General features: G+C 40.1%; 34 protein-coding genes and 1 pseudogene (2 of these 35 cut by a window edge). 10 read left to right on the forward strand and 25 right to left on the reverse strand.

Annotated elements, in window-relative coordinates; genetic code table 11:
- Window positions 1-224: the final stretch of an MFS transporter gene (locus tag LDO73_RS13225; RefSeq protein ID WP_224058416.1), read on the forward strand. The gene continues 991 nt to the left of window position 1, outside the view; only the last 224 of its 1,215 coding nucleotides appear in the window; its start codon lies beyond the left edge, outside the window; it ends in the stop codon at window positions 222-224.
- Window positions 225-520: 296 nt separating this feature from the next.
- Window positions 521-2,269 carry a YbaL family putative K(+) efflux transporter gene (ybaL, locus tag LDO73_RS13230; RefSeq protein ID WP_224058418.1) on the forward strand — a complete coding sequence of 583 codons (1,749 nt, stop codon included), beginning with the start codon at window positions 521-523 and terminating at the stop codon, window positions 2,267-2,269.
- 58 nt (window positions 2,270-2,327) lie between these two features.
- On the opposite strand, the gene LDO73_RS13235 is transcribed toward ybaL, so the two are convergent.
- From LDO73_RS13235 to LDO73_RS13250, 4 genes are all read right to left on the reverse strand, one after another.
- The gene (locus tag LDO73_RS13235) at window positions 2,328-2,681 is read right to left on the reverse strand and encodes a DUF1937 family protein (protein ID WP_224058419.1); all 354 of its coding nucleotides are present in this window, start codon (window positions 2,679-2,681) and stop codon (window positions 2,328-2,330) included.
- Window positions 2,682-2,796: 115 nt separating this feature from the next.
- On the reverse strand, window positions 2,797-3,573 hold the full coding sequence (locus tag LDO73_RS13240; RefSeq protein WP_224058421.1) for a DeoR/GlpR family DNA-binding transcription regulator: 777 nt from the start codon (window positions 3,571-3,573) through the stop codon (window positions 2,797-2,799).
- 35 nt (window positions 3,574-3,608) lie between these two features.
- Complete coding sequence (locus tag LDO73_RS13245) at window positions 3,609-4,838, reverse strand: NAD(P)/FAD-dependent oxidoreductase (RefSeq protein ID WP_224058423.1); 1,230 nt, start codon at window positions 4,836-4,838, stop codon at window positions 3,609-3,611.
- Window positions 4,835-6,235: an NAD(P)/FAD-dependent oxidoreductase gene (locus LDO73_RS13250; RefSeq protein WP_224058425.1), complete on the reverse strand. Its 1,401-nt coding sequence runs from the start codon at window positions 6,233-6,235 to the stop codon at window positions 4,835-4,837. The genes LDO73_RS13245 and LDO73_RS13250 overlap by 4 nt, the downstream gene beginning before the upstream one ends.
- Before the next feature lie 241 nt (window positions 6,236-6,476).
- Here LDO73_RS13250 and LDO73_RS13255 point away from each other — a divergent pair, with 241 nt between their 5' ends.
- Window positions 6,477-7,916: an FGGY family carbohydrate kinase gene (locus LDO73_RS13255; protein ID WP_224058427.1), complete on the forward strand. Its 1,440-nt coding sequence runs from the start codon at window positions 6,477-6,479 to the stop codon at window positions 7,914-7,916.
- Between the two features lie 35 nt (window positions 7,917-7,951).
- Window positions 7,952-9,202 (forward strand): ethanolamine utilization protein EutH, encoded by a 1,251-nt coding sequence (gene eutH / locus LDO73_RS13260; protein ID WP_036952538.1) that lies wholly within the window; start codon window positions 7,952-7,954, stop codon window positions 9,200-9,202.
- Between the two features lie 86 nt (window positions 9,203-9,288).
- On the opposite strand, the gene LDO73_RS13265 is transcribed toward eutH, so the two are convergent.
- The 3 genes from LDO73_RS13265 to hemH all read right to left on the reverse strand — a co-directional run bounded on the left by LDO73_RS13265 (window position 9,289) and on the right by hemH (window position 12,924).
- Window positions 9,289-10,602, reverse strand: a complete 1,314-nt coding sequence (locus LDO73_RS13265) for an inosine/guanosine kinase (protein ID WP_224058429.1) — start codon at window positions 10,600-10,602, stop codon at window positions 9,289-9,291.
- Window positions 10,603-10,710: 108 nt separating this feature from the next.
- On the reverse strand, window positions 10,711-11,838 hold the full coding sequence (gene wzz(fepE) / locus LDO73_RS13270) for an LPS O-antigen length regulator Wzz(fepE) (protein ID WP_224058431.1): 1,128 nt from the start codon (window positions 11,836-11,838) through the stop codon (window positions 10,711-10,713).
- A gap of 108 nt (window positions 11,839-11,946) precedes the next feature.
- Window positions 11,947-12,924, reverse strand: a complete 978-nt coding sequence (gene hemH / locus LDO73_RS13275; RefSeq protein ID WP_224058433.1) for a ferrochelatase — start codon at window positions 12,922-12,924, stop codon at window positions 11,947-11,949.
- A gap of 67 nt (window positions 12,925-12,991) precedes the next feature.
- Between hemH and LDO73_RS13280 the strand changes: the two genes are divergently transcribed.
- Window positions 12,992-13,243, forward strand: a complete 252-nt coding sequence (locus tag LDO73_RS13280; protein WP_224058434.1) for a hypothetical protein — start codon at window positions 12,992-12,994, stop codon at window positions 13,241-13,243.
- On the opposite strand, the gene adk is transcribed toward LDO73_RS13280, so the two are convergent.
- From adk to apt, 6 genes are all read right to left on the reverse strand, one after another.
- Window positions 13,235-13,879 carry an adenylate kinase gene (adk, locus tag LDO73_RS13285; RefSeq protein ID WP_224058436.1) on the reverse strand — a complete coding sequence of 215 codons (645 nt, stop codon included), beginning with the start codon at window positions 13,877-13,879 and terminating at the stop codon, window positions 13,235-13,237. The genes LDO73_RS13280 and adk overlap by 9 nt on opposite strands.
- A gap of 192 nt (window positions 13,880-14,071) precedes the next feature.
- A complete protein-coding gene (gene htpG / locus LDO73_RS13290; RefSeq protein WP_224058437.1) occupies window positions 14,072-15,946 on the reverse strand; it encodes a molecular chaperone HtpG in 1,875 nt (624 codons plus the stop codon).
- A 359-nt stretch (window positions 15,947-16,305) separates the two neighbouring features.
- Window positions 16,306-16,905, reverse strand: coding sequence for a recombination mediator RecR (recR, locus tag LDO73_RS13295; RefSeq protein WP_224058438.1), 600 nt, complete (start codon window positions 16,903-16,905; stop codon window positions 16,306-16,308).
- Window positions 16,905-17,234: a YbaB/EbfC family nucleoid-associated protein gene (locus LDO73_RS13300; protein ID WP_006659291.1), complete on the reverse strand. Its 330-nt coding sequence runs from the start codon at window positions 17,232-17,234 to the stop codon at window positions 16,905-16,907. Before LDO73_RS13300 ends, recR begins: the two co-directional genes overlap by 1 nt.
- Before the next feature lie 43 nt (window positions 17,235-17,277).
- The gene (dnaX, locus tag LDO73_RS13305) at window positions 17,278-19,224 is read right to left on the reverse strand and encodes a DNA polymerase III subunit gamma/tau (protein WP_224058439.1); all 1,947 of its coding nucleotides are present in this window, start codon (window positions 19,222-19,224) and stop codon (window positions 17,278-17,280) included.
- A gap of 118 nt (window positions 19,225-19,342) precedes the next feature.
- Complete coding sequence (apt, locus tag LDO73_RS13310) at window positions 19,343-19,894, reverse strand: adenine phosphoribosyltransferase (protein ID WP_224058443.1); 552 nt, start codon at window positions 19,892-19,894, stop codon at window positions 19,343-19,345.
- 143 nt (window positions 19,895-20,037) lie between these two features.
- On the opposite strand from apt, the gene priC reads away from it, so the two are divergent.
- Both priC and LDO73_RS13320 read left to right on the forward strand, forming a co-directional pair.
- Window positions 20,038-20,586, forward strand: a complete 549-nt coding sequence (priC, locus tag LDO73_RS13315) for a primosomal replication protein PriC (RefSeq protein WP_224058448.1) — start codon at window positions 20,038-20,040, stop codon at window positions 20,584-20,586.
- 10 nt (window positions 20,587-20,596) lie between these two features.
- The gene (locus LDO73_RS13320) at window positions 20,597-20,767 is read left to right on the forward strand and encodes a DUF2496 domain-containing protein (RefSeq protein ID WP_154602431.1); all 171 of its coding nucleotides are present in this window, start codon (window positions 20,597-20,599) and stop codon (window positions 20,765-20,767) included.
- A 6-nt stretch (window positions 20,768-20,773) separates the two neighbouring features.
- Here the strand turns inward: LDO73_RS13320 and mscK are convergent, their stop codons facing one another.
- The 3 genes from mscK to acrR all read right to left on the reverse strand — a co-directional run bounded on the left by mscK (window position 20,774) and on the right by acrR (window position 25,336).
- Window positions 20,774-24,169 carry a mechanosensitive channel MscK gene (gene mscK / locus LDO73_RS13325; RefSeq protein ID WP_336431845.1) on the reverse strand — a complete coding sequence of 1,132 codons (3,396 nt, stop codon included), beginning with the start codon at window positions 24,167-24,169 and terminating at the stop codon, window positions 20,774-20,776.
- A gap of 150 nt (window positions 24,170-24,319) precedes the next feature.
- The gene (locus LDO73_RS13330) at window positions 24,320-24,673 is read right to left on the reverse strand and encodes a DsrE/DsrF/TusD sulfur relay family protein (protein ID WP_224058452.1); all 354 of its coding nucleotides are present in this window, start codon (window positions 24,671-24,673) and stop codon (window positions 24,320-24,322) included.
- Between the two features lie 12 nt (window positions 24,674-24,685).
- Window positions 24,686-25,336 carry a multidrug efflux transporter transcriptional repressor AcrR gene (gene acrR / locus LDO73_RS13335; RefSeq protein ID WP_224058454.1) on the reverse strand — a complete coding sequence of 217 codons (651 nt, stop codon included), beginning with the start codon at window positions 25,334-25,336 and terminating at the stop codon, window positions 24,686-24,688.
- 134 nt (window positions 25,337-25,470) lie between these two features.
- On the opposite strand from acrR, the gene LDO73_RS13340 reads away from it, so the two are divergent.
- Window positions 25,471-26,661, forward strand: a complete 1,191-nt coding sequence (locus tag LDO73_RS13340; protein WP_224058456.1) for an efflux RND transporter periplasmic adaptor subunit — start codon at window positions 25,471-25,473, stop codon at window positions 26,659-26,661.
- Between the two features lie 15 nt (window positions 26,662-26,676).
- The gene (locus tag LDO73_RS13345) at window positions 26,677-29,835 is read left to right on the forward strand and encodes an efflux RND transporter permease subunit (protein WP_224058458.1); all 3,159 of its coding nucleotides are present in this window, start codon (window positions 26,677-26,679) and stop codon (window positions 29,833-29,835) included.
- A 64-nt stretch (window positions 29,836-29,899) separates the two neighbouring features.
- On the opposite strand, the gene LDO73_RS13350 is transcribed toward LDO73_RS13345, so the two are convergent.
- On the reverse strand, window positions 29,900-36,268 hold the full coding sequence (locus LDO73_RS13350; protein WP_224058460.1) for a TcdA/TcdB pore-forming domain-containing protein: 6,369 nt from the start codon (window positions 36,266-36,268) through the stop codon (window positions 29,900-29,902).
- 298 nt (window positions 36,269-36,566) lie between these two features.
- Between LDO73_RS13350 and LDO73_RS13355 the strand changes: the two genes are divergently transcribed.
- A complete protein-coding gene (locus tag LDO73_RS13355) occupies window positions 36,567-37,193 on the forward strand; it encodes a hypothetical protein (RefSeq protein ID WP_224058462.1) in 627 nt (208 codons plus the stop codon).
- Window positions 37,194-37,310: 117 nt separating this feature from the next.
- Here LDO73_RS13355 and LDO73_RS13360 read toward each other — a convergent pair whose 3' ends face one another.
- The 8 genes and pseudogenes from LDO73_RS13360 to relA all read right to left on the reverse strand — a co-directional run.
- Entirely contained in the window at window positions 37,311-38,696 is a 1,386-nt protein-coding gene (locus LDO73_RS13360) for an SLC13 family permease (protein ID WP_224058464.1), read from the reverse strand.
- A 367-nt stretch (window positions 38,697-39,063) separates the two neighbouring features.
- Window positions 39,064-45,902, reverse strand: a pseudogene (locus LDO73_RS13365) (TcdA/TcdB pore-forming domain-containing protein).
- 72 nt (window positions 45,903-45,974) lie between these two features.
- A complete protein-coding gene (locus LDO73_RS13370; RefSeq protein ID WP_224058469.1) occupies window positions 45,975-47,141 on the reverse strand; it encodes a hypothetical protein in 1,167 nt (388 codons plus the stop codon).
- The gene (locus LDO73_RS13375) at window positions 47,123-51,922 is read right to left on the reverse strand and encodes a TcdA/TcdB pore-forming domain-containing protein (protein ID WP_224058470.1); all 4,800 of its coding nucleotides are present in this window, start codon (window positions 51,920-51,922) and stop codon (window positions 47,123-47,125) included. Before LDO73_RS13375 ends, LDO73_RS13370 begins: the two co-directional genes overlap by 19 nt.
- Window positions 51,923-52,180: 258 nt before the next feature.
- Window positions 52,181-53,482, reverse strand: coding sequence for a phosphopyruvate hydratase (eno, locus tag LDO73_RS13380; protein WP_224058477.1), 1,302 nt, complete (start codon window positions 53,480-53,482; stop codon window positions 52,181-52,183).
- 64 nt (window positions 53,483-53,546) lie between these two features.
- Window positions 53,547-55,184: a glutamine hydrolyzing CTP synthase gene (pyrG, locus tag LDO73_RS13385; RefSeq protein WP_224058479.1), complete on the reverse strand. Its 1,638-nt coding sequence runs from the start codon at window positions 55,182-55,184 to the stop codon at window positions 53,547-53,549.
- A 364-nt stretch (window positions 55,185-55,548) separates the two neighbouring features.
- A complete protein-coding gene (mazG, locus tag LDO73_RS13390) occupies window positions 55,549-56,343 on the reverse strand; it encodes a nucleoside triphosphate pyrophosphohydrolase (protein ID WP_224058481.1) in 795 nt (264 codons plus the stop codon).
- A 21-nt stretch (window positions 56,344-56,364) separates the two neighbouring features.
- Window positions 56,365-57,671: the 3' portion of a GTP diphosphokinase gene (gene relA, locus LDO73_RS13395; protein WP_224058483.1), read on the reverse strand. It continues 925 nt past the right edge of the window; the window shows 1,307 of its 2,232 coding nt (coding positions 926-2,232); its start codon lies beyond the right edge, outside the window — the gene reads right to left on this strand; it ends in the stop codon at window positions 56,365-56,367.

A 57,671-nucleotide genomic window follows, 5' to 3' on the forward strand; every position in this document is an offset into this window, starting at 1 on the left:
CATTCTCGGCTATTTTGGTATACGCTCAAGAATTGATCCCAGGTAAAACAGGGATGGTCTCAGGGTTATTCTTTGGTTTAGCCTTTGGTATGGGAGGTGTTGGTGCTGCTGTTTTGGGTCATATTGCAGACCAAACCAGTATTGAGCAAGTTTACCAATATTGCGCCTTTCTACCATTATTGGGTATTTTTACCGTATTGTTACCAAATATAAACAACAAATAGACTTATTGCCTTATTTTATCCATACTTATGTTTTTATAAGTATGGATAACTCTTCCTTTATTTCACAAAAGACTTCCATAAAAACGACTAAAATAAAAAGCTTGTAACGATTTAGCCCTATCAGCTCGATTTTTTTTTAGAAACCAGTCAATTTTTTAAAGAAATTTGTTTTCAAAACCGTTAAAATAGATAAACACGCAATTTGTATTTCAAAATGGTGATTAACGTCATCAACATTTTGAAAGCCAAAGGCATGTACCCACCTTTTTATTCATAAACAAACCAGAGGAGACTTAATGGAGCATTCAACGCCCTTAATTACAACCATTGTTGGTGGTCTCGCCCTTGCATATATATTAGGCATGCTCGCGCAGCGCTTAAAAATTTCACCACTCGTCGGCTATCTTGCCGCAGGTGTGTTAGCAGGTCCTTTTACCCCCGGTTTTGTTGCTGATTCCACACTCGCCCCTGAACTTGCTGAGATTGGAGTTATTCTGCTGATGTTTGGGGTTGGTCTACATTTTTCACTGAAAGATTTACTTGCCGTTAAGGCCATTGCCATCCCCGGCGCTATCGCACAAATCGCGGTTGCTACCCTATTAGGTTTAGGGCTGTCCATGCTGTTTGGCTGGAGCACATTCACAGGGATTGTCTTCGGGCTTTGTCTCTCTACCGCCAGTACCGTTGTGCTATTGCGCGCCCTTGAAGAACGGCAACTTATTGAAAGCCAGCGTGGTCAAATCGCCATTGGTTGGTTGATTGTTGAAGACCTTGCCATGGTTCTGACGCTGGTTCTGCTACCTGCCATTGCAGGTATCATGGACAGTAAAGAGTCCAATCTCGGCGAACTGGCGATGAGCCTTGCTTGGACAATCGGTAAAGTCGTTGCCTTTATCCTGATTATGATTGTGATCGGTCGTAAGGTTATTCCTTGGATTTTATCCCGCACCGCATCCACAGGTTCCCGTGAACTCTTTACACTGGCTGTTTTAGCCCTTGCGCTAGGTATTGCCTACGCCGCCGTTGCTATCTTTGATGCATCATTCGCGCTGGGTGCCTTCTTCGCCGGGATGGTGCTAAATGAGTCTGAGCTGAGCCATCGTGCTGCACAAGACACATTACCTCTGCGTGATGCCTTCGCGGTGCTGTTCTTTGTCTCGGTGGGGATGCTGTTCGACCCAATGGTACTTATTCAACAACCGCTGGGTATCTTAGGTGTGCTCGCGATTATTATCGTGGGTAAATCTGCAGCAGCACTGGTTCTCGTCAGAATGTTTGGGCACTCGCGGCGAACCGCACTCACCATCGCCGTCAGCTTGGCACAAATTGGTGAATTCGCATTTATTCTGGCCAGCATGGGCCTCGCCCTCAACGTAATGGATATTGAAGCACAAAACTTGGTATTAGCGGGTGCGATTGTCTCCATCATGTTAAACCCAGTGTTATTCAGTCTGTTGGATAAATATCTGGAAAAAACCGAGACCATCGAAGAGCAGCTTCTGGAAGAAACACTGGAAGAAGAAACTCAGATCCCAGTGGATATTTGTGGTCATGCGGTGATCGTAGGTTACGGTCGCGTTGGCGGTATGCTAGCTGATAAACTGCGTCGTCGTGAAATTCCACTGGTTGTGATTGAAGATACCCGTGCACGCTTTGAAGAGCTGGCTGAAAATGGTTTCTGTGCCATTTTAGGTAATGGCGCTAGTAAAGAAATTCTAAGCCTTGCCCGTATTGAGTGTGCAAAATCCCTGTTGCTGACTATTCCAAACGGTTATGAAGCAGGTGAAATTGTGGCTACCGCCAAAGAACTAAATCCAGAGATCACCGTGGTCGTGCGCGCCCACTATGATGATGAAGTCAGCTTTATTAGAGAGCGCGGTGCTGACCACATTATTATTGGTGAACATGAGATTGCAAAATCTATCACCACATTAATGTGCAATGATGTGGCTGAATTTGGTTGTGCTATCCCGGATGATAAGGATAAAGATAATCACAATCCAGATGGCAAAAATTTGGATGAGTATCTAAAACCAAGCCACTAAGTTGATTTTTAATTGAAAACAGAAAAGCCGTAACGGATTAACGTTACGGCTTTTTTTATTATGAATTCAGCATTTGCTCCGCAAATTCACTGTCAGTCCATACGGGTAGACCCTTATCTTTGAAGAATTGAATTTCTGCGGCAACACCACCGCTTTTTTCCCATCCAGCCAGCGTCAGAACAATCAACCCATCGCAGCGTTTTAAAAATTCCATATCAATCGCTGACCATGCCACTTTTTGCCCTTGCGAGGCTAAGTACTGGTTAATTGGATGAGTCATGGTAATTTGGCTATAGGTTGCTATTCCTTTAAGCGCTAATTCCGCTGCATATTGGGTACAAACTTGGAAACGCATTTCCACAACATCGCTATCAGGATCAGAGTATGGGCACGCAATAAAATAGAGTTTCATTTCAATTCCTAGTGTCGTATTTAACGAATTTTAAGCAAAGTAATCCTATGAAAAATAAATAAATTATTTTCCATAGGGTATAAATTAAATGGGTAATGCTTTGATTTATTAAGGCTTACAGAATATCTGCAATAATAATTTTGGTTTTCGGGCGCTTTTTATTTTCAGCTAATTTAAATTCTTTGCTCGTGGTAATGAGATAATCAATATTCTCCCATCCAACCACAAAATTAATCGCATGCTTATGGGCTTTTGTTCCATCAGCTAACACCATCAGCTTATCGCTGTTTTCCTGCATTTTTTGCGCAATGGCCGCTTCATCAACGTGTTGATCCATCACACCATGCTGAGGATGAAAAGCACCTGCACCGATAACCGCATAATCCGCGAAAAACTCCGTAATATTCTTTAATGCAATCGCGCCTAAGCAGGCATTTTGTGCTGCATTAAATTGTCCACCAATCAAAATCGTTTCGATAGTAGGGTTTTCCTGCAATGTGCAGGCTAACAACGGTGAGTTTGTTATCACCGTAATATTATCAATCGACTTAATGCGTTGGCTAAACTCAAAGGTCGTCGTACCAAAATCAATAAACAGAGTGTCTCCGGGCTTAATTAATTCTGCCGCTTTTGCTGCTATCGCTTTCTTTTCATCAACAGCAGCTTGCGCTCTTTCTGTAAAATTACGCTCAAATTTGGACTGAATATTGACAGCCCCACCGTGAACTTTCTTTAATAATTTTTGAGTTTCAAGCTTACTCAAATCACGGCGGATAGTTTCTTGCGCCACATTAAAATGCGTTGCAAGCTCCTGTACATACACCTGACCTTGAGTCGATAACATCTCAATGATGGTTTGGTGTCGTACTTTTGAGGAGCGTCCCTCACACATAGTTTAATCCTTTTGACCATTTAACATTTCCAGCACTATACAACAGTGACAGTAATTTCAGTAGCACTCGCTTGGATTTTTGTTAAATCGATATTTTTCAGCAAAATACGACGTGTCGGTAAGCAGCGACGACGCTTTTCATATAGTACTGTATTGCCTGCCATCACACGAATTGTTCCCGTTATCGCGGTGTTGACTTGAATGTTGAAATCCACATTTTTCACAGTATTTTCGGACATATTGATACATGCAGGTACCGTAAAACGAATTGGCTCAGCAAATCGAATCGGCAATCTATTTCCTTGCTGTACATCCATTTGGTGGTGATTGGCTAATAAATCATCTGCAATATACCCGCCAGTGATCACCCCTTCTTGGTAGCACTGATCCCCCATATCCGCAGGGTGCAGCATGTTACCCGCCGCATAATAGCTGCCATCAGAACAGCGACTACGTTGGTCAGTGACGGGTTTGCCTGTACTTGCCTCAAAATTCAGGTGGCTTTTACGAATTAACGTATTTTCGCCCACAAAGCCCCCTGTAAAAATCACAGAGTCGCACTCAATTTTGCGTATTTGACCTGCGGTTTCCACCATCACATATTCGACTCTTTCTAAGCCGCCAATTTCCGTGATTTTGCTATTCACATACACCGGGGTTCCCATTGCTTTAGCAAACAATGAGGCGGGTTTGAAAGCCAGAATTCGTTCGCCACTTTCAATCATGGCTTTCGCTTTTACGCCCGCATTTTTTAATGTCCATAATGCAGAGAAACTGACTAACTCACTGCCAACGATCACTGGGTTCAAACACGGTTTTTGCCCTTTTAAATAGACAAATTGCTGTAGCGCACCCGCAGTTAAAATACCTTGTGGACGTAAACCGGACACCAGTCGAGGATGACGTGGAGTTTCACGAACGCCTGTTGCAATCAAAATACGTTTACCGCGCATCTCAACCACACCATCAGGGGTCGTGACTGTTAAAGTGCCATTAGGTTGTAATTGCGTCACAGTACAACGCGTTAGTATTGGGGTATCCCCTAAATTATTAACAATTTTTTCCGCAAACTGGTTGCCTTTCATTGGACGTTTAAATACTAACAAACCAAAAGTGGGATGTTGGCAATGACGAGGAACCCCACCCGCATGGGCTTCGCGCTCTAAAATCGCAATATTATGAATACCACGGCGACGCAATGTTTGTGCTGCCGCGATACCCGCCGGCCCTGAGCCAATAATGATCACATCGTAATTTAAGCTCATTTCACTGCCTCCACCGCTAAAGTATTGTCAAAGCGGCCGTTAATAATTTCAGCGACCTGACTACTACAATAAAAACCGTTGCAACGCCCCATCATGACGCGAGTTCGACGACGAAGTGCGCCTAAACATTCTGGTGGAATGTCAGAATCAAACGCCGCTTCAATTTCTCGTTGAGTCACTAATTCACAATGGCACACAATGCCACCATTATTTTTGCATTGGTAATCACGCTCCTCATATTCAGAGAGCATCGGCATCTTAGGCCAAATTAATTCAGTTGGCGGTGATAACTCAAATAATGTGTCAAAATTTTCTTGGTAAAGTTTCCCTAAGTGATTGGCAACCCCCAATGCTGCCGTTAAGCCCGTTGAGCGAATTCCCCCAGCACATATCCATTGCTTTTCGGGGTAATCATTAATTCGATAATATTTTTCTTCCGTGGCGGGACGTAATCCCGCATAGGTGGCCGTCACACTGTAATTATGCAGTGATGGCAACATGCGTGAACCTTGGTCGATTAAATCTTGCAAGACATCTTGCTTAACTTCCGCTTTCCAGCGGTCTTGCTGTTCTTCCGCTGTCGGGCCTAACAATAAGTTACCGAAAATTGTCTTCGATAGCAGAACACCTTTAGTAATCGCGGTAGGTACTGGCAGAATGATCGCATTGATATCTGCCGCAGCCGCTTTGTCGTACACCAAAAACTGGCCTTTGCGCGGTTTAATTTCGAATGGTGATGGGTGGCAGATAGATTCCACGATATCCCCATTAATACCTGCACAGTTAATCACTAATCGGGCAGAAAACTCACCTTTTGATGTAGACAATGTCCAAATTCCCGCATTTAGCGCCCCCGCAGTCACTTCACAATGGAATTGATATTCTGCACCGTGCTTCACGGCTTGAGTTAAATACGCCAGTGGTGTGCTCCATGGATCAATTACCGATTCACCCGGAACCTCAACCGCTGCCAGCGCGCCTTCCGCCAAATGGGGTTCTCGACGATAAAGTTCTTCTTTATCTATCATTCCCACATCCATGACGTTGTTAGTGTGTGCTTGCTCCACAATACCCGGCAGCTTATTGAGCTGCTCTTCGTTCCAAGCCACGACTAACGCGCCAGTTTTGAGTAACGGTAAATTCATTTTTTCTCTAATATCAATGAATTCCTGATACCCATCTTGCATGCATTCCAATTCTAATGTCCCTGGTGTGGCATCAAAACCGGTATGTAACAACGCGCTATTTGCTTTGCTTGCTCCTGATAAAATATCGCCACCACGTTCTAACAGCAGTGTTTTAGCGCCCATCAATGTGAATTTTCGGGTCACTGCACAACCAATGACACCCCCACCGATGACAATGACATCCCACATTTTTTTATTATTAGCATTCATGGCTGAAATCCTTAATATAAAACTTGGACACATAAAACCACATAATTCCCACAACCTCAACATATAAAACAACGCAAATCACAATGACAATCCAAAAACTTCTCACATTGTTATCTTATTGTGACAGTTCTCACATTCACAGAAGTTATTGTGAGTTTTTTGTGGATTTTATTTCCGATTGAACGATAGTAAGCAAAAAAACAAACCTATTTACAACATTATAACACTGGGAAATTCAGCGATGCTCAATCAACGTTATGCCGCTATCGATCAGGGAACAACGGGAACCCGGGTCGTCGTCTTTGAAGAAGGCGGCCATTACCATTCCCCGATGAGTATTCCACACAAGCAAATCACCTTAAACAGTGGTTGGGTTGAGCACGATCCTGAAGAGATCCTAACGAACATCATCAAGTGTCTGAATAGTTGTGAAGTTGTTGATGCTATTGGTATGTGTCACCAAGGCGAAAGTATTGTTGCGTGGGATTCTCAGACTAAGCGCCCTCTTTATAACGCGATTGTTTGGCAAGATCTGCGTACTGAAAAAACCATCCAGCAGCTTAAAGATGCGGGGCTTGAGCCGCTTGTCCAATCAAAGTCGGGACTGCCCTTAGATCCTTATTTCTCAGCCAGTAAAATGGGATGGATTCTGGAGAATGTGGTAGGAGCCAAATCCCTTGCGGATAAAAACCGTCTACGCATAGGAACTATGGATGCATTTTTCCTTGATCGTTTATGCGATGTTTTTGTGACGGATTATAACTCCGCATCACGTACCTCTTTACTCAACATTCATACCCTAGAGTGGGATCCACAACTGTGTGAGATTTTTGGTGTGCCAATCCACTGCTTGCCCCCGCTGCGCGACAATATCGGTGACTTTGGTGCCGTCAATCTCGACGGACATCTCACACCAGTCACCGCGATTATTGTCGACCAATTTGCTGGAACATTTGGTCATGGTTGCCGCCAAAAAGGGGATGCCAAGATAACCTTTGGTACTGGCGCATTCTTGCAAGCCTTGACGGGAAGCGATATCCCACAAACTCATCAAAGCGGATTATTACCCACACTGTGCTGGAAATTTCCAGGTGAAGCCCCTGTTTTCGGTTTAGATGGTGGCGTGTATAACGCCGCCTCAGCAATCAACTGGGCACGTAAAATCGGTCTATTTGAGGATTTTGATGAGCTTTCAGATTTTCGCGATGAACCCGCGATTAAACGTGGCTTAGCGTTTGTACCTGCACTCTCAGGTTTAGGTTGCCCTTATTGGGATCGCAGCGCTGCTGGCTTGTGGGCGGGACTCTCATTAGATACCGATAAGAAAGATATGATGCAGTCGGTCTTAGAAGGAATAGCCGCCCGCTCCGCAGAAGTTATTTTCGCAATGGAGAAAATTTCTCCATTAGGTCAGTCCATTTCAGTCGATGGAGGGTTATCGTCAAATCAGTACTTTAAGCAGTTTTTAGCCAATTTATTACAAAAAAATATTGAAGCACCAGCAAATCGTGAAGTCACAGCACTCGGGGCTGCCTTGCTTGCTCGTAAAGGTTTGGGAATAAGCCATGAAATGGCGATACGACGCAATACTAGCGTCACACGCCCTGATGGAACCAACATGCAAGGCGTAATGGAACAGTATCGCGACATTATTGCCCGTTCTCGCCAGCTCAGAAATTAATTCTTCCAACAATAAAAAAGAAAGGAAACCCTACTATGGCCGAATTCGGAAACTATATTATCTACTTAATCATGTGCGGTGCCGTGATTGGTGCCGTTGCATCGATTGTCAGGCCTGCCAGCGACCTCGGAAAAGAGTTTGTAAACGGTATTTTTTCTATTGGTCCCGTGTTTCTCGCTCAAGCAGGGATCATGGCTGCCGTTCCACTACTTTCACAATTGATATCTTATATTTTAGGGCCGGTATTTAGTTCTGTCGGCTCTGATGTTTCTATCGCAGCACTATCAATTATCGCTGTGGATATGGGCGGATATCAGTTAGCAGACGCCTTAACCACGAATCGCGATATGTGGATCACCGCGATGTTGATCGGTTATACCTCTGGGGCAACCATTGTTTATCTGATCCCAGTTGGTTTAACGATGTTAAATCGTAAAGATCACAAATATTTAGCCTTAGGGGCAATGGCAGGATTGATCTCAATCCCATTCGGGGTATTGGCTTCATTGCTATTGATCACACTCAATAATATTCCTGTTCGCGATATTATTTCGACTAACTCCCCCGCCACTCATCAACTCACCCTTGATTTCTTGACGATGCTGCAATATCTAATGCCGCTATTCGTTTTCTGTTTCTTGCTGGCTGCGGGCTTAAAATATCGCCCAATGCTAATGGTTACGGGCTTTTTGATCTTCGGTAAGATCATGGATGCATTCGTAAAATTAGTATTAGCCTTCTCCATTGTGGAACATTTTACAGGCGTATTTAGTAAAGTTTTTGGGGCTTGGGGATTCGATCCACTATTTGCAGATCAAAATGAGTTATTCCGTGCGATCGAGATTGCAGGTTATATCGGGATCATGCTCGCAGGTACATTCCCTATCTGTTACCTGTTCCAACGTTACTGCAAACCGTTAGTCAGCGCACTCAGCCGTCGATTAAAGCTGAGCGATACTGGTTCACTGGGTTTCATCATGGTGATGGCAAATATCATCGCGACTTACCACTTATTCAAAGAAATGCGAGCAAGGGATAAAGTGTTGTGCGTGGCCTTTGGGGTCTGTGCTCAAGCCACGATTGGCGACCACTTAGCCTTTACCGCAAACTTCCAACCAACATTGGTACTACCAATCCTGTTAGGTAAATTAGTGGGGGGTTTCTTAGCAGTATTTATTGCGATTAAAATCTCTGTTCCACAAGCTATGCGCTATGAACAAGAAGATGAAAAAGCCGTTGAGGCTGTTAAAGCTGAGCACCCAGCAGGGATCGCCAAAGAAGCTTAATAGTTCGCGTCAGGATAAAAACAAAAACACCTCAATGAGGTGTTTTTTATTTCTGTACTATTTATTTCCGTACTACCAACTTCAAGTTAGCGATCCCAATAGGATTCTTCTAAGCTATCTTCTTTTTCTGGTAGCCCGCGGGTTAAGCGCGGTGAATGCTGAGAAAGCACTTGATAACTCACACGGTTCGCATACTTACACACCTGTGCCAGTGAGGAGTAAGTGAGATATTGGCGTCCATGTTTACTGGAATTAGGTACATTTGAACGGTGATAAGAGTTTGCCGTAATATCATGCAGTAACGCCGATAATGCTCCATCACCCGCACCATTGGTATTCATGATTTTTTCGGGGCCGCCCATATAAGGTTCGATATGGGAGAAGATGCGACAAGGTTCTTTGCAATCTTGCATACGCATCGCGCGGCTAAATTCATACAGGTTAAATTCAGCAATTGCTCCCGGCAGTAGTGGGTGCTGAGTTTTACGTTTATATTCTTCTTCCGTAAAACCTGCCATATACAACCCTGAAGGCCCTGCTGTACACAGAACAAGGTCAACCCAATCCAGTGCCATATTGGATGCCAATAGAGGATCGCTAAAGCCAGTTAACTCCAAAGCTTCATCTTCGTTCATGGCAACTACTGAGACATTATCTTTAAGGAAATCGCGCCAAAACTGCGGATCTTGAGCGATAACAAACTTGGTTCCCAATGTCAGCACCACGGGAACATTATGTTTTTTCGCATAACGGATAGCTTGCATCGTCGCATCCGGCATTGTTTCCCCCGGCTTACAACGCACTAAATAAGCCGTTAATACTAGCGCGGATGCGCCTGCAATAATCTCTTCAGGAATGCTATCAGGGTGTAAGCGGTTCATATGCCCCGGGCTAATAGCAAACGTACGTTCACCATTATCAGTGACGAGCGTAAAACAACGGCCGATAGGGCCATCTACCCCTTGTAGGTAGTTTAGATCCATACGACTTGAAGTGTGGCAAAGGTAGCGATAAGCATAACTCCCAATCTGAATATTGTTGCACATCGTGCCCAATAAGACGGAGCGGTCATCGGCTAAGACAGAGTAATTGTGGAGTGTATTCCCTATCGTGCCGCCTGCAAATTCATGGGTGATCAATTTTTTATCGGTGAGCTCTTTGTAGAGCGCTTCGGCCGCATCGTCTTCGATGACTAAAGAGTGACCTTTACTTAATTGATAACGTTCAATAAATTCATCATCAATTTTGGCTTCAATATCGACGAGTGTTTGGTCGATACCCACAATATACGATTTGCAGTTTTCATCATCAGAGAGCATCTCTTTCATCGGTTGTAAAAGAGGATCTCTGAGGGAGACAGGAAAATAATGTTTAGATTTGCGTTGACCGGGGAATTTCATATTGGGAACATTAAAAAAGGAACATTTCCGTATTCTAACACGATAAAACAAAACCGGCACCCTTCGATAAAAAGGTGCCGGTTAGGTATTTATAACGCTTTAGAGTGATTACTTACGGCGAGTATTTTGCTGATTATAGTTACGGTACAGGTCACGACCTAGTACAAACGCACAGCTCATAATAAAGCCAAGAATAGCCCCTAATGCCACAATAAGCATCGATTTAGGCGAGTCTTTCGCAATAGGTAAATCTGGAGTCAGGATAAATCTAACAGGCTCAAAATCTAACTCTTTGGTCGTCAGTGAGTTTAAGTTTTCAATATAGACTTTTGCATTTTGCAGCTTTTCACTGATCAGCGCTAAATCGCGGTTCTTTAACTCAATCCCCAATTTTTCTTCTAACGCTTCTGAACCTAATGCAATTGGGTAGTCTGGGTCATCGTTGATAGCAACAGAATCCCTTGCGATTGGACGTGAAATTCCAGCGGCTTTCGCGATGGTAATAGCACGTTTTAAACGCTCAATTTTGACATCATAAGAAATTTGGATTTTGGTGGTATCTTGTTTTAATGCTTCAACGCTATAAATCAGTTGGCGTGCAATCGCATTATCCACTTCAGTTTTCATTCTTTTACGGACAATACTCGCTGTATAACGAATATAGCCATCCATTAAATCTTGGGCTTCAACTGCCGTTGGTGCCGTAAATGACAGAACGATATCGCTATCATCGCTGTCTTTTTCTTTACCGTTGTATTTCAGTTTAATTGAATCCGCGATGATGCGATTTACTAAGCGTTGAACCTCGAGCGGATCATTTTTATTCTCAAGCTTATCAAGCTGTGTTTTAAAATAATCAGTGCTTTTAACGAAGGCTTCTTGGTTAACTTTAGAGCGGTATTGAACAATAAATTCGTTGTAAATACGCTGAGAACCTAAGTCAACTTCCATGCCTAATGCATTTAAGCGCGCTGAAAATTCATTCGCTTCTTTTACCTCTTCAGACGTTGGCGGGATAATAACCGCTTCACTCGTCCACTTCTGAGGTAACATTTTGACAACCCCAATACTCAGTGCGGTAACAATGACTGTTGCAATAATAATCAATAATTTATTCTTGAACAAAACCGCCACCAGCGCCATCAGATCGATCTCATCATTGTGCTGTAATTTATATTGCGGATCTTGCTCTAGCTGTTTTTTTAATTCTGGAGATAAATTGGTTTTTTCAGTCATGTTAATTCCGAACAACGCACTCTAAATTATACCGTTGAATAATGAGGCCATAATTATAGCCAAAATTTAAGTTTTGGATATAACCATTAACCTTCTTTATGAAATTACCTATGAAATCACTCTTTCTAAGTGGTTTTTCAGAATTAACTGAATCATATTAATGCTGATATCGCTGTCATTCAGTGCAGGAATATAACGATATTGCTCACCACCATTGTGCAAGAAAAACTCTTTATTTTGCTCGCTAATTTCTTCCAATGTTTCTAAACAGTCCACCGAAAATCCTGGGCAAACCACTTGCACTGACTTAACTCCCTCTGATGGTAGCTTTTTCATCGTCTGATCCGTATATGGGCTTAACCATGGTTCACGCCCAAATCGAGATTGGTAAGTCATTAACACTCGGTCACTTGGGAATTTCAGAGCTTGCTTTAATAATTCTGTGGTTTGCTCACACTCTTTATCATAAATATCCCCTGAATCGCAGTAACGCTGCGGGATACCGTGGAAAGAGAGGATCAACCTATCTGGTTCACCGTGTTCAGCAAAACTGGCTTCAATAGATTCTGCTAGGGCTTGAATATACGCTGGGTGCTTCGCATAGCTACGAATAAACTGTACTGACGGGATAGTTCGCATCGGTTTAAACGCGCGAGTGATCGCTTCATAAACCGCGGCGGTGGTGGTGCAGGAATATTGTGGATACAGCGGTAACACCACTAATTCCGTCACATCTTGTGCAATTAAGTTGTCGATAGCACTCTTTATTGACGGCGAGCCATAAGTCATTCCCAACTCAATAGGCGTATTAGGAAAAAATGCAGATAATTTTTCTTTCTGACGCTGAGAATAAACCAATAATGGCGAGCCTTCATCCATCCAAATTGAGCCATAAAGTTTTGCCACTTTGGATGCACGGATTGGCAAAATAGCACCATACAAAATAGGCTTCCAAATCAATGGGGAAACATCAATAACACGCGGGTCAGTTAAGAATTCGGCTAAATAGCGTTTAACGGCTGCTGTTGTTGGGGCATCGGGCGTTCCCAAATTTACCAATAGAATTCCATATTTTTTTTCTAACATTAGAACAACTCCTAATTGATAATTATTCCCAACAATAACAGATTTTAATAACTAATTTTGCCAACTTGTGGCACAAAAAGAAAGGCAGCGGTTTACGCTGCCTCAGACCATTGACAAACCATTAGGGTTGGAAATGGTTATTTTGGGTTGTAAAATTAACAAGGAAAATCAATTTATTGATTTTCGCCTGATAACACAAAGAGGGAAAAACCACGCTTTTATCCCTCTTTGTCAGCAACCTAAGGCAGCGATTAACGCTGCCTTATTTATTGAGATCTACTTAGAACTATTTAGATCACGCTCAGAAAAATTAGCCTAAAATTTTTGCTAACTCTGCACTCACCTCAGTCACTTTGCGAGTACCGTCTAACTTGAAGTACTGAGTGCTGCTCGCTTCCGCTTCATTTTGATAGTAAGCGATTAATGGCGCAGTCAGTGCATGATATTCAACTAAACGTTTACGAACCGTGTCTTCTTGGTCGTCTTTACGGATAGTTAGCTCATCACCTGTCACGTCATCTTTGTTTTCAACTTTAGGTGGGTTGAAAGTGACGTGATAAACACGACCTGACGGTGCGTGAACACGGCGACCAATGATACGCTCAACAATGATTTCGTCAGGAACATCGAATTCTAAAACGTAATCAACGTTGATGCCTGCTTCTTTCATTGCATCAGCTTGAGGAATGGTACGCGGGAACCCATCCAACAAGAAGCCATTGCGACAGTCATCTTGTTTGATGCGCTCTTTCACTAATGCGATAACCAGTTCATCAGTCACTAATTTGCCGTTATCCATCAGCTCTTTAGCTTGTAAACCTAATTCGCTCCCTGATTTTACAGCGGCGCGTAACATGTCGCCGGTTGAAATCTGAGGGATCCCAAACTTCTCCATAATAAATTGAGCTTGAGTGCCCTTACCTGCGCCTGGAGCGCCAAGCAGAATGATACGCATTGCGTAAACCCCTTGCTATTTAGTTTTTTATAATTTGAAAAGAAAACGCTCTACCATACCATTAGCATGGCATCTGACTCAAGGAGACACGTAAACGTTTTCCCATTTATCTTTTTTCGCAAAAGAAAAAAACCACGCAAAAAATCGCTTTTTTACGTGGTTTATGTTCGAAAACGAAAATACCTTAATGGACTACTTTAAAAGTAATTCGTTGATTTTTTTGATGAATAAGTTTGGATCTTCCAGAGTACCACGCTCTGCCAGTAAGGCTTGGTCGAGTAGTACATCCACCCAATCTGCAAACACGCTTTCATCTTCCACTTCAGACGCTTTTTTCACCAATGCATGGCTCGGGTTCAGCTCGAAGTTATATTTCACTTCTGGCGCAGCTTGACCCGCAGCAGCGAACAATTTCGCCATTTGGGTGCTCATTTCATCCACATCAGTGGTCACAATGGCTGGCGTATCGGTTAAGCGGTGAGTCAATTTCACCTCTTTCACACGGTCACCCAAGAAGGTTTTCACGCGTTCAACAAATGGCTCTAACTGCTTTTCGGCTTCTTCTTGCTCAGCTTTATTTTCATCCGCTAACTTGTCTAATGACTCGTCGGCTTTGCTCACAGATTGGAACTGTTTGCCATCAAACTCAGAGAGGTAGTTCATCATCCATTCGTCAATGCGATCAGATAACAGCAGAACTTCGATGCCTTTCTTACGGAACAGTTCTAAATGCGGGCTGCTTTTCGCGGCAGCGTAGCTATCGGCAGTGATAAAGTAAATCTTATCCTGACCTTCCACCATGCGGCTTACATAGTCTTCCAGAGAAACATTTTGTACATTACTGTCGTTATGGGTAGTCGCAAAGCGCAGCAGTTTTGCAATTGCTTCACCGTTACCCATATCTTCCGCAGGACCTTCTTTCATGACCAGACCGAATTGCTGCCAGAAAGTTTGGTATTTCTCAGCGTCGTTTTTCGCCAGTTTTTCCAGTGTTTGCAGAACACGTTTTGTCAGTGCGCTGCGCAAATTGCGCGTCAATGCACTGTCTTGCAGAATTTCACGGGAAACGTTCAACGGTAAGTCGTTGGAATCCAATACCCCACGAACGAAACGCAGGTAGTTAGGCATAAACTGCTCAGCATCATCCATAATAAAGACGCGTTGAACATACAGTTTTAACCCGTGGCGCTGGTCGCGGTTCCACATATCAAATGGGGCTTGAGATGGAATATACAGCAGGCTGGTATATTCTTGCTTCCCTTCCACACGGTTATGCGCCCACGTTAATGGATCTGCGTAGTCGTGGGAGATATGCTTGTAGAATTCCACATACTCTTCATCTAAAATTTCAGATTTGCTGCGAGTCCACAGCGCTTTCGCTTGGTTGATTTTTTCCCAAGTAACCGTACCGTCTTCTTCGTTTTTCTCTTCGATTTCAACGGGCAGCGCAATATGGTCAGAATACTTGCTGATAACAGAGCGTAAGCGCCAGTTATCTAAAAATTCTTTTTCGTCATCACGTAGATGCAAGGTAATTTCGGTTCCGCGGTCAGCTTTTTCGACATCGGCGATAGTGTATTCACCTTCGCCAGCAGATTCCCAGAATACCCCTTCGCTCGCATCAGCACCCGCGGCGCGGCTACGAACAGTGACTTTATCCGCGACAATAAACGCAGAATAGAAGCCCACACCAAACTGACCGATCATTTGGCTATCTTTGACTTGGTCACTGCCTAATGATTCTAAAAATGATTTGGTGCCTGATTTAGCGATGGTCCCTAAGTTTTCAATCACTTCCTCACGGCTCATACCGATACCGTTGTCACTGATAGTTAGAGTACCTTTGTCTTTGTCTGCGCTAATACGCACACGCAGTTCGCCGTCATTTTCATACAATTCAGGCTTAGATAATGCACGAAAACGCAGTTTATCCGCCGCATCGGATGCGTTGGAAATTAGCTCACGCAGAAAAATTTCTTTGTTTGAGTAAAGAGAGTGGATCATCAACTGGAGCAGTTGTTTGACTTCTGATTGAAACCCACGAGTTTCTTGTCCTTTCATACTCATTAATCGCCTCTATATCATCAATCTAATAGTTAGTTTTGACTTATCGATGGAAACTAATTTGGGGACAAAAAAATAGAATTCAACCACTAACCACAAATTAGCCGCCAAATTAATCTAAACGAAAGGAAATGACCAAAAATTACGATGCTTTGCTTGGAAGGTTTTACTTTAAGATTTTTGCTTTGAAGGTTTTGCTTTGCTTTTGAATTTGCTTTTAAAATCCCCCCATACCATCCTCTAAATAGTTCAAAGTTGTAGGTAGGCGGCAAGCAAGCTTATCCCTAGGAGCATACTGAAGTATGTGACTAGGGTGAGGTTGTGCAGCCAACACCCCTACAATTTGAAATATGACGAGGACTTTAGAGCCGTTGGCGTCCCGCCAACGAGTGAGAAAGAGTGGTTCCGTCAACCATCTCTAACTCCCCGCCCACAGGCACCCCATGCGCAATCCGGCTCGCCGCCACCCCATACTGCGCACACATCTGCCCAATATAGTTCGCGGTCGCCTCCCCTTCTACTGTCGGGTTGGTCGCCAAAATCACTTCAGTGATGGTTTCCGATGCCAGTCGCTCTTCGAGCCTATCTAGCCCGATATCCATCGGTCCAATGCCGTCTAATGGAGACAAATGCCCCATAAGTACGAAATAGCGACCCGAGAATTGACCGGTTTGCTCGATAGCGTAGATATCTGCGGGGCTTTCCACCACGCAAATCAGCCCATTTTGCTGACGGCGCGGGTTATCGCAGATATTGCAGGTGTCTTGCTCAGTAAATGTGCGGCAATCGCGGCAATGCCCGATTTCGGACATTGCGCGAGTCAGCGACTGAGCCAAACGCATTCCGCCACTACGGTCACGTTGCAGAAGTTGGAAAGCCATTCGCTGCGCTGACTTGGGTCCCACACCGGGGAGACAACGCAGCGCTTCCATCAATGATTCAAGAAGCGGACTCGTTTGCATTAGAATGGCATCTTAAAGCCTGGTGGCAGTTGCATCCCGCTGGATACGCTAGCCATTTTTTCTTTTTGAGTTTCTTCAATGCGACGTGCTGCATCGTTGAATGCCGCAGCAATCAAGTCTTCCAGCATATCTTTGTCGTCTTCTAGCAGGCTAGGATCGATTTCAACACGACGGCAGTTATGTGAACCGTTGATGGTCACTTTGACTAAGCCAGCACCAGATTCGCCAGTAGCTTCGAGTTGAGCGATTTCTTCCTGAACTTTCTGCATTTTATCTTGCATTTGCTGGGCCTGTTTCATCAGGTTACCCAATCCACCTTTACCAAACATAGTTTTCTCTCACAACTGAGGCTACAGATTCGCAACTGTAGCGTTAAACGGGGCGAATACTCTCTTCATCCAACTGCGCATCAAACATGGCGCGCAATTTTTGAATTGTTTTATCCGCAATAATAGACTGACGGGCTTGCGCCAGTTTCTCTTCATAAATCGCCTGACGCCATTCCAGCGGCGTTTTCACCGCCGTATTATCATCGTGAACGATTTTCAGTTCAACAAGGCGACCATAATGTTCACTCAACGCATCTTGCAACGCTTTTAGAGCGTTAGGTTTATCAAGATGGCGTTGAACGGAGCGCAAGTGCAATACAATTTGCGACTCGTCCAATTCTTCTTTATATGAATTCAAAGCCAATTGTTCAACTAGCTTCGGAATATTTAATTGTGCGATTTCCCCCGACCAACTATCACGCTCGCGCCCTTCTTCGGTGATTTTTATTGCTAATTCAGGGGTTTTCTCATATTCCAACGCCTCTTTGATCTCAGTTGGCGTTGTCACTGTGTCTTTTACGTCGAGAACCTCACCATTTTGAGGCTTCCACTGGTAAGGCTTCGGTTTCGCAGACTTTGTCTTCTGTGACGCTTTTTCCATCACATTTTGCTGATGTTTGCTGGTTACCGCGGCCAGCCGTTCAAGTGCTGAAACCGCCGGCTTAGCCCTTTCGGACGTCACCGGATGAGTCTTTTTTGGACTCGGATCCTCACTTTGTGGTGTTTGTAGTGCCTGTCGGGCTTTCAATAGCTGCAATGTTGGGCTATTTTCAGGCAAGTTCTCTGCGCTCGGCGATTGCGGGGCTGAGCGCCTTACTGTTGGTGGCGCAGGTTCCGGCTGAAAAGTAGACGCTGGTACGCTTGAAACCAATTTCGGCGGCAATTCCACTTCTTCAATAACGCTCTTTGGGTGGAAGGCTAACGCTCTTAATAACGTCATTTCCACGCCCATGCGTCTCTCTGGCGCGAATGTCAGTTCTTTGCGCCCCACCAGCAAGGTTTGGTAGAAAAGCTGAAGATCCGCGGGGGAAATTAATCGAGCCACCTGCCTTAGCCGCCCCTCAGTGGAGGAAGGGTCAGTTTCTTGTTCCGCTGGCAGCAGCTGGATCATTGCGATGCGATGAAGCAAAGAGAGGGTTTCAACCAACAGGTTTTCCCAGTCAGCACCACGGGAAGCGGCTTGATCGACTTGAGCCATCACGCCAAGACCATCTGCACGAACTAAGGCTTCAATAATGGCAAGAGGCTGTTCATCGTCAAGCGTGCCCAACATTTGGCTTACCACATCCGCAGTAACCTTGCCTTGCCCCATAGCAATCGCTTGGTCAGTCAAGCTCAACGCATCACGCAAACTGCCGTCTGCGGCGCGAGCAATCAACTGACGAGCGCGAGTATCGTGCTCAATATTTTCCGCATTCAGGATCAACTCAAGCTGTTCGCTGATTTGTGGGACATCCAATGCTTTCAGATGGAACTGTAAGCAGCGGGATAAAATCGTGACAGGCAATTTTTGCGGATCGGTCGTGGCAAGTAAAAATTTGACGTGTTCTGGTGGCTCTTCCAGTGTTTTAAGCAGCGCGTTAAAACTGTGGCGCGACAACATGTGAACTTCGTCAATTAGGTAAACTTTAAAGCGGCCACGCGCTGGCGCGTACTGGACGTTATCCAGTAATTCTCGCGTATCTTCGACTTTAGTACGTGATGCCGCATCAATCTCAATCAGGTCAACAAATCGCCCCTGTTCAATTTCCAAACAGTTGGCGCATTTTCCGCAAGGTGTTGCCGTGATCCCCGTTTCGCAGTTTAACCCTTTGGCAAACAAACGGGCGATCGTGGTTTTCCCGACACCGCGAGTACCCGAGAAAAGATAAGCGTGATGAAGCCGTTGGTGCTCAAGCCCATTAGCAAGTGCAGTCAACACATGCTGCTGACCAACAACGTCTGAAAATTTTTGGGGGCGCCACTTACGGGCAAGTACCTGATAGCTCATGGATTCCACTGTTATTCAACATGGGACATTGATAGATATAATAATAGTACCATGCTACCACAGCCTCAACCCATTGGGCGAGACTGCAGTAAAAATAGTAAGAAGAGTGCAGAGCAGATTAGTGGCCAGGGAACTCAACAAGACTATAGGAAGTCACGCCTTCTTTTGCTAAACGCTCAACACCGCCTAAATCTGGCAGTCCGATAACGAAAGCAGCATCCACCACTTTTGCGCCTAGCTGTTTGATCATTTTCACGGTCGCTTCGACAGTACCGCCGGTTGCTAGCAGGTCATCTACCACCAGCACGTTGTCTTGTGCTGTAATGCTGTCTTTGTGGATTTCCAGTGTGTCGGTGCCGTATTCCAGATCATACGTCATACTTAAAACTTCACGCGGTAATTTGCCTTTTTTACGCACAGGCACAAAACCCACGCCTAAGCGTAATGCAACAGGAGCGCCGAACAGGAAACCACGGGCTTCAGTACCCACAATTTTGGTCACACCTTTGTTTTGATAATGCTCAACCAGCATATCAATTGTCGCTTGATAAGCCGCCGGGTCAGTTAACAGTGTGGTAATATCACGAAACAGTACCCCCTCTTTTGGATAGTTAGGGATAGTCGCGATACTTTCTTTAATCAATTGCAGTTGTTGCTCTTTAGCGGTCATAATAAAAACCAATATAGTAAATACGAAAGGGTAGAATCTATGCAAACTACCATCAAAATGCAATAAGAAGCCGTCTATTTGCTGTAAGTTTTATTGTTGGATATCAATATTCCGCCACTTTTCACATTTATTGAGAATAAAAAATGAAAACACAGGCTTTGTTAGAGGCATTAAAAAAGCAGATTGATGAATTAGCGGTGCGTGTCGCCCCCATCAAAGACCATGAGTTTTCACACTCCCGATTTGATATGCAGCTATTTAGCCATAAATCCACCAAGCTGGGTGATTGCCAGAAAGAGCTCAATACCTTGTATCAGCAATTGTGTAATAGCGTTGCCCTGAACCATACCCAGCAAGTGAACTTTTTAACCGAAAAAATCGTGCATCAAATGCAAGCTATCTCCCGAGAGCTTTCTACACAAGGGCTACGGGAAAAAGAAGATTCTTTTCGGACGAAAAAGGAACAAGTTGATTTATATGAACGTTTATCACAACATCAAGATTATGAACGCCGTTTACAGGCCATGGTGAGCGAAAAAGAACTCTATTTAAGTGGATTAACTGACTCGCATTTACAACACCAGTGCCAAAAAGAGCTCGCCGCATTAGCGGGTCGTTTATACCGTTGTAGACAAGCATTAATGCGTATTGAAAAAGCCATCGAGCACCAAGAAAACCAATTTTTTGATTAAAGGATCGTGAATGGAAACACTGGATACTGCACCACTCGAAACCCAGCTCGCGGTGGATTTAATTTACTTGTTAGAATCAGCTGAAGTCGATACCCATACCGTCCTGAAAGCATTAGAGATAGTTAAGCAGGACTACCTCAACAAACAGGCCGCCGAAGCAGCCTGTCAGAATGGTAATTAATGCAGCTTATTTTTCATCGCCATTTTTATCATTATCTTTGTCTTTGATAATTTTCGTCATTTCCTGCACTTCATCACCCTGATTGTTATGCAAATGCACTTCCAATTGATTGAAGGCAATATTGATATTGTTTTCACGGCATAACCGGTCAATTTCACGGTTCACTTCATCACTGGTGATGGTGCGTTCACCAATTTGGCGCACATAAAAACGCAGTTCGTGGTCTAACGTGCTGGCACCAAAACTTAAGAAATATGCCGCTGGTGCAGGGTCCGTCATCACTTTGCTGTTAGAAGCTGCCGCTTGCAGCAATATACGCTTCACTTTTTCCAGATCTGAACCATACGCAACCCCTAAAGAGACCGTTATCCGCGTGACCGTGTCTGACAGCGACCAGTTGATTAAGCGCTCTGTCACGAATGCTTTGTTCGGAATAATCACCTCTTTGCGATCAAAATCCACAATCGTGGTGGCACGAATACGGATCTTACTGATCGTTCCCGAGTATGTCCCGATGGTGACGGTATCCCCAATACGAATCGGTCTTTCGAACAGTAAAATAATCCCCGAAACAAAGTTTGCAAAAATTTCCTGCAAACCAAAACCAAGACCAACGGTTAAGGCAGCGGCTAACCATTGCAGCTGATTCCACGTAACCCCAATCATGCCAAGGGATGCAATCGCCCCGATGCTGACAATCACATAAGTCAACATGGTGGTGATGGCATAGGTGGAACCTTGGCGCAGTTTGAGGCGCGACAATACCAACACTTCCAGTAACCCTGGTAAGTTGCGCGTCATGATCCACGCCACCACCACGATGACTACGGCTAAAATCAAGTTGGCCAAGGTCACATGCTGCATGATATTCGCCCCTTCCGCTGATGTTGCGGTATAGCTCCAGAGTTGGACACTATCGAGGAAGGAGAAAATCGTAATAAAATCAGACCAAATGGCGTAAAACGCAAATGCAAAGATAATAAACAGCACCATTGTCGTTAAGCGCAGTGACTGCTGGCTAATCAACTCAATGGTCATTGGCGGCTCTTTGATAGGCTCGTTTTCAGTCTCTTCTTGCTGTTTTGACTGCGCTCGGCGTTCAAGGGCGCGCTTATACGCCAGTTTTCTTGCACCTAAACTGAGCCCGCGTAAACAAACATTATACGTGATGTACCAAAGCACCAACAGGTACAAGCTATCTAACCAACGGTTAGCTAAACGGAGTGTGGTGTAATAGTAACCTGCAATCATCAAGCCAATTAAAATCAGCGGAGAGAATGTCAGTAATGTAATCAAAATCGAGCGCGTTAAGTGGCTACCCGTTTCCTTCCAAACCTGTTTACAGAACGGAATGGTAAAAATACACAATAATAATAAACAGATAGAAACCACGAGCTGCCCAATCACATCCTCAGACACCTTCAGTGGGTTAATCATTCCATAAGTGGAAAAGAAGATAAGCGGGATCAGCGGTACCGATAAACGCACCATTCGACGGCGCATACGCTGGGCATTTTCATGTTCAATATTAAAGTGTTTCTCTGCAATACCTTGGGGCTTTAACACCCTGAACGTTAATTCAAATAGCGCCCAGAAAATAGCGAGTTGCAAGAAATAAGACCAAATAAACTCCCCTTGCAGGTTACCGGTTTTTAAGAACCAGTAACCAATAGCGATAACCACTAATGAGATTGGGATGGTTTGCAGCAACGTGAGTAATAGAGCCAGCGGCGTATTCAATACGCTGTCGTTACGCAGGCTGGATAAACGCAGGTCAATATCATGCAGACGCTGGGTGATTTTTCGATTCAACCAGATAAAAATCAGTGCCGCCAATAATAAGGGGAGCGTCACCCAGAGTGAGCTCATCAGCCCTTTTTTCAGGCTAGAGAATGAAAAATCAAAATCGAGGTGAGTCAATTGATTTGTGGCCGCTTCAGGGAACGCTTTTAACCACTCAATATCCATCGGTTTATTACTATTTACCCAGAAAATCTGCTGAGCCAAGGTATGTTCAAGCGAGCTGACCACACTCAATAATTGGTTTTGATCCAGTTGCAAATTAATGGCTTGGGAAATTTGTCCGCCGAGTTGTAAATTCAATTCATCCAATAATTCACGGCGAACATCCAAAATTTTTACCAGTGCCGCCTTATCTTCTGGGGTAAACAAACGGGCATTTTCTTGCTCTCCAACCTTAACCGCTTGCTCATGCTCTAGCTTATTGATGTAATCCGTAGGCTGGTATAACGCATCACGCTGCTGGTTTATATCAAACTGCTCCAAACGCAGGTCGGCGATGGTGACAGGCAAATTTTTGGTTAGGATATCAGCGGGTAAATCAATTTGTTGCTGGAAGAGAATTCGCGATAGCAGCAAACTGCCGCGTAATACGTTGATTTGCTCTTTTAAGTTTCGCTCTGACTGCGTGGCGCGCTCTAGCCAAGTTTTCACTCGGATACCATTTTGCACCATTTTGTTGCCATCTTGAGTCACTTCAATCAAGCGGTTACTCAGCTTGTTATTGATCTCCACCTCTTTTTGAATAATCGGGTTTTGTTGCACAGCATCATCTGTAGAGGTGTTTTGTGCTTCACGTACTGTCGATTGGGAATCACTGAGACGCACTTTGCTAATCGCTTCTTGGATCACCTGAATTCGCGCATCGAGTTGTTCAATGTATGCCGCGGTGTAATCACGCTGTTTTTGCAGAACATCTTGGAGTTGCGTATTGGCTTGAAGAACGCGCTTTTGAAATTCGTTTTGCTGCTGTAGAAGGTATTGCTCAAGTTGCAGCATATTCACTTGTGTGGTGCGCAGCTTGCTGGAGTCGGTCAATGTGCTGTTAAGCTCGTTGCGGATCTCTTGCAGTCTTCTTGCATTGTCCAACATGATAGCTTGGGCGCGCTCAGGTTGAGTTTGCAAACCAATCAGTTGGCTGTTGTAAGTAGCGAGATCATTTTGCTCAGCTTGTAGGTTATCCAAGTGGGTTGCCAACATGGACTCTAATTGTTGCAGGCTGCTATTTTCAATTTGGTGCTGAAAGTTAATATCAGGATTTTCATTCTGATTTTTTATTTGTAATAAACCTTGAACCGCTTTTTTTGATTCCTCACCGGAGTGACTTATTTTTTTTTGCAGTTCGTCTGAACGCTGATCGAGTTTTTCCAGTTCATCATAATAATTTAATGACTTCTCCAAATCGGCGATAGCGAGTTTATCTTCTTGCCCTGCATTGTTTTTTTTATTTAGCGAATTGAGCTCTGTTTTTATCTCGTTTTTGCTGGGAAGATTACTAATTGTTGCTGCGGAAATTTGAAAAGAGAAAAAGGTGATGGCAAATACCAAAAATATTCTGATTGAATATAACCACACTTTTCTATGTTGCATCAGTGAGCCCATGATATCTCGTTGTGATCCTACTATTATTTAGTATTTAGCACTTAAATTGTTTAGCGCTAATACCAATTAGTTCTAACTTGCTATTTGAGCTGCAATTTTGACAAACCACAGCTCAATTCTCAAAAAGCTTTTTAATCAATGGCTATAAAATTAAAAGGTGAGAACTTTTTCAGCGTCTAATGTCCACGCAGCCAAATCAACCAATGTGCCGATTTCAACGCCATCAATTAATGGTAGCTCACTGATACCACGAGCATCAGTGCAGGTTTTGCACAATTTAACAAGGACATTCTGCGCGGTTAAAATTTCTAGCATTTGCTGAAGGTTATACCCTTCTTTCGGTTTTTGCGCTGTGATCCCGGCAGTGACGGCATCGGACATTAGGAAAATTTTCAGGTCGGTTTGTGGGTGTTGCTCTTTTAGCGTGATGGCTAGGCGCAGAGAGTTAAACAACATTTCACTTCCGTAAGGTGCGCCATTTGCAATGATCAAAATGGATGACATGGTTTTCTCCAATTATTCGCTTGGCGTTGGTTTGACTCGCAGTGAGACGCTATTTTTAAGCGTTTCTAATAGAGTATCAACTAACGTCGTAGTATGTGCGTCTATCATAAAACGCTCTGGCTGTAATAACCAGTTTTCGAGTAAGCCCGACATTAGTGCGCGGATCATAACCGCGCTACACGCTAAATCTAAATCGGCTGGAAGTTGCCCCGCATCCACACAATCACGTAAATTTTTAATAATCCGCTGCTCACTTGCCAGATAGTTTTCACGCTTAAAATCAACGACAGAAGCCATTTCTCCGACTAATTCGCATTTTAAGAAAAAGATTTCCATTAATGCGCGATTTTTAGGAGTACTAATAAAATCGGTAAGAATATATATTAGCAATTCTCTTAGTATTAAAAGTGGATCATTGGTATATTTCGAACGATAATAATCCTCAGCTTGAGTAATTTGATTATCGCTAAATTCGCAGGCTTGATGGAACAGATCCACCTTATTCTTAAAATGCCAATATATAGCCCCCCGGGTAACGCCCGCAGCTTTGGCTATATCGGCTAATGATGTGGCTGTTACTCCTCGTTCAGAAAAAGTTTTGATGGCTGCATCTAATATTTCCTGACGGGTTTCTTCAGCCTGTTGTTTAGTTTTTCGTGCCATTGACGCCCGTTTTTATCGAAAGCTGATTTACATACATTAGTGTATGTTTGTACTATAGCATAGTGATAAATCATATAATTTGCTTTTTTTCTTAATTTTGTTTTGAACTCATATCGATTAATTGAGGTTAACTTATGCGAAAAAACAGAGGGGTGTTACCTCTGGCTCTGTTGGTCCTTTCAGGCGGCTTAGCGTTATCTGGTTGTAACGAAGAACAGAAAGGTGGCGGTGAACGCCCGGCGCCTGATGTAGGAATTGTTACGCTGAAAGCTGAACCTCTGACCATTAAGACCGAACTTCCAGGCCGTACATCTGCATTTCGTATTGCAGAGGTTCGCCCACAAGTAAGTGGCATCATCTTAAAACGTAACTACAAAGAAGGTAGCGATGTTGAGGCTGGCGTATCGTTGTATCAAATCGATCCGGCACCTTTCCAAGCGACCTACAATAGTGCTAAAGCAGAATTAGCCAAAGCGCAAGCAAATGCTAATCTCGCCGCATTAACTGTTAAACGTTATAAGCCACTGCTTGGCACGAATTACATTAGCCAACAAGAATACGATCAAGCGAACTCAACGTATGCTCAATCACTGGCTGCGGTAAAAGCGGCTGAAGCGGCAGTTGAAACAGCACGTATTAATTTGAATTATACCAAAGTCACAGCTCCTATCAGTGGACGTACTGGTAAATCCAATGTGACTGAAGGTGCTTTAGTTTCTGCTGGTCAAGCAACTGAACTGATGCGTGTTCAACAGTTAGATCCAATCTATGTGGATGTCACTCAGTCGAGTGAAGATTTCTTACGTTTAAAAGCTGAAATCGAAAACGGTGCTCTGCAAAAAGAGCCTGGTAAAGCGCCTGTTAGCTTAGTCATTAATGGCGGGCAAGAATATGCTCAGAAAGGGCAATTAGAGTTTTCTGACGTGACTGTCGATGAAACCACAGGTTCCATCACAATGCGTGCAGTATTCCCTAACCCGAATAAAGAGCTGATGCCAGGTATGTTTGTTCGCGCTATTTTAGAAGATGGTGTGAAAGAAAACGCGATTTTAGTCCCACAACAAGGTGTTGCACGTACTCCGCAAGGTGATGCGCAAGTGATGGTTGTTGGCGCTGAAAACAAAGTTGAAGTGCGCAAAGTACAAGTCGCACAAGCGATTGGCAACAACTGGTTAGTGACTGAAGGCATGAAAGATGGCGACCGTGTCATTGTGATTGGCTTACAGAAAATCAAACCAGGTATGGTTGTTGTGCCGAAGCAAGCAAACTTAGAAACTCAATCCATTGTAGACACTCAGGCAAAACCTGAAACCGCGTCTAAATAAGGGAGCTATTGATTAATGCCTAAGTTTTTTATAGATAGACCAATTTTTGCATGGGTAATTGCGATTATCACCATGCTTGCGGGTCTGCTGGCAATTATCAAGTTACCTGTCGCTCAGTACCCGACGATTGCACCGCCGGCTGTTTCCATTTCAGCTAACTACCCAGGGGCGGATGCGTCAACGGTACAAAATACGGTGACCCAAGTTATCGAACAGAATATGAATGGTATCGATAACTTGGTGTATATGTCATCAACCAGTGATTCATCAGGTTCAGCAAGTATTACGCTGACTTTTGAAGCGGGTACTGATGGCGATATCGCCCAAGTACAGGTACAGAATAAGCTCCAGTTGGCGATGCCACTATTACCTCAAGAAGTACAGCAACAAGGTATTAGTGTGGATAAGTCCACCAGCTCATTCTTAATGGTTGCAGGCTTTATTTCTAAAAACGGTTCAATGGGTCAATACGACATTGCCGACTACGTAGGGTCAAATATTAAAGACCCACTTAGCCGTGTAAATGGTGTTGGTGAAACCCAGCTGTTTGGTACCCAATATGCAATGCGTATTTGGTTAAAACCAGAGCAACTTGTTAAGTACAACATGACAACTTCGGATGTCATTAACGCGATTCGCGTACAAAACAACCAAGTTGCAGCCGGTCAATTAGGGGGAACTCCTCCTGTTGGCGGTCAGCGTTTGAACGTCTCAATTATTGCTCAAACCCGTTTAAGCAACGTTGAAGAGTTCTCTAATATCTTACTTCGTGTGAACCAAGATGGTTCTCAAGTACGTTTGAAAGATTTAGCCACTGTTCAGCTGGGTGCGGAAAACTACAGTACCGTTGCTCGCTTTAACGGTATGCCAGCAGCAGGTATCGGTATTAAATTAGCAACGGGTGCTAACGCACTGGATACCGCTAATAACGTACGTGCAGCCTTAGCTGAAATGGAACCGTTCTTCCCTGAAGGGCTAGAAGTTGTTTACCCATACGATACAACGCCATTCGTTAAGATCTCGATTAACGAGGTAGTTAAAACGCTAGTTGAAGCGATCATGCTGGTTGTTGTGGTTATGTATCTGTTCTTACAGAACATCCGCGCAACACTGATCCCAACTATCGCCGTACCGGTGGTTCTGTTAGGTACCTTTGCTATCTTGTCTGCCTTTGGCTACTCGATAAACACCTTAACCATGTTTGCGATGGTACTTGCCATCGGTCTTCTCGTGGATGACGCCATCGTTGTTGTTGAAAACGTTGAGCGTGTTATGCAAGAAGAAGGTCTGCCACCAAAAGAGGCGACCAAAAAATCCATGGGGCAAATTCAAGGTGCTCTGGTCGGTATTGCAATGGTGCTGTCTGCGGTATTTATCCCAATGGCCTTCTTCGGTGGGTCTACAGGGGCAATTTACCGTCAGTTCTCTATCACCATCGTTTCATCGATGCTGCTATCGGTATTAGTTGCGATGATCCTGACCCCTGCACTGTGTGCAACTATGTTGAAGCCAATTGAAAAAGGCAGCCATGGTTCCACTAAAGGGTTCTTTGGATGGTTTAACCGCGTATTTGAAAAGCAAGCTCACCATTACACAGACAGCGTAAGCCGTATGTTGAATGGAACAGGTCGTTACCTTGTGATCTACGTTTTACTGGTCGTAGGCATGGCATTTATGTTCGTTCGTCTGCCATCGTCATTCTTACCAGCAGAAGACCAAGGTGTGTTCTTATCCATGGTGCAGTTACCACCAGGATCAACTCAAGAACAAACCGAAGTCATCTTGGATGAAGTGAGCAATTACTTCAGAGTAGATGAAGGTAAAAACGTTGAATCTGTATTTACCGTTGGCGGCTTTAGCTTTGCAGGTGCAGGGCAAAACATGGGTCTCGCGTTCGTCGTTCTGAAAAACTGGGATGAGCGTAAAGGTAAAGAAAACCATGTGGATGCGATTGTTGCGCGTGCAAACGCTGCACTATCCAAAAAACAAGGTGCATTTATTTATGCCTTTAACTTGCCTGCAATCGTCGAGTTAGGTACATCAAACGGTTTCGACTTCGAACTGGTTGATAAAGGCGGTTTAGGCCATGACAAACTGATGGAAGCACGTAATCAGTTACTTGGCCTGGCAGCTCAGCACCCTGAAATTCTGCAAGGTGTTCGCCCTAATGGTCAAGATGATACATCGCAATACCGTATCTATATCGACCAACAAAAAGCTCAGGCGCAAGGCGTTGCGATCAGCGATATTAACGCAACTCTCAGTTCCGTGTTTGGTGGTACTTACGTCAACGACTTTATCGACCGCGGTCGTGTGAAGAAAGTTTACGTACAAGGTGACGCGGAAAGCCGTATGTTGCCGTCAGATATCAGCAACCTGTATGTTCGTAATAACCAAGGAAAAATGGTGCCATTCTCGGCATTCTTAGATACATCTCAAGATCCTTGGAAGTACGGTTCACCGCGTTTAGAACGCTATAACGGTGTTCCAGCGATGAACATTCAAGGCCAAGCAACAGAAGGTCAAAGTACCGGTGCTGCAATGCTGATGATGGAAAAACTGACCACAGAAAACCTACCTGCGGGTATCGGTTATGAGTGGACAGGTATGTCGTACCAAGAGCGTTTGTCTGGTAACCAGGCACCTGCCCTGTATGCGATTTCCCTGATTGTTGTATTCCTGTGTCTGGCTGCATTGTATGAAAGCTGGTCTGTACCGTTCTCGGTTATGTTAGTGGTGCCACTTGGGGTTATCGGTGCGTTACTCTTCACCTCGGTCCGAGGCTTAGATAACGACGTTTACTTTAAGGTAGGCCTGTTAACCACCATTGGGTTATCGGCGAAGAACGCAATCTTGATTGTTGAATTCGCCAAAGACTTAATGGAGAAAGAAGGTAAAGGATTGATTGAAGCAACATTAGACGCGGTTAAAATGCGTCTAAGACCAATCCTGATGACATCACTGGCATTTATGCTGGGTGTTATCCCTCTGGTATTCAGTAATGGTGCAGGTTCTGCGGCACAGAACTCCGTCGGTACAGGTGTACTGGGTGGTATGTTCGCAGCAACATCATTGGCTATCTTCTTCGTTCCGGTATTCTTTGTGGTGATCCGTCGCCGCTTTGCAAAGGCACCAGAACACGTTGATAACCATCAGCCACCAGCAGCTCATTAATCGCTAATGCGTTAAAAAAAGCCCCCTTCATTGGGGGCTTTTCATTTTATTCTAATAAACATGATTAGCTTAGAAAATGCTGAACGGCATTTACCGGTAATATTTCCGATGTATGCTGATTCAATAATGCGTTTGTCTCTTGAAAAGGACTCAGATCATTAACTGAGGTGAATTGACTGCAACTATCAGCTAAAGAATCCAAATTATCATTGCACTGTGATTTATTCTCAAAATAACTCGCTAGATACATTGCACCATGGCGTGCATTAAGTGTATTCGCAAGGTCACTTATATTTATAGTTCTATCCTCAAACTGAATCATTAAGTGCCGATTCTTTAACTCATTTGAGCCATAAATATTATGTAACACCAATGATGTTTGATTAATGGAGTCCGTAATAATTAAATCACTATGAAGCCGATTAACAAAAATCGAATTATTCTCAGCCTTTATCGGTAGTACCAGATAATCAACTGCCTTATCTTGTGATTGATTATTAATAATAATGGCCTGATGACGCTGCCAATCCTCCATATTCAAGTGATAGGTATCTTTACCTTCCCCACCACTCAATATCAACGTTTGAACGTCCTTTAGTTGCGTTGGGGCAAGAATATCATCATGATCAGTCCCTTTCATGACCAATGATGAGCCAAATTGACTTTGATTAGATAATGGATGAAAAATAATTTGTCCTTCAACAGTGAGTATCATTAACCCATCCCCTATTTTCTGCACATTTTTTATTGCTATCGTCGGATATAAATCAATTGAGTTAGGTAAAGACTCCGGCAATTGTAAAACCGCATTATCACTGAATATTTCAGCCAATTGGGTACTAGAGATGGCTTTTTGCTGATACAGCTTTTTAGTCTGTGTATCAAATATAATTCCACTCTCAGCATGTTGATCAAACCCTAAAAACTGTAATGTATTCTCCGGTAATGGCGATTTGTTAATAATGATTTGGCCTTTAAAATACCACGCGGATAAAAGTTGGTTTTCCTCTTTATCTTTTAAACCAAGTAATGTGATTGGATGAGGTTCATTAATAAAATTATTTAAAATATTCCAATCAACAGGTTTATTGTCGGACCCTAATTTATTCAGTGCAACCACATCAGCACTACCATTAACCTTAAGTTGCTTTACTACACCATTTTTATGGAGAACCAATAAGTTACCTTGCCAACTAAAAACAGTTTCTATTTCACTAAGACCCAGCCGCTTAGCCGTTGGATTATGAAGATCAATAAACTCTTGCCCAGGTCCTTCTTGGCGAAAAATAGTGTCATCATTCTGGCTATAAAAGAAAAAGACCTCACCTCCATTATCGTCAAATAAGCTACCAACCAATGTAAGATCGGTTGGTGGCTCCCAATTCCAAGTATCTGTTAGTGGATCAAAACGCTTAAAACGAGTACCTACGATTTTTGACAATGACGGTGTTGCTCGACTTACCAAAAATAAACCTTCAATTTCGAGTAATTCATGTCTATTCATAAAACCAACATAATTATTTCCGATCACCTCTTCGAATGGAATTCTATTCGCAAGCTGCCTATCCATATACGCTAATTCATTTGGATTACTCGAAAACCAATGTAATGATGGAGATAGATTTGAAATCTGCACTTGATCATGATTATAAGGTCTTTCTAAGTTAGGTTTAATTAATACCCCATCACCAGTACGTAACCAATAAACCTTCATGATACCTAGATGATCTGTATTTTTAATCATCACCATTTTGGCTAATTTAGGTAATGGAGACAAAGGGGATTCATCGATATATTCTTGGCTTAATCCAATGGTATTTGAATGAGCCAAATAGCTATGTTTTAAACTTTGGGGAGGAATAACCGTTTTTGTTTTATGTAAAATAGCCATTAAAGCTACATCATTAGAAATACAGTAAAGCTCTAATTGATTATCCACCATACGATAGCTAAGATTTATTTTACTTCCTCTATATATTCTTGTTATTTCAAGACAGACTACATTATTAACTATTCCCATTTTTTCAATTTTTGCATCATGTTCTAAAAGGTCTATAAAATCAAAACGTGTTTTTAAAGATCTAGAATGAATATCGGCTACCCATGCAATACTTTCCTTTTCAGAATAAAAATATGCATCATCACCAACAGTACAGACCAATATCGCAGATTGATTTTCTTTATTTATAGAATTTGTATAGAACATACGATCAGTTGCAGAATTATAGAAAGCGCGCCCAACATTTATACCATTCAACTGATAATGATTAACAACCACATATTGCCTATGTAACTCACCTTTTTGTTCTAATTCTTTAATAAAAGACTCAATAGAGTGCTCTTCTGAATTCCAGTGCATTCCATTTAAGCTAATCACTTCTACCGTTTTATCTTTAAAGTTAATTTCTGTCATCTCTTGTTGACTATTAACTAGGCGAATTACGTTAAGTTTAGCCGAATCATCAACATAAATACTCATACTACCGATTTCTATACGGTCATCCATAATTTCAATCGCTATATTTTGGTGGTTATCTATAAAGCTAGTATCAATAACCCAGGTAGATTGATGATTCAAAAGTGGTGACTGTTTTAACTTTAAGTTACTGCCATGATTGACTGAAATTTGATATTCACCACCATATCCAATAAAATCATACTCTATGTAACTGTGCCAAGAATCCGGTAGTGTAGGAATAATTAAATGCTTATTATCCGAATCTAACTTGATATTAATCGGCGTAAAAACATACTCAAATTTTAATTCTGAAATAACATATTCTAGGCCACAATAGAAATAGTCAAAATAAAATTGGTAGTTTTCTTCCATATCTCTAAGAATAGAGTAACCATTATCCCCTCGGGATGTTCCACCAAATAGAGAACTGTATTTATAATTAATATACGATTTAGGAACAGCAGGAAGCACAATGATATTAGACTGTGTACTATCAAAGCTGACCTTATTTGAAAAAATGCCAACTGCTTCCCTCACATTAATAGCATTATTTTTATTAACCTCTGCACGCGGTGACGATTGAAAATCACTTAAAGCACTATGTCCGATGGTCCATGATCTTTTTTCACCACGGTAAATATATTGGCTCCCTAAAGTGAATGTTTCCTCTAAAAAATCAATGCCTTCTATGACAATGCCATTTGTTGGTATCAATAGTTTTTTTTCAGCATGATAGGATATAGCTGCATTCTGATAACTTTCTTTATAATGTGTAAAAATAGCACCGACTTCTGCCGCTTCATAAGCATGACGCTCATTAATTCTCACTAATTCAGCGACTCCTATGCCAAGACCTGTTAAAGGAACCGCTAGAGGCATTGCGACACCCGCAACAGTTTCAGCACCTAATATAGATGCGCCATATCCCACAATACTGGTGGTAAGTGCAGCGGAATCAAAGGCTAACCTAGTTCCAATGACTGTACTTTGCTGCTCATTCTCTACATTTGCGAGCTCATAAATATCAAACCCCACCATCGCACCTTGAAACATAGCGCCGACCCCTTCATTTGCGGTTCGTAAAAGGGAAGATGAGAAACTATTCATCTCTGTTTTTACAATCGCCGCGCCATCCTTCCAAAGTGTGCTTGCCAATTGAGTAACTCTTGATATGTCATTTAGGGCTCCATGAGCCATCATGGTATAGCTCACATAGGCATGAATTCTCAAGGCTGTATTTAAATTGGAAGGACTTCCTGAAGCTACAGATTGGCGGTTACGATTTGCAGACCATTCAATCAATGCCTTAATACCAATGGCTGAATTAAGCCCGTCTACATGTTCAGCACTAATACTACCTTCGGATATATCCTCGTGTTGTAGCTCTAAGTCATCAAACGTGTAGTGCTGGCGAAAAGTCGCTATGGACTCATTAAAGTATTGTTTGAATTCAAAAAATGTAGCGTCTTCCGTTTCAATCCAACGAGGTACCTCTTCATCGTCTCGATGGATAAACTGAACCCGATATCGCCCACTATCAAGTTTGTCTGTACTGGCAAACACTGGTAGCCAATTTTCATCCAATTGATTTAATTGGTTAATTTTATTGACTGATGATTCAAGGCGAGCTCCCCATTGTTCTGCATTTAAAATACAAAGGGAGGTTTTGATTTGCCTGTCTTCCATTAATGTATTTTGTTTCTCTAAGAAGACTTTCATGTCTTGGTGCCTCTGAGCAACCTCAGATAATTCCGTAGAAGAAACCATATCTCCTACATTTAATCCTGAGCCAACACCCACATTTGCCATTTTCTCAACATCAATAGCAATAAGCTCAAATATAGGCTTTGATTTATCAATTAACGCGTCATATTTATAAGCCATTTTCTTTTTATTCATAAAATGGTTTAACGCAGAAAATAATTTTTTATGGTTATCAAAGGTATAAATTCCAAAGTTAGGATCATAAAAATAGTAGTAAACCTTGCCACTATTAATTAATTTCCCTATCAGCATTGAGTGGGTTTGAGTATTTAAGGCATACATTTTCATTGCCTCACCTTCAGTAAGTACCTTTTCTATCCCAGTTAAATCAAGTAAACCAACTGAAGAGGATGCTTCAGTTGCTTGTATATTTGAATGTAAATTTTGCAACGATGATCTTAATAAAACAGAACTTTTTTCTTTTGGTGAGGCTGCCGCAAGAAACATTTTATTAAGTAATTCATCAGCACCTTTATCACCATCCAGCGCTAGAGCAACTGACATAGCCCGAACTAAAGGATAACAACGTCCACCTGAATCATCTTCCATTAAAGGTAAATAAAAATCTTGTGGAGCTACTCGTTGCTGAACACTTCCACTTTTTTGGAAAAATGTATCCATCTGGGATGTAAGATCTAAAATATTTTTTATATAATCGGATTGTTCTTTTATTTTAATATATTGAGATAACGCGCCTCTCTCCTTTAATTTTAATCCGCCATTAATATAAAGTTTTTGCATTTCTAACAAAGGCATCTCATGATTAAATCCTTTAATATTTATACTCTTATAATTACCAATTCCTTCATCAAACTCAACACTCCCTTTCCAAATATCATTATTCAATATTATTTCAAATTGATTTCTTAAATTTAGATTGTTAGAGCTCATCCCTGTTTTAATATTATTTCCTTCCATATGAATAACTTCTTTTTCTCCATGATAATTTTTAATTTGTAGCCATAGCCAACTTCGCTCTACTGATAAAAGCTCAGATAATATAGGATCATATCTTTGCTTGTAGTATTCACGTAAGTTTTTATTCATATTAATAATTTCATTTATCTCATCTTTTCTTATCCTATTTTCATAAGACATACCAATTTCACTTGAAGCTGATTTATTTAGCTCATCAATTTCCTTCTTAGCTCTATCTATCTTTTCATTAATATGATTTTTTTCATCATTAATTTTTTGTTTTATTTTATTATTTAAACCCACCCATGACTGAATAGCTGGATGCTCTGATGAAAAATCCCCACCTAAGTAAACTTCATCTTTAATATTAGATATATCAATATTGAAATTCTTTCCAAGAACGATTATTTTTTTGTGTACTTCATTACGGTAATTATTGAACCGTTCTAAACTTAAATGAGAAAAGTTATTGTTAGGGTATAACTGACTAATTATTTCACCTTGTTCACGCAAGTGTGGAATAGGAGCAACGTCAATAATTTTATACTCCTGACGTTGTAAGATTAATTCCCATTGCCCCTCTTTATATCGCATATAAACTAGAGCTAAACCTTCCGCTGTTCCAGCGACTTGATAATCTTGAAAATCAAATGCCATCACCACATTATCATACAGTATTGAACTATTAACGCGCCCATCATGATAGACCCTGTATGTACTATCATCATGTTTTGTCACAATAATTGAGCACCCACTTAATCCACCAGTAAATAAAAAGCTATCTTCTGCTGCTTGTATTGGAATATCAACATATGCGGGCATTCGATTTGACTGATTCGCTCCGTTATAACCTAAAAAATAAGCATTGACTGTTAAGTCAGAATTAAGAATTGCAGAACCTTTAGCCAACTCAATAGCATATATATGCGGTGCTATTTTTGTAAATTGAGCAAGACCATTAGAAGGTAATTTCCCCATTTTCATTATACTATCGCCACTAATAGCGGAAGAGTGAGAAAATAATATGGAATTATCTTTAAATTGTGCAATATCAGGACTTGCTGAGTTCCGTGAAGTTGGTGTCCTCCACCATAAAGGAGACTTTAAAGCGCAATCACATAATGTTTGGGTAATAATTTTAGGAGATACATTTAGCGTTTTATAGCCTAATTGGCTATGCTTGGTTCGTATATTATTCCTTAATAAAAACACTTTTTTTTCAGAGTGAAAATTTCGCAAAATATTAAAATATTTAATATACAAAAACAGAGAGCGGGATAAATTCTTGTTCATATCTATGATTCCTTTTTAATACAAATCACTTCAATCAATAAAAATTTAAAATCAGATAACTCGCTCGATTATTACACTTACTATTTTATTTCATAATAAAAATTATCATTAGCTTTAATTTTAAGACGAACTATATACATTAAAAACAATGTCATTCATTTTAATGCCTAAGAATCATTAATGAGCTCTTATTGAATTTTTTAATAGTTCGCTCTTATTTTTTGATAACTTCAGAATGAAAAATTAGCGTTATAGTCATCTGTGTTAAGGACATTTAATAGCAAGGAACTTATAACAGATGATAACTTCAATAATGCTAACGCCCTACTTTCTGCTCAGTTGGAACGCTCTTTCAACAGCAGTCATTGAGCATAATTTTTTCATGAGTAATGAGAAGCATGGTCAGCGGAGTTTGACCATCCAAATCGCCAAGATGATGTGGGCGAAAGTCACCCAAATGGAGGAGCGCTCTCCAAAACAACGAGTCATCAAGCTAGTTAATTCAAATTCATCTAGCCAATCCTCATCATACTCACCTTTTCAATTAGCAAAGCCTGTCTTGTTTACTAATCGCTTCAATCATCAAAACGCCCCTTTTATCACTTCTTCGAAACAGCACAACTTCAATCCATCCAACACCATTTTCATTCCCCCTCATGACGGTATTTTGAATAAGGATCGTTACACGAAAATCGCAACTTTTCATCAACAGGCACACCAACTTGTGACAAACAAGGACGTCACGACTTTCGGTAATACCCGCTCTCTTGAAAACCATCAAACATTATGCAAAGAATGTACTCTTTGCCCGCAAAATATAATTGATATTAAAGGATTTACTCAAACAAGAAATTCCTCATTACGTGGAAATAATGAGATTTCAATATTCAGAACAGGAGCCTTTCAGCTAGGGAAGAACCAATAGGTGCTTGTCACATCAACAGCATCAGAAATAAAAACAGCCTCATTCTCTGAGGCCGTTTTTATTTATTATATTGAGCTTTATAAGCAACTTCTTTTTTGTTGAATTTTCCGGGTGCTATTACAGCCAGAAGAACCAAGCAAATAGAGAGATGACAATGATACATGCCACGTTCAACACTGCACCCACACGTACCATTTCAATTTGTCGAATATAACCCGAGCCAAATACAATCGCATTCGGTGGTGTCGCGACAGGCAACATAAAGGCACAAGATGCACCGATACCGATAATCATAGTTAACGCCATAACTGGCATACCTAATGCTTCCGCAACCGTTGCAAAGATTGGAACCAACAGTGCCGCACTGGCTGTATTACTGGTAAATTCCGTCAAGATAATAATAAAGGTCGTCACCGCAAGAATGATCACAAACCAATGGCTTTCACCAAATGTCATTTGCATCCAGTCTGCCATGATTTTACTTGCACCAGATGAGCTTAAAATCGCGCTTAGTGTCAAACCACCACCAAACAGCATTAATACGCCCCATTCGGTATTTTTTTGGATTTGTGACCAACTCGCCACGCCCGTAATACCAATTAATACTGCCGCGCTCAATGCGATGATGGTATCTAAATCTTTCACACCACCTAAAGCTTCGCTGATAAATGTACTGGTGATCCAGCAAACAACCGCTAAAAAGAAAATGCTCATTGCGGTAATACGTTTACCATTCCATTCAACTTTTTCTAATTCAATGTCAAAACGGTGTTTTAAATTCGGACGCAGCATCATGTACATCAGCACAAACATCATTGGCAGTAAAACTACCATGATTGGAATACCGTATTTCATCCATGATAAGAAATCTAAGCCAAGTGCAGAAGCGGCGATCGCATTCGGCGGGCTACCTACAATCGTTCCTAAGCCACCAATACTGGCACTATAAGCCACACCTAATAACACGAACACAAACGTATTACGCTCATGGCGAACATCAAGATTAGAAAGAATACCTAAAACCAGTGGAAGCATCATTGCGGCAGTTGCTGTGTTACTGATCCACATGGATAACCCTGCGGTCACCCCGAACAATAAAATCACAGCAACAGATAACCGTCCACGAGCAGCCATCAACAGGCGGTTGGCAATTAGACGGTCAAGACCTTGAATATGCAGCGCTGTCGCGAGGGCAAACCCACCAAAGAACAAGAAGATAATAGGGTTCGCAAAAGCTTTTAACGCATCCCCTGTTCCCATTAATCCCAGCCCAACAGCCAGTAAAGGAATACATAATGCCGTGATAGTGACGTGAATTGCCTCTGTTAACCAAAGCACGCCCACAAAGACCATTAAAGCCAGTCCCGCGTTTGCTTTTGGATCAAAAGGCAAAAATTTCAACAGTAAAAGTAAAACTACAATATCAACCGCTAGGATAATCCAACCACGCTTATTTGAAGGGGCTGGAGAAGCCGATGGTGTCAAAGATTCGGAAGCATCCATGTTAACTCCATAGCTCGGAAGCAATTTAAGTTTTCGAGTAATTTTTGTTAATCGTTTTTTAAGAGGAGTAAAATATAGAGTTAATTGAATGGGATGAAAATGTAGAGAGCCCAAAATTGCGATCTACGCCCCGCAATTTACTCACTTTATGGTGAAAATCGTAAAAATCTCACTGGTAATTCACAAAATGGCTATTAATTACTTAAGACAATGCATAGGTAAGAATGACCAACTACTACTTTTATCTATAAATTATCCTCACTTGGAATATATAACAATTTGATAGTTCAGATAAATAATCCTGTCTCTATTTTGTGAGCTGTAAGCCAGCTGACTATGTAATTCAGGCTGGCTTACATTCTACCAATTAACTAACTCGATTATTCTCAAATATATAATTTCCTTGCTCCATACTTGGCGCTAGTTGAGTTCCCAATCTTGGAATTCCCATATAACCACTACCTTGCAGTGCCGCCATTTGTTCAGACATAATTAACATGTGTGCATCATCATCTATATTTTTTTCTATTATTTCATCACGTTGTGAAGTTAATGTTCCCCCAATAGAAGCATAGTTATCAGCAAATTGGCCTACAGCATAGTTATCAGCAAATTGGCCTACAGATAGGCTAATCGAGGGATCTTCAAAATGTAGCTGCATATGCCGATGAGATTGTTTTTGCATACCAAATACTTGGCGTAAAATCAGAACAGTTTTGAATTCCATATCGGTGATAAATAGGTCATCATCATGTCGAGTCACGACCAAACTGTCTATATTATCGATGGGTAACCTTAATGTATCGACCAGCGAATCGTTCGCATCATTATCAATGATAATAGCTTGGTAATGCTGCCAAGAGTCTTTAGAAATCAAATAAGTATCTTGCCCATCACCCGCACTTAGTATGATATTTTTCACATTATTGATAATTGAAGGGGATAACGTATCATTGCTATTACCCCCTCGAATAATGAGAGAAGAACCGAGATGAGCGCCTGTAACTTTACGCTCGTCGGCATGTATGTCGATATACAAAATATCGCCATTATCAGCCGACATTAATAATCCATGCCCCAGATTTGTGATATTTGTAAATCGTAAACTTGGATACATCTCTCGTGCTTTTGGTAGTCGTTCATAATCCATCAGCTGATGACCTTGCCCAAAGGCCGCATTCAGTTCATCTGGGGTAACCATAGGCTGGCTATATAATTTTTTCTTATCTAAATCGAAAATTATCGCATCTCGGTTGTCTGGATTCATACCTAAAAACTGCATGTTATTGTCTGTAGAAAAATCAGAAGCAATGATAATTTGACCTCGATAATACCATGCAGGTAACGTTAGTTTTCCTGAAGGGTCTCTAATCCCCAGAAGTACAGCGGCATTATCAGTAGAATAACGCTGTAGTTCATTCCACCACCTCGGGTTTTCGGTAAGCCATTTTTCGTTAAAACCGGCAAGATGCAATTTCCCTTCCACATCAACTTTCGCCATTACACCTTGAGTATCAATTACGTACAAATTTCCTTGTAAAAAAACAGCATTATCAAGAAAAGGTATATTCATATACCATGCTGTCGGCTTCGACGAATTCAAAATATTTTGCCCCGCTCCGATTTGTCGATACAGTTCTTTATTTTTGGCACTATAAAAGTAAAAAACCTCGGTACCTGCATGATTAAATACACTTCCTATCAATGCTAAATCATGGGGTTTTGGCCAATGGCTTTGCGGTAAATTGGGTTCCATCACAGGTTCACCATGCCCAAGAGAAGGAGATAAATTAGGCTTAATTAAAGTCATATCGGTTGACCTGATCCAATAACGATGCTCCGCTTGGTTAGTATCGACACCTGAAACCGACACCATATCCATTAAACCGCTACCGATGTGACTAGACTGTTCTTGCTCCTTTTTTATCCCTTTTAGCATGTAATCATGCAATATTGATTGGGAGCTTTCTTGAGTTAGATTGGTCGATGTTTGTGCCAAAGTCATTAATAATGTCGATGCCGCATTTAAGCTCAGTAAGCTAACTTTATCTTGTTTAAGTTCGAATAGAGCGACTTCGTTAGTATCAATATAACGACAAGAAAAATAGATATGATTGTTTCCTTTCCAAAACTGGATAATCTCAAAGGAACGATTAGCAGAGCTTTCCAATTGGTATTCCGTTAGAATGAAGCCAGTATTAATATCAACTCGCCAGATAACATTTTTAGTCGGCAAATAAAAGTAAGCATCTTTATCATAAACATCGCCTAAAATAGCTAACTGCTTATTTTTACTTTCCGTATTAATAAAAATGTAACGTTTATTAGTTACGTCATAATATGCTTTCCCAGTATTTCGGCCATCAATCTGGTGGTTATCTATAACAATATATTGACTGTGAGATTGATGCTTATCTACATAATGTTGCAAATAAGAATCTAATGATTCGCTACTACTGCGCCACTGGCTTTCATCTTCACTCAGAAGATGTATATCACCAGAAATAAAATCCACTTCACTCACTTCATTTTTTTATTTACTAACTGTATTTTCCCTTGTAGGTGAGTAACATCAAGCTCTACATTCACACCACCGATGCTTAAAGTGTTATTTTTAATTTCAACAGTATCACTGGAGAGTAAGCTACTATCTATTATCCATTTTGATGGTTTATTATTTGATTCATCCTCAGATAAGAAAATTTTAATTCCTTTATTAAGACTAATTTTATACTCACCACCATTCCCTTTAATTCTATATTCAATTTTTCCATCCCATTCAGAATCCAATATTGGAACAATCAGTTCTCGATAATTTTCATCTAAGAGAATATCAATTGATGAATCCACATATTCATGAGAAATTTGTGTAATAATATTTTCACTCGGGAATATATAAAAATCAAAATCAAATTTATCGGTTTTTTCTATCCGACGAATAATATCGAAACCACTATCATGCCGACTTGTTGCTCCTGGCCATAGGTTGTGACTATATTTAATATATGACTTAGGAATAACCGGAAGTACTATTGCATCAGCATGACTAAAATCGACTGAATGCGTTGCTTTTGGATATCCAATTTCCCGCCGAATATTCAAGGCCAATTGCTTATCCATCATCATAGTTGGAAAGTTTCCGCCCCAAAAAATATAGTTTCTTCGTCCCCCGCCAGCCGAACTTGGCGTTGTACGATAAATATATTGACTATCGAATGTAATTTGACTGTTTTTTAAATCAATAACGCAGAAGATTGCACCAAACTTAGGCTTCAATATTTTCGAATCACTAATATACTCATAACCATTACTTTGATACGCCTGATCCAGCGCGTAGAAATAACGCCCAACAGATTTTGCATCTTCACCTATAATGGCAAAATTACGAGCTAGCCCAGCAAAACCAATACCTAATCCTGCAATAATAACACTTGCGCTTCCAAGTGCTGTCGCTGCTCCAGCGCTTCCCATCGCTCCCAGTCCTAAGCCAGCTGCGCCTGTTGTAAGCCCTGCTGAATCGAATGCCATCTGAGTACCGAAAATAATACGCTGTGGCTCATTTTCTGCATGAGTTAATTCATAAATATCAAAACCCACTAACGCTCCACTAAAAAGCATATTAATGCCTTCATTTGCTGTTCTTGCCAAAGATGAAAAAAAGCTATTCATTTCCTTGAGAGTAACATTGCTTTCACTGCTTAGACCCAACTTGATTATTTGACGTATCTTTTCTACATCATTGACTGTTCCATACGCCATCATGGAATAGTTGAGGTAACTATGTATTTTTAAAGCTAAATAGAGATTGTGTGAATTTTTTCTTCCTGAACTGACATCACGATTTTTATCTATAACCCACTGAATTAAAGATTGAATCGCAATTCCGGCATTTAATCCATCAACAGATTGTACGTTGAACTCACTAAAATTCTCTTGAATCCCCCCATCTTCAAATGAATAATATTGCTTGAATTTTTTCATTTGTTCTTTGGAATAACGTTGAAACTGTATAAAATTCTGATCTGTCGTTTCGACCCATCGGGTTAATTCAGGATTTTCAACATTAATAAACTTTATTTTATAATGTTCATTTTCTACAGCTTCAATTGAATCAAATAATGGAACCCACCCATCATTAAGTAAATTTTCCGATGCTAAATTAATTAAAGACGCATTGATTTTTTCGCCCCATTGTTCAGCATCTAAAATAGCCAGTGAACTTTTCAATTGGATATCATTTTTTATCTCATTTTGTTGGTAGATAAGACCATCTACTTTTTTCTCTCTTCGTGATACTTTAATTAGTTCCTCTGGTGTACTTAGGTCATTAACTACTAAATGATTACCAACAGAAACCTTGCCCATTTCATCTGTATTAATGAAAACCAATTCAAATGCTGGTTTTTTATTACGCTCATAAGCTGAATAATATTCAGCCATTTTATTTTCAACAAAAAATACTTTCAGCGCAGAGAATAATTTTTTACTATCTTTAAATGAAAACAAGCCAAAGTTAGGATCATAAAAATAATATGTAGATTGCCCATCAGAAACCACTTTTCCAATTAGCATTGCATGGCTTTTGCTGTTTACCGCAAACATCTTAGTCTCTAATTTTATTTCAAGTAATGTCTGCATTTGTTTTAAGTTCATCACACCATGGGAAAAAGACGCCTCTACAGCACTGACATTTGAATGTAAGCCCTGTAAAGACATTTGTAGCAATGCGGTATCTTTACTATCAGGGCTTGCCGCTGCCGTATAAAGCTTATCAATCAACGTATTTGCCCCGTCTATCCCATCACGGGCTAAAGCAACAGACATGGCTCTTACTAGCGGATAACAACGTCCACCTGAATCATTCTTTATTAAGGAGAGATAAAAATCTTGTGGTATTAATCGATTTGATTTGCTACCTAGTTTATAAAACAACTCACTCATTTTTTCTGTTTGAGTGAGGATCCTTGAAACATACTCAAAGTGACCTACATCTTGAATTAGTCGGTATAAAGCCCCCCTTTCCTTTGCTGAATACTTGTAGGTCACATACAGCTTTTTCAATTGCTGTGAAGACATACTTTTATCTGTTTCAGGAAGGCTTACCTCTTTATAGTGTTTTATTCCATTATTAAATTCATTTCTAAAACGTAAATTTCGAGTGGATTTATGTAAATAGATTAGATTCTCGTAGCGTTCATTTACTGTTAAATGATAATCATAGCTATTATTCATACCCATATTTGTGCTGTAATCACTCGTTTGAACTACCGCGCTCATTCCTCCTTGAGATTTCATTCTTTGCCATAACCAACTATATTCTAAATCACGTAATTCATAAAATAGCTCACCATATTGTTTTTGATTTAACAAAATAATAGTTTTACTCATTTCAATGGTTTCTTTTAGTATGCTTCTTTTTTCCACATCAACTGTTTTTAGTAATTTATCTTCTAATATTTTACGCTGTTTATTTAATTCTATAATTTGATTATCTAATTTTTGTTTTACTTTATCGCCAATATCCAACCAAGTTCTTAATGATGTATTTTCTTCCGATGGTTCTTGAAATATTTCCTCATCATGAGGTATATCACCAAAAGTCACATTGACCTTCTTCGCCGCAGTTTTCAATGCTTCATGCGTTTTATTACGATATTGATTAAAGCGTTGTTGTTTATCTGCCAAAGAGTAACTACCGGGAATAAGTGTTTGAACAAGAAATTTTTCAGGTCGTAAAGCAAATCTAGTTTCTTGGGGTTGAATGACCATCTGCCATTTTCCCTCGTTGAAATGCATAAATAGACTCGCTTTAGTAATATGACGCTCTTTAATGAAATAATCTCGTTCATCTACTGCCATTACTACATTATCATATAATAAAGAAGCATCGCTGCGGCTATCTCGGTAAACTCGATAGGTCTCGGAATTCAATTCAGTCACAACAACAGACCCACCTCGTAATAATCCAGTAAATAAATATTTTTTTTCGGGATTATTAATAGGTATATCAACATATTCCACTTGTTTACTTTCTTTATTTCTTGTTCGAGAGTCTAAAAAGTAACAATCGATAGAATTAATACTATTAACATCATAGCTGTCATCAACAAATTCAATGAAATAATCATAGTTAAGCCCTTTAGTAAATATTACTTTCCCCTCAAAAGAGATCTGTAAAATAGCATTAAGTGCTTGAGTATTAATTCTATACTGGTATGCAAAACTGCGAGGATCTCGTTTGAATATCTCAATATCTTTACTGGGTACACTTTCCGGGGTATTACTCCCTCCAGTTAAACTCATATCGACATAAGCTTCCCGTACTGATTGGGAAACTAATGCCGGGTACTGAACATCGTAACCATGAATTCTTAATTGATGTTCAAAGCATAGATCTATCGGCTTGTCAGTTAATAGTGATTCCGTCACTGCTTTAGCAACTATCTCAGAGCGAGACTCCCCATGACTACTTGATTGCCCTTTTAGAGTCTCAGAATAAGATATACCTTTATCTATGTAGTACATACCTATAGGCACATGCTCAATCAATGCATCTTCAGGTAATAATGCTTTTAACTGTTGGCCAATTTTAATTGCATCCTGTAAATTAGCACCTGACAAATAAATAACGGCTTGATCGGTTAAAACACCTAATCTTTTCGGCCCCATAATTTTTGACTGCATAATTTTTTTTTCAGGATCGTGTTCATAAATCTGCATCAAAGCTTGAGCTAAAGAAATAAAATATTCTTTTTTAACATTAATGGTTAAACGAGACATCAACATGGATTTATCATCATACCGTTGTTTGAAATCTTTTGGTAAAATACGGTAAGCTGTGCCATCAATCAGAGCATCATCTGTTAATAACTGAAAATAATTTTCATGCTGCCCTTGAACTCTAATTTCTATATCTTCATTTTTCGAAAGCAATAATTTGAAATCATCTAAGAATTTTTTTTGCTCTTCCGGATTTAATCCTTCAATACCTGGTGGTGGAGTTCTACTGTAATCCGTATAAGCTATATCAGTAATTTTCTCCTCAAGAAAATTTTTTTGATTAATGAGTGATTCATTCCAGGCACCATTTTTTTTATATTTTCTTTTTATCTCCTCAGAGAATCTTACCATTTTTTCATTACCAATAGCATACTCATATGTTCTGTTAGCCATTGTAAATAATGCAATATGATTATTTTCATCCATCGATTTAACATCCTCATTAAGAATTTTAATTTATTGAATTAGAATAAAAACATTATTATTAATTTAAGTAACTTACTGTTTGGTATAAATTAACGTAGAATCTTTAGCGAATGATTTGTAAATCTCGGAGTCTATGCCCCCATTAGCTAATTGATTTTTATCACCATCAAAAGGGGCAATTGCACCAACTAGGGCATCAATATTGCCTCCATTAAAATTACCATTATAACCTGAGCTAAATATATCAGTTTTTCTTAATTTAGCATCACTTGCGAGCTTATAGTTAGAAGAAGCATGCTCAACTAATTCCTCAATTGTATAAGGTCGTGGTTCATTCAAAAAACTAACCTGTAGATGCTGATGTTCTTTGGCTTGAGAGCCAAATACTTGACGTAATATTAATATAGTATTGGCGTGAGTATCAGTTAAGACTAGATCTTCACCATGTTGATTCACGAATAGAGAATCTCTGTTCTCAACGGGTAAAACTATCGTATCCACTAGAAAGTCACTCGAATAATTATCGATGACAATCGCCTCATATTTTAGCCAAACAAGCTCAGTCAATACATAATTATCAATTCCATCACCACCGCTAATTACAAGGCTTTTAGCATCTGTTATTACTGATGGGATGAAAAGATCATCTTCTTTTGAACCCTGAACAATTAACGATGACCCAATATAGTACCCTGAGCTTTTCACACTTTGATCACTAGATATACCGTGATAAATATATTTATCATCTTGTGTAATTAATAATATTCCTGAAGCTATTTTTTTAATTTCCTTTATTTTTGTATTTGGATATAATTCAGTGATAGAAGGTAATACTGATGATTCAGTTATTTGATGACTTTGACCAAATGCAATAGCTAATTCATCTTCAGTTGAAAATTTCTGAGAATAAAGCTTTTGAGTATTTGTATCAAAAACTATTAATTCGGCATTGCTTTCACTCATTCCTAAAACTTTTAATTTATTTGTTGAGGACAGTTCACTGGATATAATCACTTTCCCATTAGCATACCAAGCAGGTATCATGTCCTTTCCATTACTTGATTTGATACCATACAATGTAATTATAGATGACTCAATGAATTCACTATTTAATGAATCCCACCAATTAGGATGAAGTGAAAACCAAGATTCATTGACCGCAATTATATCAATATATCCATCCGGTTTTATTTTACATATAACACCATTTCCCTTTAATATTAAAATATTTTTTTCCATAAAAAAATATTTTTTAAATTAGGTATTTCAATACAACTTGCTTGTAGGAGTTCTGGATCATTTGAATGAATTTCTTGCCTGTAAATAGCTTCATTATTTTTACTATAAAAATAAAAAACCTCATTATTACTCTCATCATTTAATACACCCAAAAACATTAAATCCTTGAGATCTGATACACTTCTATTTTTTTCATTACTTTGATTAAATCTTGATGGAATATTTGGTTTTATCAGTAATCCATCACGTTCCCGAAACCAATAACTATGTTCATATCCTTTTTCATCCCCCCCTTTAATCATTATAATCTCAGCTAAACTAGAATTTGATAAATATTGATCATCACTATAAATATCTACTTCTAGTTTATATTTATCGAATAAATCCTTAGACTCCTGATTTGAGATTTTTATTTTTTTATCCGATAGTTTTTTTAGTAGATCAATATCTGATGAAATACTTAGTAAAACTATTTCATTATTGTTGATATAATAACTTGCTATTGCCATTTTACCATAATAAATATAACCGCATGAGACGTAGGTATTACCACTTCCCTGCCAAACTTGGATTACATTAAATGGTTGTTTATCTTGATTCTTCAGATAATACTCTACAATAACATTCCCACTATTTACATCTACTTTATAAACAAAATTATCATGCAAAGAATAAAAACAAGCCACTTCATCAATTACAGAGCCTAGAATAATATCCTTATTGATTTCTGCTGTTGTATTAATAAATATAAACCTTTCTTTTTTCACATCATAATAAGCTCGACCAACATTTCGATTATAATTAATAAAATTATCAACAATTATATATTCATCCTCAGAAGAAATTTTTTCCAAATGACTTTTCAATGTTTTTATTCCTTCAGACCATTTACTATTATCCTCACTAATAACACTTGTTGTCAGGCTATTGAAATTAACCTCCCTAATTTCTTTTTTTTCACCAACAATAAAAACCTGGCTTTTATCTATAGAAGAATCTATTTCAACTTTAATACCACCTATATCTACCCAATCTTTAAAAACTGCAATTTCTTTTTTATCAAGCTGCCTACTATCAATTATCCAACGTGAGGATTGTCCATTTCCTGAATCATCACTCAGTTTGAAACTAACACCATGCTGTAGACTTATTTGATACTCGCCACCATCCCCTTTGACAGTATAGTTCATATATCCGTACCACGTAGAACTCAAGTTTGGTACAACCAAAAAACGTTTATTTGCATCTAATTTAATTTCTACTTCAGTATTAACGTATTCATGTTCAATTTCTGTTATAATATTTTCGCTAGGAAAAATATAAAAATCATAGTCAAAATTGTCTCCTTTTTCTAATCTCCTAAGAACGTCAAAACCAGTATCATGTCGTGTTGTGGCTCCTGGAAATAAATTATAATCATATTTAATATATGATTTAGGTGTGACAGGAAGAATTAGAACATCTAAGTTCGAAAATTTTAATTCATGCTTATTTTTTTCGTAACCTATACCATTACGTATATTAATTGCTAAATTTCTATCATGTACCAGCGTGGGGAAATTGCCAGCCCAAGCAATATAGTTCTTTCGACCACCTCCTGCAGAAGCAGGTGACGTTCGATAAATATATTGGCTGTCAAATTCAATTTGATTATTTTTTAAGTCAATCGTTTTAAATATTGCTCCAAACCGAGGAGATAATACAGACTTATCTTTCAAATGATCATAACCGTTACCTTGATAGGCTTGATCTAATAAATAAAAATAATGTCCAACTGACTTTGCATCCTTACCAATAATAGCAAAATTATGTGATAACCCAGTAAAACCTATCCCTAGCCCAGCTAAAAGAACACCTGCTCCACCAAATGCAACCGAAACACTTGAATCACCTAATGTTCCCGCAGTAAAGCTTCCTGCTTCAACTATTAGTCCAGCTGAATCAAAAGTTAATTGAGTACCAAAAACAACCTCTTCAAACTCATCCGTAGAATGAGTTAGTTCATAAATATCAAAGCCAATTAATATACTATTAAAAATAATACCTATCCCTTCGTTAGCAGTTCGAGCTAATGAAGATGAAAATCCATCTATTTCCGTAATGGTTATTTCATTGTCATTTTTTAATATAGATTGAATTAGCTTTGTCGTTTTTATTGCATCATTTATTGAACCATGTACCATCATAGTATAATTAACATAAGTATGTATTTTTAATGCCAGCAATAAATTTGTTGGGTTTTCAGTATTCTCATGTTCATGATGGCTTCGGTTTGATACCCATTGAATTAGTGATTGAATAGCAACTCCTGCGTTCAAACTATCAATAGGGACTATTTCGATATCTTCACCTTTCGGTTTAATTTCATCACCTTCAATATAATAATATTGTTCAAATGTCTTCATGTTATTTTCATAATAATGACGAAATTTAATTAGTAAACTATCACTTGTCTCAACCCAACGGGTTAAATCTGTATTTTCATTATTAACGCATTGAATTCTATAGCGATTGTTACTTATTTTCTCCACACTTGAGAATATAGGTATCCATTCTTTACCTAAATTATATTCCGATGATAATAACTTAGTTGATTTATCTAGTGCATCACCCCACTGCTGAGCATCTAAAATAACTAAAGAGGTTTTTAATTGAATATCTGTATTTAATATATCCTGACGCTCAATTAATTGACTTATTTCCTCCTGATGATCAGATACTAAGCTTAATGCTCCTGGCTCACTTAAATTGCTAACATTTAAATTATTTCCTATAGGAACAATAGCCATATCATCAGTAACAACCGTAATGATAGTAAAAACAGGATTATTTTCTGTACCTAAAGCATCGTAGTATAATGCCATATTTTTATCTATCATGAATTTATTTATAGAAGAAAAAAAATTTTCAATATTTTCAAATTTAAACAAACCAAAATTGGGATCGTAAAAATAATATGTTATTTTTCCATGCATTACTGTTTTACCTATTAGCATAGAATGACTTTGTGTATTCATTGCAAACATCACAGTTTGTTTTTTTGATGATAATAACTTCTGAATATCTTTTAAATCCATTACTCCATTTGAAATAGATGCTTCAACTGCACTTATATTAGAATGCAATTTTACGAATCCTGTTTTTAATAAAATAGAATCTTTCTCGTTAGGATTTGCCGCGGCTAAAAACAATCTGTCAATCAGTGTATTTGCACCTTGTTGCCCTCTATTAGCTAAGGCGACAGACATAGCTCTTACCAAAGGGTAACAACGACCATTAGAATCATCACCAACAAGTGATAAATAAAGATCTTGTGGTGCTAATCGATTATTTTGACTCTCAGATAAAGAGAATATATCACTTACCTCTTTTGTCTTCATTAAAACATTTTTTATATATTCATTTTTTTCAGAGTTAATTATCTGATGATATAGTGCACCACGCTCTAATGGTTTCAAATTTGCATTTAAATATATTTCTTTTAGTTGTATTGAGGTCATACCACCTTCAACTCCCTCAATTTTTATTTCATTAAACCTTTCAACTCCAGCATTAAAATCTGATATAAATTTTATATTAATTGAGTTTTTATGTATGTGGATTAAATTTCTATAACGCTCGTTAATTGATAAATTACTTTCCCTTTCTACTCTATTTCTTACAGGCTCACTAACTACCTCTCTCATTCCTTTTTTTTCTTTGAGCTGATACCATAACCAGCTATATTCAGCTGCTTTAGCATCTAACAGAAGTGATTTATATTGATTCCTATGAAAATCAATTAATTTTTCACTTTGTTTTATTCTTTTATCCCAAAATAAAACTTCTTTTTTTTCACCCTCTCTATAATTTTCTAATGAATTTAAATATTTTAATCTTCCTTCCCATTTTTTTATCGAGTAGTCTATGAATTTAATATTAGTTCTTATCCTTCTTTTAATTTCAATCATTACTTTAACCCAAGAATTTTCATTCATGTTATCGATTGATAAATTACCCGTAACATCATGTCTTAGATAACTTGTATCCATGGATAAATAATCAGCAAGATTTAATATTTCAAAGTGTAATTTATCTCTATACTCTAAGAATTTTTGTTTTTTATAAAAACTCACATTAATATCAGGGTAATAAACTTCTATTGGGTTATTTTTATTTCGCAATATTGATATTAAAACCCCATCTCTTAATTCATTTTTTTGCTTCTGTAATATTAACTGCCAGCTTTCATTTATATACTGCATATAAACAGTCGCAATGCTATCACTGCAATCCGTTAGTTTATAGTCATTATAATCTATCGCCATGACAATATTATCGTAAAGTATAGAGCTATTAATACGACTATCATTATATACTCGATATGTATTAGAATTAAGTTCAGTAACAATAATTGAATTACCTGTAAGCTTACTAGAAAATAAAAACTTTATGTCATCAGCGACTTTAGGTATATCAACATAAGAAGGATACTTATTTTTCATATTCAGTTCTGAACCTATAAGAATATAACTGTTTAAGCTATTTTTATTTTCATTCACCTCATCACTTTCAATTACTCTTATTTTATAAATATTATCTTCTGATTTTAAAAACTGTACATTACCAATCCCTGTTAACTCAATTTTCATTACCCCATCAATACTTATTGAATTTTTCTTAGTAAACCCTATTGAGTTTTGAATGAAATCATTAATATCATCACTAGCTATTCTATTTCCATTTATTTTAATAAGAAGTTCATCTGAATTTAAATCATAGCGCTCATTTAATCCATTCATCTTTTACCCTTCATTCTTATGTTAATTAATATTAAGCAATAGCTCGTTATAAACAGTATGAGCTATAAAAGATTTAATCAATTAATCATCAAGAGAAAAGATAAAAATAAGAATTAATTCTAAATTAGAAATATGATATTTAAATATAATAATTAGCTAAATTTAAATACCGATTTAAATAAAAAAATAAATATTTCAGTAAAAAAAATGGGGAGCATTATGCTCCCCATTTAATAACTTAGTTAATGAAAAACTAAATTACGCTTGACCTTTCACTTCTTTCAGACCGTTGAATGGCGCGCTGTTACCCAGTGCTTCTTCAATACGAATCAGTTGGTTGTATTTAGCAACACGGTCAGAACGGCTCATAGAACCTGTTTTAATTTGACCTGCTGCAGTACCAACCGCTAAGTCAGCGATAGTTGCGTCTTCAGTTTCGCCTGAACGGTGAGAGATAACAGCAGTGTAGCCAGCATCTTTCGCCATTTTAATCGCAGCTAATGTTTCTGTCAGAGAACCGATTTGGTTGAATTTGATCAGAATTGAGTTAGCGATGCCTTTATCAATACCTTCTTTTAAGATCTTGGTATTAGTAACGAACAGATCGTCACCAACTAATTGGATTTTGTCACCAAGAACTTTAGTTTGGTATGCGAAACCATCCCAGTCTGATTCATTTAAACCATCTTCGATAGAAACGATTGGGTATTGTTTAGTCAGCTCTTCTAAGTAATGAGTGAACTCTTGTGAAGTGAAGGTTTTGCCTTCGCCTTTCAGCTCGTAGTTGCCAGTTTCTTTGTTGTAGAACTCAGAAGCTGCGCAGTCCATCGCCAGAGTCACATCTTTACCCAGAACATAACCCGCTTGCTCAACCGCTTCTTTGATAGCAGCCAGTGCAGCAGCGTTAGATTCTAAGTTAGGTGCATAACCACCTTCATCACCAACAGCAGTATTCATACCTTTAGATTTCAGTACTTTTGCTAAGTGATGGAAAATTTCAGAACCCATACGTACCGCTTCTTTCAGAGTCGGTGCGCCAACGGGTTGGATCATGAATTCTTGGATATCAACGTTGTTATCTGCGTGCTCACCACCATTGATGATGTTCATCATTGGCAGAGGCATTGAATATTGACCGTGAGTACCGTTCAGATCAGAAATATGCTCATACAGAGGCATACCTTTTGCCGCAGCAGCTGCTTTTGCGTTTGCTAAAGAGACTGCCAGAATTGCGTTTGCACCGAATTGAGATTTGTTTTCAGTACCATCTAAGTCAATCATGATTTTATCGATATTTGCTTGATCTTTAGCATCTTTACCGATAACTGCTTGAGCGATTGGACCGTTAACAGCGGCAACAGCTTTCAGAACACCTTTACCCAGAAAACGTGATTTATCACCATCACGCAGTTCCAGTGCTTCACGAGAACCTGTAGATGCGCCTGATGGAGCCGCAGCTAAACCAACAAAACCACCTTCTAAATGTACTTCAGCTTCAACAGTTGGGTTACCACGAGAATCAATGATTTCACGACCGATCACTTTAACAATTTTGGACATTAGGTTTTCCTCAGTACAAGTTAAATTTCGGGAAGTTGGCGAAAATTGCCGACTTCCCCGTATCTTATTTCAACTCACCTTTCTGGTACTTACCAGCGGCTTTAACAAAACCTGCAAACAACGGATGGCCATCTCTTGGGGTCGAAGTGAATTCTGGGTGGAACTGGCAAGCCACAAACCATGGGTGGTTTGGATTTTCAATGATTTCAACCAGTTGATTATCCACAGAACGACCTGCAATGTTCAGACCCGCATCTTCGATACGTTTCAACAGCAGATTGTTCACTTCGTAACGGTGACGGTGACGCTCAACAATCGTTTCTGCGCCGTACATACCGCGCACTAAGCTGCCATCAGTTAAATGACATTGCTGGCCACCAACACGCATAGTACCGCCAAGGTCGCTCTCTTCAGAACGCACTTCAACGTTGCCATCTTCGTCACGCCATTCAGTAATCAGCGCAACAACTGGGAATTTGCAATCTGCATCAAATTCAGTGGAGTTCGCGTCTTTCATGTTCGCAACATTACGAGCAAATTCAATCAGCGCCACTTGCATTCCCAAACAAATACCTAAGTAAGGAATTTTATTCTCACGGGCATATTGAGCCGTCAGAATTTTGCCTTCAATACCACGAGAACCGAATCCGCCTGGGACTAAAATCGCATCCAGACCTTTGAGTAGCTCAACGCCACGAGTTTCGATATCTTGAGAATCAATCAGCTTAATATTCACGGTTAAGCGATTTTTCAGACCCGCATGTTTCAGTGCTTCGATAACTGATTTGTATGCATCTGGCAATTCAACATATTTACCAACCATACCAATGGTGACTTCACCTGCTGGATTGGCTTCTTCGTAAATAACTTGTTCCCACTCAGATAAATCAGCTTCTTTGCATTCAAGGCGGAAACGGTTACAAATGTACTCATCCAAACCTTGCGCTTTCAGCATGCCAGGGATTTTATAGATTGAATCAGCGTCTTTCAGAGAGATAACCGCTTTTTCTGGGACATTACAGAATAGGGCAATCTTCGCGCGCTCATTCGCAGGAATAACGCGATCTGAACGACAGATCAGCACATCCGGCTGAATACCAATTGACAGTAACTCTTTCACAGAGTGTTGTGTTGGTTTCGTTTTCACTTCGCCCGCAGCTGCTAAGTATGGCACTAACGTTAAGTGCATATACAGTGTGCGCTCACGGCCCACTTCCGCAGCCATTTGACGAATAGCTTCTAGGAATGGCAGAGACTCGATATCACCAACTGTACCGCCGATTTCAACTAATACGACATCATGACCTTCACCACCACGGATGATGCGATCTTTGATTTCATTAGTGATATGAGGAATAACTTGGATGGTCGCGCCTAAGTAGTCGCCACGACGCTCTTTGCGCAGGACTTCAGAATAAACACGTCCAGTCGTAAAGTTGTTGCGACGTGTCATTTTAGTACGAATAAAACGCTCATAATGACCTAAATCCAAGTCAGTTTCAGCGCCGTCTTCTGTAACGAAAACTTCCCCGTGTTGGGTTGGGCTCATTGTGCCTGGATCTACGTTGATGTAGGGATCCAGTTTCATAATGGTCACATTGAGTCCACGGGCTTCGAGTATAGCCGCCAAGGAGGCTGCGGCAATGCCTTTACCCAGAGAGGATACGACCCCGCCGGTCACAAAAATATAATTAGTTTTCATGCTGAACCTGAACGTTTAGGTTTAAAAGATGATGGATATAACAGGACGGGAAAACAGTATACCCGAACCTTAAATCTCCTACAAATGTTCTAAGCGCAATAAGGCTAGTTTTCATTAATACCTTAAATAAATCAGCAAGTTAAAAATAAAAATATTTATCGTTTGATAAATAGTCACTTTCTAGGGTGCTATTCAACTGTTTTGCAAGATTAACACATTTCTGTGTAAATGCTAAATCCTTTCAGCTTAATCTATCACTGAAAAAACATCATTTTGTCGATTGTTTGATTTTGAATAACTATTTCAATCCGTGACTATCATTATCGACGAGCATTCTTTGCAAAATTTAGCTGTCTGGATTGGGTCATTCATCTAATTTGATAGACACCCACAATGCTTCCATCTCATCAAGTGTAGCAGTTTCTGTCGATTTGCCAGTTTTTGCTAATCGTCTTTCGATTTCACGAAAACGGCGCTCAAACTTACTGCACGCTTTTTGTAAAGCAAGCTCAGGTTTGTGTCCTAAATGGCGAGATAGATTGACGGTCGCAAATAACAAATCGCCAATTTCTTCTTCAAGATGCTGTTCATCCACGACTGCTTGAGTGGCTTCTTCCATCACTTCCGCTAGCTCTTCGGTGACTTTGCCTGCCACAGGACCCAGCGTATCCCAATCAAAGCCGACTGAGGCACAACGTTTTTGAATTTTATAGGCTTTCATTAAGGCAGGAAGTGCATTTGGGATATCATCCAATACCGAGTATTGGTCTTTCTCTGCACGCTCTTTGGCTTTACGCTGTTCCCATCCTGCAATGGCTTCTTGACTGCTAAGTTGGTTATTTTCGTCGAAAATATGAGGATGGCGACGTTCGAGTTTGTCGCTGACTGCTTGGCAAATATCATCAAAATCAAATAGATTTTGTTCTTGCGCCATTTGGGCGTAGAACACCACTTGAAAGAGGAGATCCCCTAACTCGCCTTTTAAGTCGGTAAAATCTTCTCGTTCAATGGCGTCTAGAACTTCATAGGTTTCTTCAAGGGTATAAGGGGCAATGGTCTTAAACGTCTGTTGCGTATCCCACGGACAGCCATTTTGCGGGTCACGCAAACGCGCCATAATGGTGAGTAACCGTTCAATTTGTTTATTGCCCTGCTGCATATTTAACCCTTGTTTGTTCATTTAACTAGAATGTCTTTTTGCTTCGATAACATCCGGCAACTGATTCAGTTTCGAAAGCACCCTTCCCAGCACTTCGATATTATACAGCTCAATGGTCATATCGATGGTGGCGAGCTGCTGCTTCACATCGCTGCGGCTACTTACCCCTAGCACGTTGACTTTTTCGTTCGCCAAGATTGTCGTAATATCGCGCAGTAATCCACTGCGGTCATTGGCTATCACTCTCACCACCAGCGAGTAACCGCTCGAGTAGTTTTCGCCCCAAACTGCATCAATCACACGCTCTGGCGCGTGGCTTTGCAGCTCAGAAAGCTGTTCACAATCCGCACTATGAATTGAGATTCCGCGACCTTTGGTAATAAAGCCAACGATTTCGTCACCCGGAATTGGCTGGCAGCAACGCGCAATATGGTGCATCAGGTTGCCGACCCCTTCAACCACCACACGACCACTGCCATGGGATGGCGCTCTTGGTACGCCCGATTTATTCTCCAGCGACTTCATTGCGGCGCGATCTTCTTCCTCTGCGGTCGCTTTATTAAACTTAGCTTGTAGAAAGTTAACCAATTGGTTGATTCGAATATCACCACCGCCGATTCCAGCAAGGATTTCATCCAGTGAGTGTACGTTATAACGAGCAATCAACTGTTTCTCTGCATCTCGTAAACTGATATCCAGATGGGATAATTCACTGTCGAGAATTTGACGTCCCGCTAGAATGTTTTTATCGCGGTCTTGTTTACGGAACCAGTTTTGAATTTTCGCCCGTCCACGGCTGGTCGTCACGTAACCGAGGTTAGGATTGAGCCAGTCACGACTTGGGTTTGGGTGCTTTTGGGTGATAATTTCAATCTGATCGCCCATTTGCAATTGGTAGCTAAATGGCACGATGCGCCCACCAATTTTCGCCCCAATACAGCGGTGACCGACATCACTGTGAATATGATAAGCAAAATCAAGCGGTGTTGAACCTGTTGGTAAATCAACAACATCACCTTTTGGCGTAAACACATAGACTCGGTCATCAAACACTTGGCTACGAACTTCATCCAGCATTTCGCCAGAATCCGCCATCTCTTCTTGCCACGAGATAAGTTTACGCAGCCATGCAATACGGTTTTCGTAGCTGCTGCCTTTGCCGACGCCACTTGCACCTTCTTTGTATTTCCAGTGCGCAGCAACGCCCAATTCTGCATCTTCGTGCATTTGGCGGGTACGAATTTGGATCTCTAGCGTTTTACCATTCGGGCCTAAAACTACCGTATGAATCGACTGATAGCCATTCGGCTTAGGATTCGCCACATAGT

The sequence above is a fragment of the Providencia alcalifaciens genome, from assembly GCF_915403165.1.
GTDB lineage: Bacteria > Pseudomonadota > Gammaproteobacteria > Enterobacterales > Enterobacteriaceae > Providencia > Providencia alcalifaciens_C.

Coding starts and splice junctions, on each gene's coding strand:
- LDO73_RS13235 (WP_224058419.1), bottom strand. CDS start 2,681: ATGAAACTCTATTTTATTGCGTGCCCATACTCTGATCCTGATAGCGAT.
- LDO73_RS13345 (WP_224058458.1), top strand. CDS start 26,677: ATGCCTAAGTTTTTTATAGATAGACCAATTTTTGCATGGGTAATTGCG.
- LDO73_RS13245 (WP_224058423.1), bottom strand. CDS start 4,838: ATGAGCTTAAATTACGATGTGATCATTATTGGCTCAGGGCCGGCGGGT.
- LDO73_RS13375 (WP_224058470.1), bottom strand. CDS start 51,922: ATGAATGGATTAAATGAGCGCTATGATTTAAATTCAGATGAACTTCTT.
- pyrG (WP_224058479.1), bottom strand. CDS start 55,184: ATGAAAACTAATTATATTTTTGTGACCGGCGGGGTCGTATCCTCTCTG.
- adk (WP_224058436.1), bottom strand. CDS start 13,879: ATGCGTATCATTCTGCTTGGCGCTCCAGGCGCAGGTAAGGGCACTCAA.
- LDO73_RS13250 (WP_224058425.1), bottom strand. CDS start 6,235: ATGAATGCTAATAATAAAAAAATGTGGGATGTCATTGTCATCGGTGGG.
- eno (WP_224058477.1), bottom strand. CDS start 53,482: ATGTCCAAAATTGTTAAAGTGATCGGTCGTGAAATCATTGATTCTCGT.
- mscK (WP_336431845.1), bottom strand. CDS start 24,169: ATGGGCTCACTGATGCAACATAGAAAAGTGTGGTTATATTCAATCAGA.
- LDO73_RS13265 (WP_224058429.1), bottom strand. CDS start 10,602: ATGAAATTCCCCGGTCAACGCAAATCTAAACATTATTTTCCTGTCTCC.
- apt (WP_224058443.1), bottom strand. CDS start 19,894: ATGACCGCTAAAGAGCAACAACTGCAATTGATTAAAGAAAGTATCGCG.
- mazG (WP_224058481.1), bottom strand. CDS start 56,343: ATGCAGCAGGGCAATAAACAAATTGAACGGTTACTCACCATTATGGCG.
- LDO73_RS13355 (WP_224058462.1), top strand. CDS start 36,567: ATGATAACTTCAATAATGCTAACGCCCTACTTTCTGCTCAGTTGGAAC.
- hemH (WP_224058433.1), bottom strand. CDS start 12,924: ATGTTAGAAAAAAAATATGGAATTCTATTGGTAAATTTGGGAACGCCC.
- acrR (WP_224058454.1), bottom strand. CDS start 25,336: ATGGCACGAAAAACTAAACAACAGGCTGAAGAAACCCGTCAGGAAATA.
- eutH (WP_036952538.1), top strand. CDS start 7,952: ATGGCCGAATTCGGAAACTATATTATCTACTTAATCATGTGCGGTGCC.
- LDO73_RS13255 (WP_224058427.1), top strand. CDS start 6,477: ATGCTCAATCAACGTTATGCCGCTATCGATCAGGGAACAACGGGAACC.
- LDO73_RS13360 (WP_224058464.1), bottom strand. CDS start 38,696: ATGGATGCTTCCGAATCTTTGACACCATCGGCTTCTCCAGCCCCTTCA.
- priC (WP_224058448.1), top strand. CDS start 20,038: ATGAAAACACAGGCTTTGTTAGAGGCATTAAAAAAGCAGATTGATGAA.
- ybaL (WP_224058418.1), top strand. CDS start 521: ATGGAGCATTCAACGCCCTTAATTACAACCATTGTTGGTGGTCTCGCC.
- LDO73_RS13370 (WP_224058469.1), bottom strand. CDS start 47,141: ATGGAAAAAAATATTTTAATATTAAAGGGAAATGGTGTTATATGTAAA.
- LDO73_RS13240 (WP_224058421.1), bottom strand. CDS start 3,573: ATGTGTGAGGGACGCTCCTCAAAAGTACGACACCAAACCATCATTGAG.
- recR (WP_224058438.1), bottom strand. CDS start 16,905: ATGCAAACGAGTCCGCTTCTTGAATCATTGATGGAAGCGCTGCGTTGT.
- dnaX (WP_224058439.1), bottom strand. CDS start 19,224: ATGAGCTATCAGGTACTTGCCCGTAAGTGGCGCCCCCAAAAATTTTCA.
- LDO73_RS13340 (WP_224058456.1), top strand. CDS start 25,471: ATGCGAAAAAACAGAGGGGTGTTACCTCTGGCTCTGTTGGTCCTTTCA.
- LDO73_RS13320 (WP_154602431.1), top strand. CDS start 20,597: ATGGAAACACTGGATACTGCACCACTCGAAACCCAGCTCGCGGTGGAT.
- LDO73_RS13330 (WP_224058452.1), bottom strand. CDS start 24,673: ATGTCATCCATTTTGATCATTGCAAATGGCGCACCTTACGGAAGTGAA.
- LDO73_RS13350 (WP_224058460.1), bottom strand. CDS start 36,268: ATGAACAAGAATTTATCCCGCTCTCTGTTTTTGTATATTAAATATTTT.
- LDO73_RS13300 (WP_006659291.1), bottom strand. CDS start 17,234: ATGTTTGGTAAAGGTGGATTGGGTAACCTGATGAAACAGGCCCAGCAA.
- htpG (WP_224058437.1), bottom strand. CDS start 15,946: ATGAGTATGAAAGGACAAGAAACTCGTGGGTTTCAATCAGAAGTCAAA.